Source organism: Agreia sp. (assembly GCF_964263775.1).
Classification (GTDB): Bacteria; Actinomycetota; Actinomycetes; order Actinomycetales; family Microbacteriaceae; genus Agreia.
Genome location: NZ_CAXVWM010000080.1, coordinates 1 through 43,684 on the forward strand (window position 1 = coordinate 1; position 43,684 = coordinate 43,684).

Consider the following 43,684-nt stretch of genomic DNA (forward strand, 5'->3'; position numbering starts at 1 on the left):
CGGCAGATGGGCAACACGCCGCAGGCGTTCTCGCACCTCGCCCTGGTGAGGGCTGCCGATGCGATTGCCCGCCATTCGCCGCCCACCAGCGAAGAGAGCTGAGCGTCGCGACGCCGCGCACCGCTCATTCAGCACGCCCGACGCCAGCGTCAGTCGGCCGTCGGTCGCTGGCGCTGCTGCTTGGTCTCGGAGCGCCGCTTCTTGCCCGCGAGGTGGCGCCTGGCCGATCCACGGGTCGGTTTTGTGGCTCTGCGAAGAGCGCCGGGAGGCGCGAGCGCCTCGCGCACGAGCTCGCCGAGGCGTTCGAGAGCCGTCTCGCGATTGCGCAATTGCGAGCGCTGCCCCGACACCGTGATCGTCACCCGTCCAGCCACGAGTCGCCGATCCAGGCTGCCCACGAGTCGCGCGCGCAGCTCGTCGCTGAGCACAGCCGAGTCGGCCACGCTCCACGACAGCTGCACACGGCTGTCTGATGTGTTGACGTGCTGGCCCCCGGGACCCGACGATCGGGAGAATCGCCAGCTCAACTCCGATGCCGGGATGGTGAGGGCGGGAGTCACCTCGAGATCCATGCAGCAAGGTTCGCACGAACTCGAAACTCACGCTCGTTCTGTGCGCGAGACCCGACAGAATAGACGGCATGTCCCCCCGTCGTCGTGCCGTTGTGCGCACAACCGCAGCAGTGGTCGTCGCCGCGCTCGTTCTGAGCGTGAGCGGTTTTCTGGTCTACGCGAACGTCACCTCTCCCGCCGAGCGGCGACCTCTGTCAGAAGTGGCCGACGACCCGGCGATCTCGATCGACTACAGTCGCGATGCGGTCGTCCTCACCCCGGCATCCGACGCCACCGGTCAGGGACTCGTGTTCATCGCGGGCGCGAAGATCGAGCCCGTCGCCTATGCCTACAAGCTGAGCGGCCTGGTCGACGCCGGCTTTACGGTGGTCATCGTGCGTCCGTTCCTCAACCTCGGGCTCTTCGAGACCCGACCGCTCGCCGACTTCACGGCCCTGGCCCCGGATGTCACGGCGTGGTTCGTCGGCGGACACTCGCTCGGCGGCGTGAAGGCGTGCACGTACGCCGACTCCCCCGACGTCGCAGGTCTCGTGCTCTTCGGTTCCTACTGCGCGAACGACCTCTCTCAGGCCGACCTCGTGGTCGTGTCGCTCTCGGGCAGCGACGACGGCCTGAGCACCCCCGCCACCATCCAGGCCAACCGCGACAAGCTCCCGCCGAGTACGACGTTCGTCGAGATCGAGGGTGCCAACCACGCCGCCTTCGGCGACTACGGAACGCAGGCGGGCGACGGCACCGCGTCGATCGGAAGCGCCCAGATGCGCGACGCCATCACCGAGAGCCTGACGAAGGCCCTGCCCTGAGGCGTGCACGCGGCCGCTGTTCCGCCGACGATCGCTGACGCTGCTGCGCGGTTGTGACCCACCGAAGATCAGGCGGGCCGGATGTCGGTGGTGACGGCCAGGGCGCGGCCCTGCTCGAACTCGGTCGCGAGACTCTCCAGCGCGCCGCCGGCGATCGCGAGCGAGTCCGATCCGAGGAGTTGGTGCAGCGGCGATCCATCCGTAGTGGCCACCGAGATGATCGCTGCAGCCGCTCTCCTGGGGTCGCCCAGCTGCGTTCCCGGCATGGCCTGGTGCGCCGTGGTCATGGCGCGGATCGTCGCATACCCGTCGGCGGTGTTCGACGGCAGGCCAAGGGACTGAGGCCTGAGAAAGTCCGTCTGCATGTATCCAGGCTCTACCAGGTTCACTGTGACGCCGAATTCCGCGAGCTCCTGGGCCAGCGACCCGCTCAGGCCTTCGAGCGCATACTTCGCGGCGCAGTAGAGACCCCAGCCGGGGAAGGTCGTGAGGCCGAGAATCGACGACACGTTGATGATGTTGCCGGTTCTGGCGGCACGGAGGTCCGGCAGGATCGCGCGAAGGACGTTCCACACCCCGAAAATCTGCACATCGAACATCTCACGCGCCTCCGTATCGGAGGTCTCTTCGATGGCGCCGAGAAAGCCGTAGCCGGCGTTGTTCACCACGACATCGAGGCCACCGAATCGGGCCCTGGCTGCGCCGACGGCGTGGGCGACAGCGGCCTCATCCGTCAGATCGAGGGCCAGCGGCAGCAGGCGGCTCGTGTCGACAGCGCCGAGAGACTCGACGAGACGATCGATCGACCGGGTGGTCGCTGCGACGTTGTCGCCTCGGGCCAGCAGCTGCGTGACGAGTTCGAGGCCCAGCCCGCGGGAGGTGCCGGTGACAAACCAGGTCGCGGTGGATTGGGGAAGGCTCATGAGAGGTTGCTCCTAAGAAGATGCGACGGGCACCGGATGGTGCCACCATTCGAGTCTTCGACAGAAAGCGACGTGATCGCGTCGCACATCAGGGATGGCTTCTCCCGGGGTGCGGAAGGCTAGGACGAAGCGACCAAGGCGAACCCACCGTGGCGGATGCGACACTCGAATCATGTCGGAAAGGAACCGCGAGCTCGCTGACTTTCTCACGCGCGCCCGCAGCCAAGGAGACCCCTTGCGGGCAGGCCTCCCATCAGACGGGCGGGTGAGACGCGTCACAGGTCTCCGCCGCGAAGAGGTAGCCCTTCTTGCCGGAGTCTCAACTGACTACTACACCCGGCTCGAACAGGGCCGGAGGATCACACCATCTCCGGGCGTCATCGACGCCATCGCACGGGCCCTGGATCTCGATTCCGTGGGGCGCGCCCATCTCGGGCATCTGATCGGTGCGGCACCCGGCCGCGTCTCGCGCACGACTCCAGCTGTGCAGCGGGTTCGCCCTGGGCTGCATCAACTCATCGACGGATTGCAGGAACAACCAGCGCTCGTCGTCGGTCGCAGGATGGAAATCCTTGCTTCCAACGGACTCGCCCGGGCGCTGTTCTCGGACTTCGAGGCCATCACACCGCGGAAACGGAACTACGCCAGGTGGTTGTTTCTCGACGACGCGGCCCGCGAGCTCTTCCGGGACTGGGACGTGCAGGCGCGGGCGGCCGTCGAGAATTTGCGCTTCGCCGCAGCGGACGAACCCGATGATGCAATCCTACGAGACCTCGTGGGTGAGCTCGCCGCCAGCAGCGGTGACTTCCGGCACTGGTGGACCGAACACCGTGTATATCAGCGCACTTTCGGGTCCAAACGTCTCCGTCATCCCCTCGTCGGCGACCTGACAGTCGAGTACGAGACGCTGACTCTGCCCGGGGATCCCGACCAGACCCTGTTCGTGTACACGACCGAACCCGGAACCGTCTCGAGGCAGGCGATGAATCTTCTCGTCAGCTGGATGCAGCCGACAGTCGCGATCTCGAGGGACTGATGTGCACCCCCCGGGACTTGAACCCGGAACCCACTGATTAAGAGATAGTTGCTCTGCCGTTAGTAGAGCTATTCAGAGTCAACAAACGTGTCGTCTTCGAGTGTGGCGCGAGGAACCCGAGCTAGCGACGGGCGAGGATGGTTCGGTGCTTTATGCCTTCATTGACGAGTCCTACACCGACGAGCGGTACTACGTGGCCGCTTTTGTGATCGACGAAGCAGACTTTGCGAAGCTCACGAATGCGATCAAGTCCTCGGCTCAATACGCGGAGGGTTTCGGAGTTACCCCGGGAACCGAGATGCACGCCTACGAGATGATGTCAGGGCGTGGCGGGTGGGAACCACTCAGAGGCAAGACGCGGGCGGCTCTCGCGATCTATCGAAATGCTCTCAAGCTGATTGCCGATCTTCCCGGGCGCATGTTCATCCGTGGCGTCGATGTTACCCGGCTCAACGCTCGCTACAGCTACCCTTATCCACCACACAGGATCTGTCTTCAGCACGTTCTGGAAGATGTCGACGAGTACGCGGGCAGACTCGGCAAGCAGGTCGTCGTCATCGCGGACGAGGTGCAGGACCAAGATGCTCATGCAGCTAGAGCAGAGCTGTATCAAACGATCGGAACCGGCGGATACAAGTCCAGTAGGTTGAGCAACATTTCGATGCCCATCACCTTCGGGTCATCCGCCGAATCACCCGGACTCCAGACGGCCGACCTCATCGTCTACCTCTACCGACGACTGGATGCCCACGTCGAGCGAGACGTACGAGCAAAACAGGCGGTCGAAAGACTCTGGGAAATCCTCAAGCCGTTACGGGGGGTCGTCTGGGTATGGAGCCCCTGACCCGTTAAGCATTGACCGGTCAAGCACGAACCCGTTAAGCACTAAAACCCCGCGGCGCGGGGTCTTAGGCAGACAACGCTCCGGTAACCGGCTCGTCGTAAGAACAAAATATCACAGAGCGGCAGTGCGCGCACAGATCATTGCACAGCCGGAAATTCTTTCAAATCTCGGACCTTCTGGTGCACCCCCCGGGACTTGAACCCGGAACCCACTGATTAAGAGTCAGTTGCTCTGCCAATTGAGCTAGAGGTGCCTAGGCGCAAAACTGCAGCGCCGAGGGAAAACATTACCATGAGACGAGAGCGTCGTGCGACGCGCCATCATCGAGGAGAACCATGACCGACACCGATACTCGCTTGTCCGCGGGAATGCCCGCCCCGGAGTTCACACTCCTCGACCAGGACGGTGCTGAGGTGTCGCTCAGCGACTTTCGAGGGCAGAAGACGATCGTCTACTTCTACCCCGAGGCCGACACCCCCGGCTGCACCACGCAAGCGTGCGATTTTCGCGACAATCTCAACTCGCTCGCCGGCGCCGGCTACCAGGTTCTCGGCGTCTCTCGCGACAAGCCCGCGAAGCTCGCCGCCTTCAGAGACCAGCAGAACCTCACTTTTCCACTGCTCTCAGACCCCGACAAAACCGTTCACGAGGCCTACGCCACCTGGGGTGAGAAGTCGCTGTACGGCAAGATCGTCACGGGAGTCCTGCGCTCGACGTTCGTGCTCGACGAGAACGGCCTCATCACCCTCGCCCTCTACAACGTCAAGGCGACCGGCCACGTGGCCTCGCTGCGCAAGAAACTCGGCGTCGACGGCTGACCCGGAAGGAGTCGACCCATGGAACGAGAGCGCGTCTTCGCCATGAGCTTTGCGCGCATCTACCCGCATTACGTGGCCAAGGCCGTGCGCAAGGGCCAGCAGGCATCCGATGTCGACCTGGTGATCCGTTGGCTCACCGGCTACAGCCAGGACGAGCTCGAGAGGGTCATAGCCGGCGGGGTGACCCTCGAGCAGTTCTTCGCCGATGCGCCCGCCTACAACCCGAACGCATCCCTCATCACCGGCGTCATCTGCGGCATCCGGGTCGAAGAGATCGACGATCCCCTTATGCAGAAGATCCGCTATATGGACAAGCTCGTCGACGAGGTCGGCCGGGGCAAGAAGATGACGTCGATTCTACGAACCTGATTCCGGCCGCGAACCGCGCGCGGGGCTAAGACACCCGGCGCGTGGCCGCGACGACGGACGGGCTCATGAGCAGCAGGATGGCCACCGCGGCCGGCACCAGCAGCGCCCACCCCAGCGACGGCACGGCGAAAACGCCCTGGAAGCATCCGATCGCCACCGCGATCTGCAGAAGCTGCCAGGTCAGCGCTGCGCCGCGCACCCACGTCTGCCGGCGCAGGAGGCCGATCGTCATCGCCCAGAGCGCGCATGCGAGACCGGCGGCGAGAAGCAGAATGACCACGGCGGATGCGAAGTCGTCGGGTACCTCCGTGGCCAACTCGACGACGAGCCAGATAGTTACGCCGGTCGCAAGCGCCGCCTCCGCCGCGAGTATGGCAGCCAGCACGAGCAGCAGAATCGGTCGTCGCGACGAGTTAAGAGCTGCCGGTTCACCCGAATTTGGCCCCGAATTCAGCGGTTCGCTCACAGCCGTTACCCCTAGAAAAGTCTTGATTTGCAAGTACCAGTATGCGACCATACTTGAGGTCAATGTTGCTCACAGTGACGTGGGTGAATGCAGATTTCTTTCTGCAGCAGTCCCTGCGCCGTTGACCTTCACCCGAATCTTAGGCCACGCCTTTTTTCTACACCCGTAGGCAGCCCGAGCTTCCGCACTAAAAGGAGCACCCCCATGGATTGGCGCGACAAAGCAGCCTGCCTCACCGCAGACCCCGAGCTATTCTTCCCCGTCGGCAACACGGGCCCGGCCGTCGACCAGATCGACAAGGCCAAGACGGTCTGCGCGCGCTGCACCGTGACCGAGATCTGCCTGCAGTACGCCCTCGAGACCGGTCAGGATTCGGGCGTGTGGGGTGGCCTCAGCGAAGACGAGCGCCGCGCCTTGAAGCGCCGCGCAGCACGCGCCCGCCGCGCCTCCTAAGCAGCACGGCTTTCGCGAGCCGCGGATCCCCGACCAGTCGTCCTTACCCGCGACAGCACGGGAATTCGCGGCTCGTTCGTGTGAGCGCGCCGTGCATCGACTCCGGCTAGGGCTTGGTCAACCAGCGGAACGGGATCTCGATCGTGACGACCGTGCCGGAACCCACCATCGTGTGCCAGTCGATCGTTCCACCCAGCTCACCCTGAATCAGAGTACGCACGATCTGCGTTCCGAGACCGGAGCCCACCTTGCCCTCCGGTAGGCCGGTGCCGTTGTCGCGCACCTCGACGGTGAGGTTCTCTTCGGAGCGCGTGGCCACGATCTCGACCTGGCCCTCCTGCCCGGCAAGCCCGTGTTCCACAGCATTCGTGACGAGCTCGGTGAGCGCGAGCGCGAGCGGAGTGGCGTACTCACTCGGAAGAATTCCGAAGCTGCCGCTCGACTTGGGGTGAACGGTCGTGTTGTGCGCCGAGGCCACCTCGGCCACGAGCAGCAGCACTCGGTCGAACACCTCGTCGAAATCGACGCGCTGGTTCAAACCCTCGCTCAGGGTGTCGTGCACGACCGCGATCGCCGCAACGCGGCGCATGGCCTGGGTCAGTGCGTCTTTAGCGTCGTCGGAGTGCGTTCGCCGGGCCTGGATGCGCAGGAGCGATGCCACGGTCTGCAAGTTGTTCTTGACCCGGTGGTGAATCTCGCGGATGGTGGCGTCTTTGGTGATGAGTTCACGTTCGGTGTGCCTCAACTCCGTCACGTCGCGGCACAGCACGATCGCACCGAAACGAGTGCCCTGAAGGCGCAGGGGAATAGCCCGAAGCGACACCGTCACACCCTTCGCCTCGATGTCCGTGCGCCACGGAGCACGGCCCGTGACCACGAGGGGCAGCGACTCGTCGACTTCGAGTCGACCGCCGAGGAGCGTCGTCGTGACCTCGGCGAGCGACTGGCCTTCGAGTTCCTCGGGGAATCCCATTCTGTTGAACGCCGAGAGGCCGTTGGGGCTGGCGAACGTGACGATGCCGTCGGCATCGAGCCTGATGAGACCGTCGGATGCGCGGGGTGCGCCGCGCCGCGGGCCGGTCGGCGCGCCCAGGTCGGGAAAATCGCCGGTGCCGATCATGGCGAACAGGTCGTTCGCGCACTCGTTGAAGGTGAGCTCCTGACGGCTGGGAGTTCGTGTCTCGCTGAGGTTCGTGTGCCGCGTGATCACGGCGATGGGGTTGTCGGTGGTTGTGCGGTCGTTCGGGGCGAGCCGCCGTAGCACGGGTACGGCGCGCACCCGGGTGGGCGTCTCCTCGTACCAATCGGGAGCCGCCGTGTCGACGATGACCGAATTGCGGAATGCTTCGGTGACCTGGGTATTCCACTCGGGCTTGATCTTCTGTCCGACGAAGTCGCGGTAGAAGAGGGTTGCGGAGCTCGACGGACGCGCGTGCGCGACGGCGACAAACGAGTCGTCTGCCGTGGGGACCCAGAGCACGATGTCGGCGAAGGCGAGATCGGCGAGCAGCTGCCAGTCGCTGACCAGGAGGTGCAGCCACTCGACATCGGCTTCTGAAGAGCGGCCCTGGGCAAGTACGAGATCACTGAGCGTCGACACCCTGCCTAGCCTAGGCGACGTGCGCGGAGCGTCTGCAGCGGGCCGCCCTTATGCCCCAGCCTCGCGGCTCGACGCGCCTCCTTTCGCGACGTGCCCTGCGCTGACGGAGGAAGGATGCTCACGTCGACGAGGTGTGCGATCGCGGTTCGAACGGGAGAACGAGGAGCCGCGTCGGAAATCGACTTGCCCGCGAGCACCGCCGCGTCGACCCCCGCCATGTCGAGCGGAATGAACACCGCGTCGTCGAGCCCGCCGAAACGCCTCAGGGTCTGCTGCACCTGGTGCTGGGCATTGCTGCCGACCGAGCTGGCGCGCAGTCGATTGATCACCACAGAGATCTCGGCCGTCTCGACCTGCTCCAGCAGATCGACGTGGGCCCTCAGAAAACGAGAGAGGCCGATCGGATCGGCCGCGCCGACGGCGACCACCCGATCGGCTTGTCGGAGGGCAGCCAGCGTTGCGGCGTTGCGCCGCGGCGCGAACATGTCGCTCGCGATCTCCTCATCTGTCTCGAGATTGAACCCGGTGTCGACGATCACGTAGTCGACCCATTGGCGACAGGCGCCGAGTACGGTTGCAACGCGATCCGCCCCGAGTTCCGGCCAGCGAGAAGCCCGTCCGATTCCGCTGAGGATCCAGAATTCTGCCCGCGGCGACGTGTAGCGCGAAGCGATCCGCTCCAATTCGGCCAGCGTCAGGCTGTCGCGCGATGCCAAACGGCACGCGGCGGCGAACGACGGCGACTCATCGAGCATGCCCAGACTCGGGGCGACAGCGCCCCCGTAGGTGTCGGCATCGACCAGGGCCACGGTCTTGCCCCGGAACGCGAGTTCGGCCGCGAGCTGGATGGCCACGGTCGTGCGCCCGGGCGCCCCCGCAGGGCCCCAGACGGCGATCACGCTTCCGGCGCCGCGCTGTGCGGCGGCGCCCCGGGGCACGGCCACTCCCCCGCGCAGCAGCAACTCGATCTCGCTCCACGGTGCGCGGGCGTCGACGACCTCGAACAATCCGAGCGACAGGGCGTAACGCCTGTCGGCATCGTCGGAGGCCACGGCCACCAGCCGAATGCCCGCGTCGTCAGCCTCGGCGAGCACCTCGAGCGAGAGGTGTCGACGGGTGGCCGACACGACGACGCCGTCGAGGTCACGCACCTTCATGTGGGCTATCAACTCATGGGCGGTGTCGACGCGCGCCACGATGTCGTGGTCTGCCCACGTAATCTCCTGAACGAGCCTGTCGGCCGCCGTGTCGTCGAGGCAGGTGATGACCGACAGCATCCCGGTCACTTCTCGACCAGCGGTTCGTTGTCGGGCACGATCGCGAGGGACGCCCCGTTCGCCATGGCCTCGAGAACGGATGCCACCGAGTCGCGTGGCACACGAAGTTCGACGTGCATCTCGGTGCCGGATGCGACCAGGCCGGTCGGTTCGATCACCGAGATGACCTCGGCCTGCGCCACGAGAACCACAGGGGCTTCGAACGTCGTGCCCGAGTCGGAGGCTGCCGACGCCCACAGGGTGACCCGAGAAGACTGATCGATGATCGATGGAACCGGACCGGAGACGGTCACGACCACCTGCGCATCGTCATCTGATCGAGCGTCTCCCACAGCACTGCTCGGCACGAGCTCGCCCTTCTCGACCGGCCGAACGACGACGGCCCCCTCGGAGGGGATGTCGGCGGGTTCGAGATACCGGTCGTCTGCCGAACCGAGGCGCACGTGGGCCACCGACAGGTCGTCGGCCGTGACTCGCTGCCCTGTGCTGAGGGTGGATGAGGCCACGTAGACCTCGACCGTCTGGTCGACGGTCGCCACCAACCACGTGACGCCGACTGCTGAGACCAGCACGAGCGCGAGCCCGACGAGGAAACGGGGATCGACGAAAAACGAACGATGCGTTCGAACAGTGGGAGCGGATCGGTCCATACGCACATCGTGCCAAGGTTCGACGACCCGCGGGAAAGTTATCCACAGGCGCGCTCTGTATGACGCCCGGGTTTCATAATTGAAGAATGAACGAACCCGATTCTCCTGATCGACTCGGTCGCTTTCTCACGCTCGCCGATACGGCCGAGGTGTTGAACGTGTCGGCGCGGCAGGTTTACGCCCTCGTCCGTTCGGGTGAGCTTCCGGCCATCAAGGTGGGCGCGAGCGGGCATTGGCGCATCGAGCGAGACGTGCTCGAGTCCTACATCGACGCGAAGTACGAAGAGAGCAGGCGCCTGAGCCTGTGGAACCAATCCGACGTAGCTCCCCTGCCTGAACTTTCAGACGGCCGCATCATCGGGCGGTGAACTATCCCACCGTCACCAGCACGACGCTGTCGAACACGACGAGTCGGTAGCCCACGACGTCGACCTCGCGCCGAGATGCCGCGACGTCGTGCACGGCGAGGTCGAAATGATCGCGGCCGACCCGATCGATTGTGCCGAACACCGTTTCTGTGGCCAGCGTCACCTTGACCGCGGTTCGACGACGGCAGAGGTCCCGAAGGAGAAACGCGAGACCCAGCCGGTCCGTGATCGCGCCAGGGCCCTCCTGCGCCGAACGGGGCTCGAGCGAATGACGGATCTGCCGTCGAGTGAGCGACACCCCCTGCACTGCGGTGAGAGGAACGATGCACTGCCGCTGCCGGGGCGCCGAGGTGCCTCCATCGACCGGGTCGATGTCGCCGGCGAGCCAGTCCTTGCCGATCGTCTTCACTGTGACCGACAGTCTCACACCTCCTGTCAGAACGAAGGCGATCGAATAGTTCGCTCCTCTCTCCGAGACGTTCACCAGTTGAAGAAGACGGTCACGCAGAGACAGTCGGCCGAGCCGGAGTCGCTCCTCTTCGTCATGAAGATCGTTCTCCTCGGCGTTGATGCCGTACTCGAGCTGGCTCTCGAGGTCGGAGAACAGGTGGTCCCATCGCATAGGAGGAACGGTAACGGGTCTCGGCTCTTCCGCGTCAAAGCTATCCACAGGGCACAAAGGCTTGTAGACACCATTGCGTTCAAGCTGGTTGAGTATCCGAATATCCCCCCGAGCGGGGGTAAAGGTACACCGAACGGATTGCCGAGAGACGCCATGCAGAGTCCCCTCACCGCACACGCGACCGCCGAGCAGTCCGTTGTGCGGGTCTCCTCAGTGCTTCGCGCGGTTCCCCCACTCGCCCCCGACGAAGCCGGCTCTGCTTCGGCCGAGCACGAGAACACCGAATACTTCGGAGCCCAGCCCGCCTCGACATCGTCGCTGCCGAATCCCGTGCCACTCATGGAGAACCTCGCCCGCTGCGTGCTCGAGGTACTGGCCGGTGCCCGCGACCTCGACCAGCTGTCGCGGTGGGTCGCCGACGACGTCTACCGTCATCTGCTGAAGCGCGTGGTGCTGTCGACCCGCGCGCGCCAGGCGCGCGGGGCACCCATCGGCCGGCCTTCATTTCGCATCGGCAACACCATCACGTGCGAGCCCGCCGACGGGGTGGTCGAGGGCGTCGTCATCGTGCACGGCAAAGCGCGCACCAGAGCCGTCGCCATTCGCCTCGAGGGCCTCGACAAGCGCTGGCGCGCGAGCGCGATCAACGTTCTCTGACGAGAAGCTCTACTTCTTCTTGCCCTGCTTGCGGCGGTCAGCGCGGTTGTTGGCGGCCGGCGCATTCGCCGGATGCGTGGCCTGCGGGCCCGAGGCGGGCCGCTTCGCGGCCTGCTGACCGGAGGCGGCGCCGGCAGCGGGTGTGGACGCTCCGCGGGAGAATGCCGACGCGACCGGGGCGGATTCCGCCTCGGCCTTGGCGGCCCGGGCTGTCGCGGCCTGTTCGATCTGGCCCTTCTGGTTGCGCACCTCGACGCCGCCCGAGTCGCTTGGAGCCGAGTAGCTGAGCTTCTCGGTGGCCGTCGAATCTTCGAGCCCCTTGGCCTGCACAACGGGGGCGTCGACCTCGCCGGCCGGAGCGTTGACCTGCACGTCGAGATTGAACAGGAAGCCCACCGTCTCTTCGCGGATCTGGCCCATCATCGACTGGAACAGTGCGAAGCCTTCGCGCTGGTACTCGACGAGCGGGTCGCGCTGCGCCATGGCGCGCAGGCCGATGCCGTCTTTCAGGTAGTCCATCTCGTAGAGGTGGTCACGCCAACGCCGATCGATCACAGAGAGGACGACCCGTCGCTCGAGCTCGCGCATGGCCGTCTCGCCCAGGGTCTCTTCGCGGTTCTTGTAGGCGAGCTGCGCATCGGAGAGGACCTCACGCCGCACGAAGGTGCGGTCGATGCGGCCCTTGCTGCCGCCGGCCTCGGAGACGACCTCGTCGATCGTGATCGATACGGGAAAGAGCGTCTTGAGCTCGGTCCACAGGGCATCGAAATCCCAGTCGTCGCCCGTTCCCGACCCCGCGTGGGTCTCGATCACGTCGTCGACGACGTCGACCAAAAATTTCTGCGCCCGGTCTTCGAGGTCTTCGCCCTCGAGAATGTGGCGGCGGTCGGAGTAGATCGCCTCGCGCTGACGGTTGAGCACGTCGTCGTACTTCAGCACGTTCTTGCGAATCTCCGCGTTGCGGCCCTCGACCTGGGACTGGGCGCTGCGGATGGCCCGCGAGACGACCTTCGACTCGATCGCGAGGTCGTCGGGAACATTGCTGCGACCCATGAGGCTCTCGGCCGCTCCGGCGTTGAAGAGACGCATGAGATCGTCGGTGAGAGACAGGTAGAAACGGCTCTCGCCCGGGTCGCCCTGTCGGCCGGAGCGACCTCGCAGCTGGTTGTCGATGCGACGCGACTCGTGGCGCTCGGTTCCAAGAAGGTAGAGGCCCCCGGCCTCGACGACCTTGTCGGCCTCTTCTTGCACGTCGGACTTGACCTGTGCGAACACGGTGTCCCACTCGGCCTCGTACTCGTCTGGAGTGTCGGCCGGGCTCAGACCGCGCGAGTTCATCTCGGCGACAGCGAGGAATTCGGCGTTGCCGCCGAGCATGACGTCTGTTCCACGACCGGCCATGTTGGTGGCGACGGTGACGGAACCGAGGCGGCCCGCCTGAGCGACGATCGCGGCCTCACGAGCGTGGTTCTTGGCGTTCAGCACCTCGTGCCGGATGCCCTTCTTGGCGAGCAGTCGCGAGAGGTACTCGCTCTTCTCGACACTCGTGGTTCCCACGAGCACGGGCTGACCCTGCTCGTGGCGCAGTGCTATGTCTTCGACGACCTGATCGAACTTGGCCTGCTCGTTCTTGTAGACGAGGTCGGACTGGTCGATGCGCTGCATCTTGCGGTTCGTAGGAATGGCCACGACACCGAGCTTGTACGTCGACATGAACTCGGCCGCCTCGGTCTCGGCCGTTCCGGTCATGCCCGACAGCTTGTCGTAGAGGCGGAAGTAGTTCTGCAGTGTGACCGTTGCGAGTGTCTGGTTCTCGGCCTTGACCGCGACGCCTTCTTTGGCCTCGATCGCCTGGTGGATTCCCTCGTTGTAGCGACGACCGGCGAGGATGCGGCCGGTGTGCTCGTCGACGATGAGCACCTCGCCGTTGAGCACGACGTAGTCTTTGTCTTTCTTGAAGAGCGCGCGTGCCTTGATGGCGTTGTTGAGGAACGAGATCAGGGGCGTGTTGGCAGACTCGTAGAGGTTGTCGATGCCGAGGTAGTCTTCGACCTTCTCGATGCCGGGCTCCAGAATTCCGACGGTGCGCTTCTTCTCGTCGACCTCGTAGTCTTCGTCGATGACGAGGCGGGTCGAGATGCCGGCGAACTCGGTGAACCAACGGTTGGCCTCGCCCGAGGCAGGGCCGGAGATGATGAGCGGGGTACGCGCCTCGTCGATGAGGATCGAGTCCACCTCGTCGACCACGGCGAAATTGTGACCGCGCTGAACCATGTCGCCCGCCTGCCACGCCATGTTGTCGCGCAGGTAGTCGAAGCCGAACTCATTGTTCGTGCCGTAGGTGATGTCGGCCTCGTATTGCACACGGCGATCGGCCGGGGTCTGTCCCGACAGAATGACGCCGGTGGTCATTCCCAGGGCGCGGAAGACGCGACCCATGAGTTCTGACTGGTAGCTCGCGAGGTAGTCGTTGACCGTGACGATGTGCACACCCTTGCTGGTGAGCGCGTTGAGATAGGCCGGCAGGGTCGCCACAAGGGTCTTGCCCTCTCCGGTCTTCATCTCGGCGATGTTGCCGAGGTGCAGAGCCGCGCCACCCATGAGTTGCACGTCGAAGTGGCGGAGGCCGAGCGTGCGGCGGGCCGCCTCCCGAACGGCGGCGAACGCCTCGGGAAGCAGATGATCGAGGCTCTCGCCGTCTTCGTAGCGCTTGCGGAGTGCAGGCGTCTCGTCTTTCAATTCCTCGTCAGTGAGGTCTTTGAACCCGTCTTCGAGGGCGTTGATCGCCTTCGCGTAGCTCTCGAGCCTGCGAAGAATGCGACCTTCACCGACACGAAGAACCTTTTCAAGAACTGAAGCCACAGAGAGTCTCCTACTGCTGATATTGCGGCGCACTTGGCCGACAATCCCAGCAATTCTAGCCTGCCTTGCCTGTGCGTCACCGGAACTGCACCTGAACCTGCGCCGAACGAGAGCGAAGGCCCGGCCCTGTGCAGGGCCGGGCCTTCGCCCTGCGAGTCGCGTGAGGCGAGATCAGCGAGCGGATGCTCCGGCTGCGGCGGCCGCCTCGATCGTGCCATCTGTCTCGGTCGCGTGGTCATCGAGACCGATCACCCCGTACTCCCAGCCCTTGCGCCGGTAGACCACGCTGGGGCGCAGGCTCTCGGCATCGATGAAGAGGTAGAAGTCGTGGCCCACGAGCTCCATGTAGTACAGCGCGTCGTCGACCGTCATGGGCGCCGCGGGGAACACCTTCTCGCGGATGACTACAGGGGTGTACTCCGTGTAGTCGTCGTCTTCGGAGTATGCCGGTCGTTCAGGCTCTTCCGCCCGGGGTGCGACGGCTCCGCTGCTGTCGACGCTGGTCAGAATCTCGGCATCGGCCGGCGTGATGTCGATGACGGCGAATCCGCCCGTCGACGCCTCTCGCAGCGAGACCGGGCGGTGCTTTCCCCGATGCACCTTCTTGCGGTCTTTGGCTCGGCGCACCCGTTCCATGAGTTTCGCCAGGGCGAGGTCGAAGGCCGCGTACTTGTCGCTTGCGGCACTCTCGGCGCGCACTATGGGGCCGGGACCGATCAGCGTGAGCTCGACCCGGTCGTCTCCCGGAGACGCGTTGGCCGAGTTGTGCCGACAGAGTTTGACCTCGAGCGCGAGCGCCTTGTCGGCAAGATGCTCGATCTTCTCGGCCTTCTCCGTTGCGTAATCCCGAAATCGATCGGTGATTCCTAGGTTTCGTCCGGTGATGTTGATTTCCAAGGCGATCTCTCCTAGTCCAAGACGCGGCGCCCGAGTCGAGGGCGATTGGATTCCGCGCCTTTTCCCCCACCGTAGACCTGCCGGCTGACTAAGTCACCGTGCAATTCACTGTTTGTTCTCTTGACTTTTGCCGTATGCGCGAGAGCCGCCGCGCCCCAGACCACGGCTCCCCCGGCCTCGGCCGCGCGGCGGCACTCGAGCAGGGTCGCCCCCGTCGTCACCACATCGTCGATGAGCAGCAGATGACGCCCGGCGAGCCGCGTAGAGCTGGCCTCGACAGACCCGGACAGGTTCGCCCAGCGCTCGTCTGCCGTGAGGGATGCCTGGTCGCGGGGTGCGCGGCGATAGCGCAGGCCGGTGGCCCGTCGGGGTTGCGGCCCCGCCCAGCGGAGGAGCGATTCGACCGGGTTGTAGCCGCGAACCCGGAAGGCGTGACGAGACGAGGGAACGACGAGAGTCTCCAGCCTCGCCCCCGTCGGTATGGCCGGTTCGAGCGCTGTGACCGCCTGCGCAAGCGCAGCTCCGAGAAGCCGACCCAGCGGTTTCGCGCCGTCGATTCGACCGCTTTCTTTCACGGCATGCAGCACCTCTTTCGGCACACCCGCGTAGCCGACGGCGAACCACAGGGGCAGCGCACGCTCATCGCGACCGACAGAGGTCGGCGCGCCGAGCATGTGACGGCCTACCCGCTGCGGCACAGCGAGCGCCGCGCGGCACGCAGCGCAGACGCCTCGATCAGGCGCGCCGCATCCCGCGCACTCGACGGGCAGGAGCACGGCGAGACCGTCGAGCAGGGCCGTCGAGATCGGGCCGGAGGCATCCATCGCTCGATGATGGCAGTCTGCTGGCGCCCGATCGGCGGTGGTCGTGACACCGTGGACAACCCGCTCTGCAGAGCGGCTGTGGAGAGCGCTCAGTACTGCGTGGCCAGCAGCGTGATGTCTGCCGCTCTGACCTGCCAGGTGTTGGCGCTCTGCTGCAGGATCGTGCCGTCGGAGGCGAGCACCCGCAGGCCGACGACATCGTTCGATCCCACCAGCGCTACGACCTCGGTCGCGTCGGCCAGCTCGGTGGTCGTGCCGCCGATCTGCTGCTGCACGATGGCGTTGTCGCCCGAAGACGTGAGTGTGGCCGACGCGACCGACAGGGAGTCGACCCACGTCGCATCCACGGCCGTGCCCGCACCCTCGGCCACATCGACGGGCTCACCGAGGCCCGTGGGCGTGCCGTCTTTGTCGCGGATCACCGAGGCGACCACGAGGCGGGGCTCGCCATCCATCGTGAGAAAGGCGAGCACACGCGCGCCGTCGCGCGACACGTCGAGCGACACGATCTCGCTCGCGCCATCCCAGGTGGCGGTGAAACTCGAGGCGGTGCGGCCGGCGGCCGCGACTCGAATGTCGAGGGGCGAACCCCGGGGAACGGTCCAGACGAAGCCCACGGGGTCGATGCTCGGCTCGATGAGGGCGGCCCTCTCGTCGATCAGCCCGGGTGTGGATGCGGGCGCGACCGCGTAGACACCGGCAGCCGTGCCGACCGCCGCGAGTTGCAGGCCGGGTACCGAATCCGAGAACGCGATCGACGTTGCCGACAGCGACGCCACGTCTTCGCTGATGCCCTCGATGGGGGTGAGCGAACTGCCGGTGAAGAACCCGAACTGGCCCGAGCGCAGCACGAGCGCCCTGCTGTCGACCCGGGGCGACGTGACGAGCGTGGGATCACCCGAGGTGGCGAGCGGAACCTCGGTGGAGTCGACGGTGACCCGCACGTTCGACACCCCGCTGAGCGCGAGCAGGCTTGCGCGCAACTGCACCTGCATACGACCGAGCGTCGCCTCGGTCGAATCGAGAACCGGGCCCGACAGGTCGACGGATGCGACACCGGCGTCGACCGGAACGCTCGTGACACCCGTTCCCTCGGGAAACGCGGTGACGACGGCGCCGGCCAGCCAGGCGGACGGGCCGGTGATCAGGGCCCGCGCGATGCGAGTTCCGGTATTGGATGCGACGCGCGGGAACCAGCGCACATCGGGCACCAGGCGTCGGTAGCTCGGGTCGAAGAAGTAGAGGGGATACGAGTTGTAGACCTCGGCGAACTCGGTCGAGAGCATCACGATTCCGTCGGGTGCCGCACTGATGCGCCACTGCCCGTTCTCTTTGACGAACGTGTAGCTGCGGGCCACCGGAGCCGCGGCGGGAATGGTGCTGTACTCGCCGTTGGAGTCGACCATGGCGACCGGGCTGAGCTTCAGATCGATCGAGGTCTCGGAGATCACCTGCGTGTTGCGGCCGCTCTGGTCGATCGTGACACCGGCGTCCGGCTTCCAGTCGTCGGAGAAGCTGCTGCTGAGAAACGACCTCGCCACCTCGAAGTTGTTGAGCGGATTCAACGCGGCGCGGATGAATCCCCTGAGGATGTCCTCCTGGCTCTCATCCGCTCCGGGGCCCGAGGGTTGGAAGATGATGTCGATCTCTTCGGTGGTCGAGATCGCGTCGCCCTTCTCGACGGGCCCGGAGTTGGGAATGCCGACGCACCCGGCCAGAAGCAGCACCGACAGCGACGCCACCGCGCCGATGACGGCCCGAAATCGCACACGCATCATGACTTGTCTCCGTGAAAGGCCTGTTCGTCGAACGCGTTCTGCGTCTGCGCCTCGCCGTCGGCATCGAGCGGCGGCAGGGGAAGGGGTGAGACGCCGATCGGCTTTCCCTTGACGCGCGGCAGCGTCAGGCGAAAGCACGAGCCGGCGCCGGGCTCGCTCCACAGCTCGAGTTCCCCACCGTGCAGGGCGGCGTCCTCCAGCGAGATCGCGAGGCCGAGACCCGTGCCCCCTATGGTTCGTTTGCGCGACGGATCGGCGCGCCAGAAGCGGTCGAACACCCGGGCGGCCGCCTCGGTGGTCATGCCGATTCCGTAGTCGCGAACCGCGAGCGCGACGGCCGTCGCCGTGCTGTCGATCGACACGACGATGGGGCGCCCCTCGCCGTGCTCGATCGCGTTGCCGAGCAGGTTGCGCACGATCCGTCGGATGCGCCGCGCGTCGATGTCGGCCTCGAAATATCCGCCCAGTGCGACGAGTCGCATCTCGCTGCCCGCCTGGTGCGCCAGCTGGCTCATCTCGTCGATGGAGTCTTCGACCAGATGCACGAGGCTGGCCGGCTCGGTCTCGAGTTCGGCCGATCCCGCGTCGAAGCGACTGATCTCGAGCAGATCGCCCAGCAGCAGCTCGAAGCGTTCGGTCTGCGTGTGCAGCAGTTCGGCGGTGCGCGAGGTGGCGGGTGGAAAGGAGTGCCGCTGGTCGAACAGCACGTCGCCGGCGAGTCGGATGGTGGTGAGCGGCGTGCGCAACTCGTGCGAGACATCCGATACGAATCTCTGTTGCACGCGCGACAGATCGGCCAGCTGGGTGATCTGCGACTGGATGCTGTCGGCCATGCCGTTGAAGGACCTCGCGAGGGTGGTGATCACGTCTTCGCCCTTCTCGGGAATGCGCACCTCGAGCTCGCCGGCCGCGAGCTTTTCGCTGGTCTCGGCCGCCACCCGGATGGGCTCGACCACGAGGCGCACGACGACCCAGGCGACGACCCCGATCAGAAGGCTGAGACCCAGCGCGGCCAACCAGAGGATCTGCTGCACGAACACGAGGGTTCGATCGGCTTCTGTCAGGTCGTAGCCGAGGTAGAGCTCGAACTCTCCCGAGCCGGGCACGGTCAGGGGCGAGCCCACGACGATGCCCGGAACGGCGTCGGACTGGCCGTCGACCAGCTCGACGGACTGCCAGAACTGCGACTGGTCGTCGTCGCCCGACGACACCTGCTCGCGCAGTTCGGGCGTGATGACGTCGACGAGTTGCGGGGCGGAGAACGAGATGGCCGTGTTCGGGCCGTTCTCTGTTCCCGGCGTCACATACAGCGCGACGAGCCGGGAGGAGGTGGAGGTGTTGATGACGGTCTTCACCGAGGTCTGCAGCGACAGGCTCGCGGCCTGCCCCGTGACATCGGAGGAGTCGAAGATCTTCTGCGCCGCCGTCGCCGCGCGCTTCGACTCGTTCAGAACCTGGTCGAGCCTCGAATTGAAGAGGTCGTTGCTGATGCTCGTCGACACGAACGCCCCGGTCGCCGCTAGCGCGATGGCCGACAGCGCCACAGTGACCACGATCGTGCGGAACTGCAGCGACCGCCGCCAGCCGCGAACGACCTGCCGCGGCCAGGTGCGCCAATCGCGCACTATCGTCGGCCCGATGCGGCTGGTGCGCCGCCCGGTGATGGCGGCGATGCTGTCTGTCGACACGTCGGGCTACGTGACCTGACCCGCCCGGTAGCCGACGCCACGAACGGTCATGACGATGCGCGGGTTGTCGGGGTCTTCTTCGACCTTGGCGCGCAGGCGTTGCACGTGCACGTTGACCAGTCGGGTGTCGGCCTTGTAGTGGTATCCCCACACCTGCTCGAGCAGCATCTCGCGGGTGAAGACCTGCTGCGGTTTGGCGGCGAGGGCGTGCAGAAGATCGAATTCGAGCGGGGTGAGCCCGATGCGCGCCTCGCCCCGACGCACCTCATGACCGGCGACATCCAATTCGAGGTCGCCGACCTGCAGCAGCTCGGGCGACCCCGAGGCGCTCGGCCGCAGGCGGGTGCGGATGCGTGCCACGAGTTCTTTGGGATTGAACGGCTTGACGACGTAGTCGTCGGCGCCGGCCTCGAGTCCCTTGACCACGTCGGTGGTATCGGCCTTCGCCGTGAGCATGATCACCGGCGTTCCCGACTCGGCCCGAATGAGCCTGCAGACCTCGATGCCGTCGAGCCCGGGAAGCATCAGGTCGAGGAGCACCAGGTCGGGCTTCGACTCGCGAAAGATGCCCAGTGCCTCTGCCCCGTCTGCGCAGAAAGCCGGCTCGAATCCTTCGGCGCGCAGAACGATGCCGATCATCTCTGCCAGGGCGGTGTCATCGTCGACGACCAGTATGCGAGCATCCATGCGCTACAGATTAGCCGAGCGGGCCAGTTTCGCCTCACAGCATCCTGCGGGCCGAGCGGCGGTGTGAAAGCATGGGTGCACGCGACATGCCGGAAAACACCGATACGACGATGAAGGAACACCGGTGAACGACAGCCAGAACCATCCGTACGGCGGCATCCCGCAGGCCTCATTCGGCGCCCCGCCATCCGGGTACCAGCCTGCGCCGCCGCCGGCCCCCGCCGCGTGGGCGCCCCCGCCGCGACCCGGCCTGCTGCCCTTGCGCCCGCTCGGCTTCGGCACCCTGCTCGGCGCCCCGTTCCAGGTTCTTCGGCGCAATCCGGGTGCCACGTTCGGCAGCGCGCTGATCACGCAGCTCACCACGTCGATCGTCTCGGTCTTCGTCATCGGCGGGGTCGGCATTCTGGCATTCGGCCGAATCGACAGCGCTCTGCCCGAAGACCGCGACGCCGTCACCGCGGGGGCCTGGGCCACCGTGATCCTCGCGAGCCTGATTCCGATCGCGCTCTCGATTCTCGGCTCGGCTCTGCTGCAGGGCGTGCTCGTCGTCGAGGTCGCGCGCGGCACGCTGGGCGAGAAGAACCGCATGGGCGTGCTCTGGAAGGCCGCGGGGCGGCGGCTGTGGCCCCTGATCGCCTGGTTCGCCATTTTGCTCGGCCTGATCGTCGGTGCCCTCGCGGTGATCGTCGGCGTCGCCGTGCTGATCGGCCTGATCGGCGGGGCGGCCATCGCAGTCGCCATCGTCGTCGGTGTACTCGGAGCCCTCACGCTCGCTGCGGCCTCCATCTGGCTGGGAACGAAGACGGCGCTCGTGCCTTCGATCATCGTGCTCGAGCGACGCGGCGTGATCTCATCGATCCGCCGCTCGTGGTATCTCACGAACGGCTCCTTCTGGAAGACGTTCGGAGTGCTGGCCCTCGTCAGCGCGATCCTCTCCACCGCGACGCAGATCATCACCACTCCCGTGTCGTTCATCGGCGGGCTCGCCACGAGTTTCCTGTTCCCCACGGGCGCCTCCGACGACTCCGCATCGTTCATCGCCGTCACTGTCGCGACCTACGGGCTCACCCTGATCATCAGCCTCGTCTTGGGCTCGATCGCCGCCGTCGTGCAGTCGTCGGCCGTCGCGATCGTCTACATCGACCTGAGGATGCGCCGCGAGGGCCTCGACCTCGACCTGATGCGCTTCGTCGAGGCCCGGCAGGCCGGTGCTGCGCACGAGGTGGCGGATCCGTACCTCGTCTCATCCCAGAGAAACGGCTGACCCCGTCGTACCCATGCTTGCGCTTGCCACCTCGTCCGTGCTGCTCCGTGCCGACATCCCCGTCGATCCGGATGCGCCCGACGCCCGAAAGCTGCTGCTCGACGAGCTGGGTAAGCCCGAGTACGCGGCGGCCAGGCCGACGCTGATCGACCGCATCGCCCAGGCCCTCCAGGATTGGCTCGGTTCGTTTCGCGCCCCGGAAGACGGGTCGGTGCCCGATCTCTTTCCCCTCGTCGTGACCGTCCTTATCGTCGGGCTCATCGTGGCGGCGTTCTTCGTGTTCGGGCGCCCGCGGCTGCGGCGAAAGAGCTCGTCTGCGGGCGCCCTGTTCGCGGGCGGCGACGACGCGCGCACGTCGGCCGAGCTCCGCGCCTCGGCGCACGGGGCCGCGGCTGCCGGCGACTATGTTCTGGCGCTCGAAGAGATGTTCCGGGCGATCGCACGCCAGCTCGCGGAACGCACCGTGGTCTCGGTCACCCCGGGCACCACGGCGCAGGAGTTCGCCGTGCGCGCGGGCCGCGCGTTCCCCGATCAGGCCGACCGACTGATACGGGGAGCGCGGGCCTTCGACGGCGTGCGCTACCTCGACGAGCCCGGCAGCCGCGACGCCTTCGACGAGGTGTCCACCCTCGATCGCGACATCACCGCCTCCCGGCCGGCTCGACTCGACCGGGTTGCCGGCGCGGGGGCAGCGCTATGAGCGCCCCCGCCGCCCAGCGCGTCGGGCCCGCTCCCGCCGGGCACCCTCCGGTCGGGCACTCTCCGGCCGGGCCCTCACGAGCCGAGGCGACGACGTCCACGCTCCGCGCCGCGGCGAAACGCTGGCGGTTCTGGCTCATTCTCGCCGCCATCGCGATCGTCGGCCTGCTCGTCGTGGCCGTCGCATCCGGAACCGTCGGCGGCAGTGGCGCGCCGTACTCGATCACGAACGCGGCGCCCGACGGCAGCAAGGCACTGGCCGAGGTGCTGCGACAGCAGGGCGTCGACGTGGTGCAGGCCGACACGCTCGATGAGGCGCGCGACGTGGTCAGCGCCTCTCCCGATGTCACGCTCGCGTTCGCCGATCCCGACGCCTTTCTGAGCGACGCGCGACTGGCCGATGCGGCCGAGATCGCCGACAGGGTGGTGCTGTTTCTGCCCGGGTCGAATGAGCTCCGCGCCTTCGCTCCCGGCATCGCGCCGGCCGGACCGCCCGAGAGGACCGACGGGGTCGAGGCCGGATGCTCACTGCCCGCCGCCGTGCGCGCCGGCGCGATCATCGGAGACGGGCGCACCTACCGCGCCTCCTCCTCCGCAGTCTCCTCCGACGACACCAGGGCCGGCACCACCACCGACCTCTGCTTCCGCAGCTCCGACGATGCCTACTCCGTCGTGCGCACAGAGACGGCCGAGCGCACGGTCACGATTCTCGGAACCGCGGATGTGCTGAGCAACGAGGGCATCGCCGGCGCCGGCAACGCGGCCCTCGCGCTCGGCATTCTGGGCGAGAACGACACGCTCGTCTGGTACGTGCCTACGGCCGACGACATCGAGGCCGACGGCCCCGCCGACATCGCATCGCTCACGCCCGACTGGGTGACGCCGGTCTTGCTGCTCGCCGTCTTCACGTTCATCGCCGCCGCGATCTGGCGGGGCCGCAGACTCGGCGCCCTCGTGGTCGAGAACCTTCCGGTCACGGTGCGCTCCCGCGAAACGATGGAGGGACGCGCGCGCCTCTACGCCCGGGCGGGCGCCCACACCCACGCACTCGACTCCCTGCGCATCGGCACGATCACCCGCCTGTCGTCGGTGCTGGGCCTGCCCCGCAACGCCTCCGTCGACGAGGTCGTCGCCTCGGCGGCCGCCGTCGTGCCCGACTGGCCGGCCGCAGACATCCGGTCGATTCTCGTGGCGGCGACGCCCTCGGGCGAGGCCGAGCTGATCGTCCTCTCCGACCGCCTCCAGCTGCTCGAGAGCGCCGTGACCCGGGCGGTCCGCCCGTGACGCGGCGCCTCATCACGCGATTCCCCCTGCCCGCGTTTTCACCGAAAGGCCGACCATGACAGACCAGCCAGAACAGACCCCCGATCAGCTCCGCGAGGCGCTGGGCCGGGTGCGTGCCGAGGTGGGCAAGGCCGTCGTCGGCCAGGACGGCGCCGTGACGGGCCTGATCGTCGCCCTGCTCGCGAAGGGCCACGTGCTGCTCGAGGGAGTCCCCGGAGTGGCCAAGACCCTCCTGGTGCGCTCGCTGAGCCACGCGCTCTCGCTCGACACCACCCGAGTGCAGTTCACTCCCGACCTCATGCCCGGCGACGTGACCGGGTCGCTCGTCTACGACGCGAAGTCGGGCGACTTCGAGTTTCGTGAGGGCCCGGTGTTCACGAACATCCTGCTCGCCGACGAGATCAACCGCACCCCTCCCAAGACCCAGTCGGCGCTGCTCGAGGCGATGGAGGAGCGGCAGGTGAGCGTCGACGGCCTCAGCCGCCCCCTGCCCGACCCGTTCATGGTGGCCGCAACGATGAACCCCATCGAGTACGAGGGCACCTACACGCTGCCCGAGGCCCAGCTCGACCGGTTCATGCTCAAGCTCGTTCTCGATCTTCCCCCGCGTGACACCGAGATCGCCGTGCTCGAACGTCACGCCGCCGGTTTCAACCCGCGCGACCTGGCCGGCGCCGGCCTGACCGCCGTGCTCGGGGCATCCGAACTGCGCCAGGCCCAGGCGTCTGCGGCCTCCGTCGGAGCAAGCCCCGACGTGCTCGCCTACACGGTCGACCTGGCCCGCGCCACGCGGCAGAGCCCGTCGGTGAAGCTCGGCGTCAGCCCGCGCGGAAGCACAGCCCTGCTCGCCTCGGCCAAGGCCTGGGCCTGGCTGAACGGCTCCCCCGCGATCACCCCCGACCACGTGCAGGCCATGGTGCTCCCGGTGCTCCGCCACCGCATCCAGCTGCGCCCCGAGGCCGAACTCGAGGGCGTTTCGGTCGACTCGATCCTGCGCTCGATCCTCAGCCAGGTTCAGGTTCCCATCTGATGACGCCTCGAAAGCGCCGACGCTGATGGCCGTCTCGGGTCGCTACGTTCTGCTCGTCGCCCTGGGCGTCGTTCCCGTGGTCTTGCTCGGCGAGGCCTATCACCAGGCCGAGCTCACCCTCGTGCTCTGGCTGCTGCTGACCATCGTCACAGGTCTCGTCGACCTCCTGCTCGCGGCGTCTCCTCGCCGGCTGGTCGTCGAAAGGGCGCTTCCGAATCGAGTGCGGCTCGGCGAGACGGTCTCGAGCGAGGTCTATGTCACCAACGAGAATCGCAGAACGCTTCGCGGCCTCGTGCGCGACGCCTGGCAGCCGTCGGCCGGCGCCGCCGTGACGCGCCAGACGATCTCGGTGCCCGCATCCGAACGCCGGATGCTGCGCATGGCGCTGACACCGTTCCGTCGTGGAGACAGGCGCACGGCCGGGCTCACCGTGAGGAGCTTCGGGCCCCTCGGGCTCTGGGCCAGGCAGGCCACGCTCGCGAGCCCCGCGCGTGTTCGCGTTCTGCCCCCGTTCACCTCCCGCAAGCACCTGCCGTCGCGCCTCGCCCGCCTGCGTGAACTCGACGGGGCGACGAGCGTGCAGATCAGGGGCCAGGGAACAGAGTTCGACAGCCTGCGCGAGTATGTGCGCGGCGACGATGTGCGCTCGATCGACTGGCGCGCCACGGCGCGGCAGGGGGATGCTCGGGCCGGGCACGAGCAGAGACTCATGGTTCGCACGTGGCGGCCCGAACGGGATCGACGCATCGTCATCGTGATCGACACCGGTCGAACGCAGGCGGCGCGCATCGACGACGAACCGCGCATCGACACGTCGATCGAGGCGTCTCTGCTGCTCGCCGCCCTCGCGACGCGGGCTGGCGACCGGGTCGACCTGATCGCGTGGGACCGCCGCATCCGGGGCCGTGTCACTGGAGCGAGCGGCGGTGAACTGCTGTCGCGGATGGTCGACACGATGGCGACGGTCGAGCCCGAGCTGCTCGAGACCGACTGGGCTTCGGTGGCGGCGCAGGTTCGCGCCGTCACGAACCAGCGGGCACTCGTCGTGCTGCTCACGACGATCGACACCCCCGCGTCGTCGAGCGGACTGCTGAGCGTGCTGCCGCAGCTGGCCCAGCGGCACACGGTCCTGGTGGCGGCGGTATCCGATCCAGAGGTTCTGCGAGCGGTGTCTGTGCGTGGCGATCGCGACGAGACCTATCGAGCCGCGTCGGCGGAGCGCTCGTTGCTCGACATGGCCCGGGTCACGTCGGCGATCACGAGACTGGGCGGCGACGTGGTCACGGGCTCCCCCGCCGCGCTGCCGCCCCTCGTCGCCGACCGCTACCTCGCCCTCAAGGCCGCCGGCCGCCTCTGACCCGGCGCGGCTCGCATCCATCCGTCGCGACACGCTCTCATTTCCGGCGATGGGCGCATCTGGTGACGGATGGATTCACCGACGAGGGCGCCTGTGGATGAAATCCGCGGGCCTGGCGCCTAGTGCGGCATTGTGTGGGGGTGAAACCCCCTGAGCCGCTGCCTTCTCATCTTGCCGGGCGAGCCTTCGGTGTGCGCGAAGCGGACTCCGCCGGAATAGGACGGGGGCGCCTGCGCGGGCGCGATCTCAGCACCATGCACCGAGGGGTTCGTGTGCCGGCGGGGGCAAAGCACACCGAGCAGCTCGCGCGATCGGCCTTTCTGGCACGATCGCGCGCGGGGCAGGTGTTCTCGCATCTGACCGCTGCGCGAGTGTGGGGCATTCCCCTGCCGACGACGTTCAGCCCTCGTGAGGGTGTGCATGTGTCGGTCAGAGCACCGACAGCGAGGCCGCGTGGACCCGGCGTGACCGGGCACCAACTCACCGATCCCTGCGCCACGGGGGTCAGACGCTTCGGTGTTCCGGTCACCGATGCCGCCACGACGTGGTGCCACCTGGCGGCCTTCCTGTCGCACGATGACCTCGTTGCTGCGGCCGACCATCTGGTGCTGACCCCGGCTCGGCAGCGAGCAGACGATCGGCGCCCCTACGTCACCGTCGAGCAGCTGCGCGCACGCGTCGACAGCTATCACGGCCCGGGGGCACGGGCCGCACGAAGGGCTCTCGGAGATGTGCGGGACGGCGCCGAATCGAGACGAGAGACCCTGCTTCGCCTGCTCCTCCAGCGCGCCGGGCTGCCTGAGCCGCAACTCAATCTCACCCTCTACGACGACACAGGACGGTGGATAGGACGCTTCGATCAGGTGCATCCGCGGTGGATGGTGATCGTCGAGTACGACGGCGAGCAGCACCGACTCGACGATCGGCAGTACGACCGCGACGAGATCAAGATCGAAGACGCGGTCCAAGCGGGCTGGAGTGTGGTGCGCATCAGAAAAGGCGCACTGTTCGCGGGCGGTGCGACCGCGATCGCGCGAGTAGAACGCGCCCTCCGCGCCCGCGGATGGCGACCGTGAGGGGCGCTGCGCGCATCCGTTGGTCGCGAGATGCTCTCATTGTCGGCTGTGCGCGCGTTTCGTGACGAATAGATGCGCCGGGTCGGCTCCCGCGAGGCCGGCCCGGCGCGGCCGGCCCGGCCCGGACCGAGTCGCGCGGGTCAGCCCGCTGTGAGCTGCGTGGCGCCGGCCTCGAACTCGTCGAGGTCGCCCGTCTGGCCCGCGCGCACGGCGGCTCTGCCGAGGATCAGCATGTAGGCGAGGAAGGCCGCGAGCGCGAGGGCGCCAATTCCGATCTTCACGGTCCACGGCCAGGGCTGGGGCGTGACGAAGCCTTCGATGATTCCTGAAACGAAGAGCACGATCGCCAGGCCGAGGGCGACAGTGAAGAGCGCGCGCCCGTCTTCTGCGAGGGCCTGCCCGCGTGTGCGCGCGCCGGGCGCGATCCACGCCCAGAAGATGCGGAGGCCTGCGGCCCCGGCCACGAAGATCGCGGTGAGCTCGAGAAGCCCGTGCGGCAGAATGTAGAGAAAGAACGTGTCGCCCTGACCGTAGTGGAACAGCACGGCGGCGCTGAGGCCCAGGTTCTGGGCGTTCGCCATGATGAGCATCGGCACATAAAATCCGGTGATGCCGAAGGCGATGCACTGAGCGGCGAGCCAGGCGTTGTTCGTCCACACCTGACCGGCGAACGAGGCGGCAGGGTTCTCGGAGTAGTAGTTGACGAAGTCCTCGTCGGCGAGCTTCTTGAGTTCGGCGTCGGAGCCGAGGTTGGCGAGCACCTGGGGATCATTCGACACCCACAGCGCATAGAGAGCGGCGACCCCGACGGTGACGACCGCCAGCACGAGCGTGAGCCAGCGGATGCGATAGAGGGCTGCAGGCAGCTGCAGCACGAAGAACGTGGGAATTTGCCGCAGAACATTGGTGCCCGCCCCGGTGAAGCGAAGGCGGGCCCGGGAGAGGAACAGCGACAGCTGCGCACCCTGGGCGGTGGAGCCTGCGGAGGTCTTGATGGCCGAGAGGTCTGAGGCTCCCGCCTGGTAGCGCTCGATCAGTTCGTCTGCTTCGGTGCCCGACAACTGACGGCGTCGGCCGAGCGCGTCGAGACGGTTCCACTCGTCACGGTGGGCTGCAGTGTAGGCGTCGAGATCCATCTGCTTGAATTGTATGCATGACGAACGCTCGTGTCGCCTCAGCCTCAGCGTTCGCCGATCCTCTCGCCGACGCGTACGCCGACGACGAGCTGCTGATCGGCGAGGCCGTGGCCCTCGACGTGCGTCCTGCAGGGTTCGTTCTTCGCGCCGGCGGAGCCGCGATCGACTTCGTCATCTCGGTGGCCCTGTTGATCGTGCTCGTTCTCGGAGTGGGTGCGCTCGCCCAGAGCGGAGTTCTCGACGAGGCCCTCACGGCCACGCTGAGCGTGTCGGCCCTCGTGCTCTGCTTCGTCGTCGTGCCGACCACGCTCGAGGTGGTGTTGAGGGGACGCTCTGTAGGCAAGCTGGCCGTCGGCGCCCGCGTCGTGCGAGACGACGGCGGCGCCATCTCGATCAGGCACTCAGTGATACGGGGTCTCGTCGGCGTGCTCGAGATCTACCTGACCCTGGGAGCGATCGCCGTGGTCACCGCACTGCTGAACGGCAGGTCCAAGCGTCTCGGCGATCTCCTCGCGGGCACCTACAGCCAGCACGAACGAGTGCCCGTGCCCGTCAGCCACGCCCGCGGTGTACCCGTGATGCTGCAGGCCTGGGCCGAGGTCGTCGACGTCGCGCGCATGCCCGACAGGCTCGGCAATCGCGTTGCCCAGTTTCTGGTTCAGGCGCCGCGCATGGCGCCGGCGACGAGGGAGCGCCTCGCCGGAGAACTGGCGGCGGAGGTCACGCCGTTCGTCTCGCCCATTCCCGAGGTGCACCCGGCGCTCTTCCTCTCGGGTGTCGCCGCAGTACGCCGCGACCGTGAATACGCCGCCCTCTCGCTGCAGAAGACCGCGCTGAACCGCCTCGATCCGCTTCTGCACAGTCTTCCGCACGGCTTTCCGCGCCGCTGACTCCTGCGGCCGCCGACCCGTGCGGCGAGCGGCCTGGCGACCGCGCCGCTGAACTCAGTAGCGGTAGTGGTTGACTTTGTACGGCCCCTCTACCGGAACGCCGATGTAGGCGGCCTGCCGGGGGGTGAGCTCGGTCAGCTCGACGCCCAGTGCGTCGAGGTGCAGCCGCGCGACCTTCTCGTCGAGGTGCTTGGGCAGCACGTAGACGCCGATCGGGTAGCGCTCGCCGAACGCGTAGAGCTCGATCTGGGCGAGCACCTGGTTGGTGAACGAGTTGCTCATGACGAAACTGGGGTGGCCGGTGGCGTTGCCCAGATTCATCAGGCGCCCCTCCGACAGCACGAGAACGCTGCGACCCGTGGGCAGGCGCCACTCGTGCACCTGCGGCTTGATCTCGACCTTGACGGCCCCTTCGAGCCTCTCGAGCCCGGCCATGTCGATCTCGTTGTCGAAGTGGCCGACGTTGGCGATGATCGCCAGGTGCTTGAGCGCTTGGATGTGCTCGACCGTGACGACGTTCTCGTTGCCGGTGCCCGTGACGATGATGTCGACATCGCCGATCACGCTCTCGAGCCGCGCGATCTGGTAGCCGTCCATCGCGGCCTGCAGCGCGCAGATCGGGTCGACCTCACTCACGATCACCCGGGCGCCCTGCCCGCGGAGCGCCTCGGCCGCGCCCTTGCCCACGTCGCCGTAGCCGACCACGAACACGACCTTGCCGCCGATGAGAACGTCTGTCGCGCGGTTCAGGCCATCCGGAAGCGAGTGGCGGATGCCGTACTTGTTGTCGAACTTGCTCTTGGTGACCGAGTCGTTGACGTTGATGGCCGCGAAGAGCAGTTCGCCCGAAGACATCAGCTCGTAGAGACGGTGCACACCCGTGGTCGTCTCTTCAGACACGCCCTGGATGTCGGCGGCGATGCGGGTCCAGCGGTCGGTCGACGACGCGAGCGACCGGCGCAGCAGGTCGAGAACGACTCCGTATTCGTCGCTGTCGGAGGGCTGGCTCGCGGGAACGGCGCCGTCGAGCTCGAACCGTCGACCCGTGTGAACGAGCATGGTGGCGTCTCCGCCGTCGTCGAGGATCATGTTGGGCCCGGTGTAGTCGGCGCCGTCGGCTGCGGCCTCGGAAGACCAGTCGAAGGCCTGCTCGGTGCACCACCAGTACTCCTCGAGCGTCTCGCCCTTCCAGGCGAAGACCGGAACGCCGGCCGGGGCATCGGGGGTACCGGTTGCGCCGACCACGATAGCGGCGGCCGCCTCGTCTTGGGTCGAGAAGATGTTGCAGCTGACCCAGCGCACGCGGGCGCCGAGGGCGGTGAGGGTCTCGATGAGAACGGCGGTCTGCACGGTCATGTGCAGAGAACCCATGATGCGGGCGCCCGCCAACGGCTGGGAGTCGGCGAACTCGGCGCGAAGCGACATGAGCCCGGGCATCTCGTTCTCGGCGAGACGGATCTGGTGGCGGCCGGCCTTGGCCAGGGTCAGGTCGGCGACCTTGAAGGGCAGGGTGGTCACCGGGGAAGCAACAGAAGTCATGACTCCAGTGTAAAGAGGTGCTGCCCTGCGGGCGCCTACTGGGTGAACTGCACGTGACGCATGACCTGCCAGCCCTGCGGCGCCTTGAGTCGCTCGGAATGACGGATGCACAGGTCGTAGCTGTGCGGCTCGTGGCTGAGACTCAGCGGCCCGAGCACGGCGAGCGAATCGGCGTACACGTACGTGAGGGTGGAGATGGCCTCATCGGGGCACGCCACACGGGAACACGGTCGAAGAGTCATCACTCTTCACGGTACGCCCGCCCCGTGCACCGGGCCGTCAGGCTCCGTCGTGTGTCGCGCGTTCCGTCTCGTGCGATCGCGCGCGACCGCAGAGAATAGACTCTGGCCATGGCTCGCTCACGTCGCATCGCACCAGCCTCGTCTCGACGATCCGGTCGAAACCGCCACGGCAGAGGGCTCCGCTCGGCGGTCACCGGGCCGCATCTGCCCATGCTGAACACGCGCATCGATTTCTTCGACAGCACCGTCGCATCCACGGCCGAGTACCTGCGCAGCATCTGGCCGAACGAGCTCGCCGACGCCGTGTTCGAGATCGGGGCGCTGCCCTATGGCGCGAACGGCAAGCCGGGAACCGCGGACTCGGGTGTCGAGCGGTGGCGGGTGCTGGGTGACCGCATCATTCTCTACCGCGTTCCGATCGAACGGCTCGCCCACCTGCATCGCGACGACGAGGCCCATCGGCGCATGCTGATCGAGAGTTGCGTCTTTCGCGCGGTGGCCGAGTACCTCGGCAAAGATCCGTGGGATCTCGCGCCCGAAGGCTTCCGCCACTTCTAGGCGCTGTTCGCCTCGACGAGTGCCGGCGCCCGAACTACGGGTAGACGACGATCGGCGCCGCGAGTTCACTCGGAGCCGCGACCGTGTAGGCCGAGAGCTGGCCATCGCTGCTGTAGCCGACGCTGATGCTCACCGCGTCGGTCATCGTCGCCGTGTACACCGTATTGGGCTGGGCATCGAGGCCCTTCGTGCCGCCCGCGGGCACCACGATCGTGACCTCGGCGCCCGACGCCGTGCGCAACTCGACGGTCGCCTCGTCGTCGCCCGAATTCGCCAGGTGGATGCGCGGGGCCGGGCCGGGCGCGATCGGTACGAGAACCTCGGCGTCGAGCGGCGCGGCCGCCTGGTTCCAGGCGAAGTCGACGGCCCCGGCCGACAGGGCAGACGTGCGTGCGGATGCGACGATCGGCTCGGTCGAATCGAGGGTCACGGAATACGTGCCGTCGGGAAGATCTTTCAGCGGGAGTTCGCTGACGACGCCTCCCGTGGCATTGAGGGTGTACGAGCCGTCAGCGGAACCGGAGCTCTCGCTCGCGACCGAGACGGTGATGGCGGCGTCGGCCGAGCCGGGAACGTAGACGCGCAGGGCGGCCTGCAGATCGGCGTAGCCATCGGCGGAGAGCCGCTCGGCGATCGCCGATGTGCCCGTGATCTTCACACCCGCGAAGACTTGGGAGGTCGACGGCGCCGCGGTGGGTCCGGCCAGCTCCACTCCCCCGGGTTCGAGGCCCCGAATCACGGTCTGCTGCAGGCTGGCTGCCACGTAGCCGCCGGTGCTGACCACGTGAACGACGGGATACTTGGCATTCGGGGCGAATCCCGCGAGCGAGAAGACGCGCTGCGATCGGGCCGGCACCGCGATACCGGTCGAACCGGGAGCATCGAGCCGGCCGTTCTCAGCGAAGAACGTGAGGTCGACGTCGGCCGTGACATCAGACGGGTTGCTGAGCAGCACGAAGCTCGTGCGCCCGACGGTGGTCGCTCCCCCGACGAGCCAGGTGTCGGCCCGCGCCTCGGCGCAGTTCGTCGATGCCAGCCCCGCGACGTCGTCTTGCGAGACCGCGACCGACTGGGCGGCGGCCACGAGAACGCCCGGGTCGGCATCCGGTGCTGTCACGACAATCGGACCGGTCTCGTCGCCGGCCGTCGTGTTGTCGGGTGCTGTGAGGGCCGACTGCTCGATGTCGACGTCTTCTTCGCTGAGGCCGGTGCTGCGCTGCGGCGAACCGATGCCCGACGCCGCTGTCGCGTCACCGCCGGCTGCATTCGACAGCTGCAGCAGTGACCCCGCGCAGACGAGCGACTGCGGCAGCGGCGTGGGTGCGACCTCGACCGAGGGCACCCCGGCCGAGTGCGACGGAAGGGGAATCAGAACGGCTCCGGCCACGAGGGCGACTCCCGCGCCGAGGGTCAGGGCGGCTCCCAGCGCGCGGGCGCTGGTGGCGATGACGGTGCGTCTAGCGGCCATCGTGCTCACCCTGTTCGCTGCTCGAATCGATCGGTTTCACGCGCATCACGGTCTCCGCGTCGGGGTCGTAGCCGTCGTCGATGTCGTCGGGCAGGGCCGGTGGATGCGAGAACGCCGGTTCGGGGTCGGCCTCGGGTCCGGGCTGTGGCCGGGCCTCCGCCGGCGGCGCGAAGATCGACTCTACTTCGGGTGCGGGGCCGGCTTGCGACTCGGACTCGGCCTGTGCCCGTGCTTCTGTCTCTGCTTCGGCGACGGGCTCGATCTCCGACGGTGCCCTGAGGTCGAAGTCCTCGCCCGGATGGATCACTCCGACTGGCACGACAGGCAGGGCTGGAACCGACGGCGCGGGCTCGGCAAGGTTCTCGGCAGGGGGCTCGTCAAAGGGCTCGGCAGCGGGCTCCACAGCGCGCTCGCTATCGGGCTCCAGCTCGGCCTCGGGTTCATTCTCGAGGTCGGCGCCGGCCTCGGGCTCGTTCCGCGTCGCATCTGGCGCCGAGGGGACGGCCGGCGAGCTCTCGGCGGCAACGACAGCGGCAGCTCCGGCGGCAGCAGCAGCTCCGGCGGCGGCGGCCTCGGCCGCGGCTGATTCGGCAGGGGCGGCCCCGGCGGCGAAACGCGGCTTGCGCGTGAACAGGCGACGGCGGCGCGCGGTCGCGCCGGGCTCGGCGGCACCGGCGGTCTCGCCGGAGCGCCCATCCGGTGTCTCGGCCGTATCGTCATCATCGTCATCGTCGTCATCGTCGTCATCGTCATCGTCGGAGCCGCCGGAATCGGGCTCGCCGGGGATGACCGGTGCGGCAGGCTCGAGAGCGCTGACGGCGCGGCTGCCGTGCGGCTGCAGGCGGCCGGCAGGCAATGCGAGCAGGAGCATCAGCAGGAACACGATGCCCTGAACGACGAGAACGAGAACTCCGGTGGCCGACCCGAGGTTCGTCGGAGTCGCCTCGGGAAGGGTCGACAGGCTCTCGGTGCCCGTGATCTGCCAGAGGGTTCCGGCGAAGGTCTTGCCTACGGTCGTGAGCGAGGCGTTGGCGTCGAACGCAGCCGTCGCACGGGTGGTCGTGGTGACCAATGCGGGTTCGGCGTCTGCGGAGTCGGGGTTGGCGAGAAGCACGAACTCGACGCCCAGTTCGGCTAGGCGCGGGCTGCTGTCGGTTCCGCTCAGTGAGGCGAGGTTGCCGATGAGCTCGGCCAGCTCGGAGTCGCGCGCCGCATCGCGGTTGGTCGAGGCGAGGGTCGACTGGTCGTCGAGCGTCACGCCTGTTCCGGTGACGATGGCCGATTCGAGGCCTCCGTCGGGCTGGGGCGTCAGAACGAGAGTGCCGACCCGGGGCGTTGATGCCGCCTCGGCCGTGACGAAGGCGGGGAGCAGACGGCCATCGGTGGTCTGGAGGGCCGAATAGCCCAGGAGGGTCGATGCGACGAGCGGCACCGCCACCACGACGATCGTGGTCGCGGCCAGGATTCCGGGGGCGACGGAGAAGCGCTTGAGGGCGTGCAGACCGATGACGGCCGCGCACACCAGCCCGAGCCAGTAGAGGCTGAGGCCCGGTCCGGCCCACAGAACGACCGGGTCGGCACCGACCGCGTCGAGCGAGATGCGCGTCGACGCGATCGCGGTAGCGAGGCCGAGCAGCGCGCCGACGACGGCGATGATCGCACGGGTCACGCTTCGACCCGGAAGCACGAGCGCGAGAATGGCGACGAGAACGAGGGGCACGACGGCGATCGCCAGCACGACCTGCAGAACCGACGACGGAGCGCCGACCAGAGCTGCCAGGCCGGTCCATCCGCTCTGTGCCGCGTTCGGGATGCCGCTGAGAAGCGCCAGGATCGAGCCCGGTTCGCGCACCACGGGAACGCCCGGATCCACGAGCAGGCCGAGGGGGTTGCCCGCGCGGAACTGATCCCAGGCCAGAGGGAGGAACAGCGCCACAGCGGGAATGAGGATGCCGAGATAGCGCGCGAGGTTGCGGCCCGCCGTGGCGACGGAGATGAGCCAGATGATGATGAGGGCGGGCCAGAGCGACGGGGATGCGGCCAGGGTGACAGCGAACAGGATCGCCGCCATGGCCGACGCCGACCACGACTTGCGCGCGGCGAGCCCCGCGAGCACGAGCCACGGAAGAAGCAGGTGCGCCAGCACCGCGCCGATGGCACCCCCGTCGAGCGACGCCAGAAACGTGGGAGCGAGAGCCCAGAGCACGGCGGCTACGGCGCGCAGCCAGGACTTGTCTGTGAGGCGGGCCGCGAGGAACCAGGCGGCCAGCGCCGCGAGCGGGAGGGCGGCGAGGTAGAGGCCCACGATCGCCAGCGATGGCGACCAGAACGTGATCGACCCGAGCACGGCCAACACCGTGGTGAACGGGTCGGCGGCGCCGACGAAGCCCAGGCCGATGTCGCGCCAGCCGTAACCGACGTGGCTCCAGAGCTCGCCCAGGGTGGCGCTCACCGGCAGCAGAGATCCGCCTGTCAGGGCGATCCCTCCGATCAGCGGCACGAACATGACCAGGCTCAGAACAGCGAAGACCAGAACGGTGGTCAGGCCGCCCGTGGCAACGAACTGGATGCGGTCCTTCGCTCCGCGCAGGTGCGTGAGCGCGATCTCCCGTTGCAGGGAACGGCGGCGGCGCACCTCGTCGCCCGGGACGCGCAGGGGCGTGATCGTGTTCCACCCGACGCGCTTGGCATGGCGCAGGTTTCGACGAGCCTCGGAGACGCGCGACCCGAACGCCGTGCGGAACGCGGCCGACAGCTCGCCGCCGATCGCGCCGGGCTGTTTGCGCACCAGTTGCCCGAGGCTGCGCGCCACGGCGAGGGGAACGAGGGAGAGCCAGTGGAAGACGACCGCGAAGGCGGGCGCGTAGACGAGGCGGCGATGCAGCTGAGCGGCCCGTCGGTCGGCCTGTCGCGCGCGCCGCGCCCGCCCGTGCTCACTGGGGCCCGGGCGGGCGAGTCCGACGCCCGCCGAGGCGATGCGCGCCGCGGGCACGCCCATGACACGGTGGCCGGCAAGACGAACCCGCACGCTGAAATCGAGTCCGTTGTCGGCGGTCGGAAGCGCGTCATCGAACCCCGAGAGGTCGTTCCACACGGTGTGGCGCACGAGCATGCCGGCCGCACCGACGCCGAGCACGTCGCTCATGCGGTCGTGCTGCGCCTGGTCGAGCTCGGTCTCGGCCATCGAGTAGGTGGCCCCGAATCGCGTGAGGGTCTCGCCGAACTCGCTGATGTAGTCGGAGTGCTCCCAGTCCATCTGCTTGGGGCCCGCCGCCGCCACCGAAGGGTTCACCTCGACCGCCGCGAGCAGTGCCGCGAGCGCGTCGGGTTCGGGGGCGGTGTCGTGGGCGAGCAACCAGAGCCACTCGTTCTCGTCGGCGGGGGGAGCGACGACGCCGAGGGCGTGCGAGACGGCCGCGCCGAAACTCAAGCGGCCGGATGCCTGGATGAAGTGGGTCGGATGCGCGGCCGCCAGAAGTGCGGGCGTGGTGTCCGACGATCCCACGTCGATCACGATGAGGCTGTCGGGTCGCCTCGTCTGCGCCGAGAGGGCGTCGAGGGTGCGCGGAAGATAGTCCGCTCCGTTGGAGGCGACTAGAACTGCTGTGACTCGGGCGCGCATATCCCTTGAACCCTAAGGGCGGCGTGCATTGCAGACCGTTCAGGCCCCGGCGTGCCGGGATACCTATGAAAAAACTCTGACCCTAGGCCTGCTTGCGCAGCTTGCGCCGCTCGCGCTCGGAGAGCCCACCCCAGATTCCGAAGCGCTCGTCGTTCTTCAGCGCATACTCGAGGCACTGCGACTTGACCTCGCACGAGGTGCAGATGCGCTTCGCGTCACGAGTCGACCCTCCCTTTTCAGGAAAGAAGGCCTCGGGGTCGGTCTGCGCACAGAGCGAGTCGGTCTGCCACGCCAGTGGATTCTCGTCTTCGACGGGTGCCTGTTGACGAACACCCGGAACTCCGAGACTGACAGGATCGACGAACCAGTCTTCTGGGACGCCTGAGCGGTATTCCATAGCCATACCACGCTCTACCTTCTGATCTGCATTCGACCTGCCGAACCCCTCCCGCTAATTACACCCGTGTAGTTCGCTCGAGTCAAGTCGCAGATCGTAAACCCTCAAGTGCTTCTGGAGGGTTTGCCGAAACGCCGTGTCGCGCTGATCGACGGGGGCGTGACACGCCGAATCGACTACGCGCCCTGGCGTGCCGCCCAGGCGCTCCGCACCATCTCATCGAGGGTGTGGCGCATCCGCCAGTCGAGGTCGCGCGCGGCCAGCTCGCCCGAGGCGACGATGCGTGCCGGGTCGCCGGGGCGGCGCGGCGCGATCTCGGGCTCGAAGGGAATGCCCGTGCCCTCGGCCATTGCGGCCATGATCTCACCGACGGATGCCCCGTCGCCGCTCCCCAGGTTGTAGGCCGGCTCGAGCGGCTCGCCGGCATCCAGACGCCGCGCGGCAGCGACGTGCGAGAGGGCAAGGTCGGCCACGTGGATGTAGTCGCGCACGCACGTGCCATCCGGAGTGTCGTAGTCGTCTCCGTTGATGCGGGGAACTCGGCCGTCGAGCAGCGCGTCGAAGACGAGGGGAAACAGGTTGTGCGGGCTGGTGTCGAACAGGTCGGGATATCCGCTTCCGACGACGTTGAAGTAGCGCAGTGAGGTGTGCGCCAGGCCCGCTGCGACTCCTTGGTCGCGCAGCAGCCACTCGCCGATCAGCTTGGACTCCCCGTAGGGAGACTCGGGATTCTTGGCCGTGGCCTCGGTCACGAGGGCGGTATCGGGAGTTCCGTAGACCGCGGCACTCGAGGAGAAGACGATGCGGTCGACGCCCGCGTCGCTCATCGCGGTGAGCAGCACCTGCGTTCCCGTGACGTTCTGCTCGTAGGTGTGCAGGGGGCGCGTCACGGAAACGCCGGCGTACTTGTACCCGGCGACGTGCACGACGCCCGAGATGGAGTGGTCTTCGAAGAGCTGGCGCAGCAAAGTCGCGTCGAGGATGCTGCCGACGATGAAGGGCACCCCGTCATCGACGAAGGAGCGGTGTCCGCTCGAGAGGTCGTCGACGACGACCACCTCGATGTCTTGTTCGAGGAACGCCCGCACCACGTGCGAGCCGATATAGCCCGCGCCTCCCGTTACCAGCCACGCCATTCGTCGTCTCCTTTGCACAGCGGAATGCGACGATAGCCGTCGCGCCCCCAGTCTCGCATCGTCCACACGATGGCGGCTGCCGCCAGAACACCCATCACTCCGAGAAAAATCATCATGGCAGTAACGCTACGAATTGCGAATAGTTGCCACCAGATGGAAGAATGTCAACGCACCACGCATTACTGCCACTGAACCGTCGCGAAGGACATTCCATGCTCAAGAAGGTCGTGCTGATCGCACTCCCCCACGTCGCCCCGTTCGAGTTCGGCGTGATCTGCGAGGTCTTCGGCGTCGACCGCTCCGATATGGGAGGGCCCGTGTTCGATTTCACGATCGGGGCCGCCGAGCCCGGACCCGTTCCGACGAACCTCGGCTACGACATGATGATCCTGAACGATCTGTCAGCGGCGGCCGATGCCGATCTCATCGCCGTTCCGGCACACGACATCGAGGGTCCGCTGCATCCCGAGGTGCTGCGGGTGCTGCACGAGGCGAACGACCGCGGTGCCTGGATCCTGACGGTCTGCAGCGGGGCATTCACCCTGGCGAAGTCGGGCCTGCTCGACGGCAAGCGCGCCACGACCCACTGGATGCACGCCGACCGGCTGGCCCGCGAATACCCGTCGATCGAGGTCGACGCCGATGTTCTGTTCGTGCAAGACGGCAACATCATCACCGGGGCGGGAACCTCGGCCGGCATCGATGCAGCACTGCACCTCGTGCGAACCGAGCTCGGCGCCGCCGCGGCCAACGTGATCGCGCGCCGCATGGTCGTGCCGCCGCAGCGTGCGGGCGGGCAGGCGCAATACATCGCCACCCCTCTTCCTGCAGAGCCGAGCGACTCGTTCGCGGGCGTCACAGATTGGATGCTCGAGCACCTCGATCGCGACCTCCCCGTCGACGAGTTGGCGCGCAAGGCCCTGATGTCCTCCCGCACGTTCGCGCGGCGCTTTCGCGCAGACCTCGGCACGACGCCGGCCGCCTGGCTCAATAAGCAGCGCCTCATGCGCGCGCAGCAGCTTCTCGAGGAGACGACCTTGGGCCTCGAGGCGGTCGCCACCGAGACGGGCTTCGGATCGGCCGCCGTGATGCGCCACCACTTCGTGAAGACCCTCCAGACCACGCCGGCGAGCTACCGCCGCACGTTCTGTGTCAGAGAGTTCGCCAGCTGACCGGGCGACACGCTAAGTCAGCACGAACCGTTGTACACCCCGCTGTGGAGGGCGTCGTCTTCGGCGTGGCGACGAGGTCGTGCTGACTTGATGATGACGGTGACGTTGACGGCTCCTTTCCCTCCCCTGGGCGAACACAGAAGAGTTGTCCCCTGATCCCGCAGAGCCGATCCATCGCAGCCCACCGTGAGGCCCATCCTCTTCCTTGTGATCAATCCCGATGCAGTCGCGGTGGCCCGCCTTGTCGATAGAAATGGAGGCATCGCGTCCCGCGCCACCCTCCTGCGGGCCGGGGCCTCGACACGCTCTATTGAACGAGCCAGCCAGGCGAGACTGATCGTGTCTGAGCGACGCGGGCTCTATGCCACCGCGGCAGCCGACCTCGATCAACGCAGAGCCGTTCGACTGGGCGGCCTGGTCGGTTGCCTCAGCGCCCTACGACGATCGGGAGTCTGGGCGGGGCTGGACACGCGCCTGCATGTGCATGTGCCGGCAGGTTCGAAGCGACTGCGCGTCGACTCAGTGGTTGCGTTCGGCCGCGACACACGCACACCCCGAAGCGACACGAATTTTCTCGCAGATGCCGGTGTGCCCCGCATCCACTGGCAGCGTCCAATCGAGCGCATACCTCTCGGCACGCGCTACGGCCCCACAGACTGGATCGTTCCTCCGCTCCTCGCCCTGAGACAAGCGGTGCTCTGCCAAGAAGAGGAGCACGCGATCGCCTCGATCGACTCTGCGCTGCGGAAACAATTCATCCCCCGCAGTCAACTCGATCTCCTTTTCGAGACCCTTCCCAAACGCCTCCACCGGCTTCGGAGCGAACTCGACCCTCTGGCTGATTCCGGTACCGAGTCCATCTTCGGGGTACGCCTGCGCAGGCTGGGTCATGTCGTCGAGTTGCAACAGGCGGTGCCGGGCTCCAGCAAGTTCGACGCACTCATCGACGATGTCGTCGCCGTTGATCTGGACAGCAAACGATGGCACTCCGACGAGAGGCAACAGATGTGGGACTACGACAAGACCCTCCAGTCCTTCGCCTGGGGCCAGACGGCGATCCGAATCCTTCCTCATCACCTGTTCGATTGTTGGCCGGAGACCCTGCAGGCGATCGAACGCGCCGTTCACGACGCCCGAGACCTACGCCGCTACAGGGCCGGGGGCGCGCCTAAGTCAGCACGTCTTGAGTAAAACGCCGCCACAACGACACCGCCAGGCGGCGATCCTTCAAAACGTGCTGACTTGACCCGGAAGCGAGTTCAGGCCGGGGCGCCCGGGGCCGCCAAGAAGATCGTTCCCACCCCGGTGAACGTGATCGCGCCCTCCTCGGGCGTGATGAACACCGACTGGCCGCGCTCCAGGGTCGTGTCACTGCGCTCGCCGTGGATCTCGAACGACCCGTCGGTGCAGATCGCGATCGCGGCCCCGTCGGGTCGGTAGGCCGCACGCTCGTTCAGCTCGGTATGGATCCGCGCAAGCACGAAGTCAGGTACGCCCGGCCGAAACTCCTCCACGCCCTCAGACGGGAACGTGGGCCGCAGATACGGAACGGGAAGCGACTCGAAGTCGAGCACCGAGAGCAGTTCGGGAACGTCGATGTACTTCGGCGTGAGTCCGCCCCGCAACACGTTGTCGGAGGCCGCCATCAGCTCGACGCCGAGCCCCTTCAGGTACGCATGGATGTTGCCGGCCGGCAGATACAGCGCCTCACCGGCCGAGAGGGACACCCGGTTCAGCAGCAGCGATGTGACGATGCCCGGGTCGCCCGGATACTCGAGAGCCAGGTCGCGGACCGTCTGCAACGATGCCGCGTACTCCCCCGCCGCGGCAGGCTCGAATTCCTCGGCGAGTACCGAGACTCGGCTCACGAGGGCCGCCACCTCTTCCGACCCGCCCAGAAGCCATTCGACGAGTGAGCGGAGGACGTGTGCCTCGTCGCCCCCGGCGAGCGCCCGCGAGGCGAACGGGGCGAGAACGGCCGGCGTCGCGGCATCCGATTCTGTGTCCCACCGCTCGAGAAGCGCGACGATCTCGCGAATCTCTGCGACCGGGCGGAATCCGCAGAGCGCGTCGAAGGTCTCGCTGAGGGCGACGATGACCTCGGGCTTGTGCAGCGGGTCTTTGTAGTTGCGATTCGGTGCGTCGAGCGGGATGCCCGCCGCGTTCTCGGCCTCGAACCCCTGTCGGGCCCGCTCGAGGGTCGGATGCGCCTGCAGCGACAGCGGCCCGTCGGCGGCGAGGATCTTCAGCAGAAACGGAAGCTGCGCGTGCCGCCCGATCGCCGTCTCCCTGTCGGTCGCGATCCACTCGGCGAGATCGGCGGCGCCGTGCGGCATCGATCCGTCGGCGATGCGAGCGGGAGACCCGGGGTGCGCGCCGAGCCACAGTTCGGCCTGGGGCGCACCGGATGCCGGGGTTCCGAGCAATTCGGCGATCGCGGTGGCCGAACCCCACGAGTAGTCACGGGGAGTATTGGTGATGCCAACGAACACGTCGGGCGCCCTTCTGCAAAAGTGTCGAGGAACGATTCGTGCGGGCGCGGTTATGAGCGATCTACAACGTCGCCCGGTGCGGCCCGCCGAGTCTTAGGCCAAACTACCAATCAGTTGGAGCGGCAACGGTCACGCTGGTTGAGTTGCACCCGGACACCCCTGAGCACTGGAGCACACACATGTCTTTGGAACCCCTCGCGAGCGACTTCTACGGCTACGAGTCGATGCTGACCGACCAGGAGAAGACCTCGCTCGCGGCGATCCGCACGTACCTCGAGAACGAGGTCAAGCCGGTGGTCAACGGCCATTGGGAGAAGGCGACGTTTCCCCACGAGATCGTGAAGGGTCTCGCCGACCTCGACGTCTACCGCTTCGGCTGGGCCGAGACGAAGCCGTTCGAGAACTCGGCTGTGTTCCGCGGATTCGTCGCCTTGGAGCTCGCCCGCGTCGACGCATCCGTCGCCACGCATGTCGGCGTGCAGAACGGCCTCGCGATGGGCGCGATCAGCGTCACGGGCTCCGACGAGCAGCGCGCAGAATGGCTGCCCCGGATGGCGGCGGGCGAGATCGTCGGCGCGTTCGGCCTCACCGAGCCCACGTCGGGTTCCGACTCCGCGCAAGGCCTCACGACCACGGCGACGCGTGAGGGCGACGAGTGGGTGCTGAACGGCGAGAAGCGCTGGATCGGCCACGCGACCTTCAGCGACATCACGGTGATCTGGGCGAAGGACACGGCCGACAACCAGGTCAAGGGCTTCATCGTTCCCACCGAGACGGCGGGCTACGTCGCCACGAAGATCGAGAACAAGCAGAGCCTGCGCATCGTGCAGAACGCCGACATCACCCTCACAGACGTGCGCATCCCCGAGTCGCTGCGGCTGCAGAATGCGAACTCGTTCCGCGACACCGCCAAGGTGCTGCGGCTCACCCGCGCCGAGGTGGCCTGGGCAGCGGTCGGCAACTCGATCGGCGCCTACGAGGCGGCGCTGCGCTACACGAAAGAGCGCGTGCAGTTCGGCAAGCCGATCGCGAGTCACCAGCTGATTCAAGACCTGCTCGTGAAGTCGATCGGCAACATCACGGCCAGCCTCGGCATGGTCGTGCGCGTCTCGCAGATGCTCGACGAGGGCATCCAGCGCGACGAGCACTCGGCGCTCGCCAAGGCGTATGCGACGGCCCGGATGCGCGAGACGGTCGCGTGGTGCCGCGAGGCGCTCGGCGGCAACGGCATCGTGCTCGACTACGACGTGGCGCGGCACTTCGCCGACGCCGAGGCGCTGTACTCGTATGAGGGAACGCGCGAGATGAACACGCTCATCGTCGGCCGCGCGCTCACGGGCTTCGCCGCGTTCGTGTAGCTCGGCTCGGGCCGTTCGCGCGTGCGGGCGGCCCTCGGGTCACTCCGACGAGATTGTCGGAGGGGAAACGAACCCCAAGGTCTTGCCCGCTGTCTTCTGCCAGAGGGCCTTATACGTGCCGTCGGCGTATGACTCCTCGAGCACGTCGTCAATGAAGTATTTGAACGGCAGGTCGTTGCGGCGAATGCCAACACCGTACGGCTGCACCGTGAACGGACTACCGACGAGCTCGAACTGGCCAGGGTTGGCCGCGCGGAACCCTTCGAGAAGCACGTTATCGGAGCTGACCGCTTCGACGGCCCCCGATCGAAGCGGCTCGATGCACTGGGAGAGCGAATCGACGAGAACGACGGACGCCCTCAGCGACGCGAGCTTTTCGGCAGCGGCAGAGCTTGCCACGGCGCAGACCGACCGACCAACGACGGACCCCTTGCCCGTAATGGTCGTATCTCCCGTGTTCACCATGATGCTCTGGCCAGCGACGTAATAGGGCCCACCGAAGCCCACCGAGGCCTCATTCGTCAGAGTCATTGCAAAAGACGAGACGACAAAATCGACGTCGCGATCGGCCAACACACTCACCCGGTCTGCTGCCGTGACTGGAACCCAGGTGATCTCGGCGTCGTTTAGCCCGAGCGAGTGCGCGATCAGTCGGGCGATCTCCACATCGAATCCCTGCGGCACTCCGTTGACGTCGGCCAGCCCGAGCAGAGGCTGATCCACGGATACGCCGATGCTGACAGATCCCCGATCGGCGATCTTCTTCATCG

General features: G+C 67.1%; 42 protein-coding genes and 2 tRNA genes. 19 read left to right on the plus strand and 25 right to left on the minus strand.

The genetic code is table 11. The features are described from left to right. Positions 1-149: 149 nt before the first annotated feature. Positions 150-572, minus strand: coding sequence for an alternative ribosome rescue aminoacyl-tRNA hydrolase ArfB (arfB, locus tag ACE5CZ_RS06470; protein WP_374946515.1), 423 nt, complete (start codon positions 570-572; stop codon positions 150-152). A 68-nt stretch (positions 573-640) separates the two neighbouring features. Here arfB and ACE5CZ_RS06475 point away from each other — a divergent pair, with 68 nt between their 5' ends. Further along, positions 641-1,375 (plus strand): alpha/beta hydrolase, encoded by a 735-nt coding sequence (locus tag ACE5CZ_RS06475; RefSeq protein ID WP_374946516.1) that lies wholly within the window; start codon positions 641-643, stop codon positions 1,373-1,375. 68 nt (positions 1,376-1,443) lie between these two features. Here the strand turns inward: ACE5CZ_RS06475 and ACE5CZ_RS06480 are convergent, their stop codons facing one another. Continuing rightward, complete coding sequence (locus ACE5CZ_RS06480) at positions 1,444-2,298, minus strand: SDR family NAD(P)-dependent oxidoreductase (RefSeq protein WP_374946517.1); 855 nt, start codon at positions 2,296-2,298, stop codon at positions 1,444-1,446. Between the two features lie 172 nt (positions 2,299-2,470). Between ACE5CZ_RS06480 and ACE5CZ_RS06485 the strand changes: the two genes are divergently transcribed. Then, complete coding sequence (locus ACE5CZ_RS06485) at positions 2,471-3,334, plus strand: helix-turn-helix transcriptional regulator (protein WP_374946518.1); 864 nt, start codon at positions 2,471-2,473, stop codon at positions 3,332-3,334. A 5-nt stretch (positions 3,335-3,339) separates the two neighbouring features. On the opposite strand, the gene ACE5CZ_RS06490 is transcribed toward ACE5CZ_RS06485, so the two are convergent. Further along, positions 3,340-3,404 (minus strand) — tRNA-Lys (locus ACE5CZ_RS06490). Positions 3,405-3,479: 75 nt separating this feature from the next. On the opposite strand from ACE5CZ_RS06490, the gene ACE5CZ_RS06495 reads away from it, so the two are divergent. Beyond that, positions 3,480-4,178, plus strand: coding sequence for a DUF3800 domain-containing protein (locus ACE5CZ_RS06495; RefSeq protein ID WP_374946519.1), 699 nt, complete (start codon positions 3,480-3,482; stop codon positions 4,176-4,178). A 177-nt stretch (positions 4,179-4,355) separates the two neighbouring features. Here ACE5CZ_RS06495 and ACE5CZ_RS06500 read toward each other — a convergent pair. After that, a tRNA-Lys gene (locus ACE5CZ_RS06500) sits at positions 4,356-4,431 on the minus strand. Between the two features lie 82 nt (positions 4,432-4,513). Here ACE5CZ_RS06500 and bcp point away from each other — a divergent pair. Continuing rightward, the gene (gene bcp, locus ACE5CZ_RS06505) at positions 4,514-4,996 is read left to right on the plus strand and encodes a thioredoxin-dependent thiol peroxidase (protein WP_374946520.1); all 483 of its coding nucleotides are present in this window, start codon (positions 4,514-4,516) and stop codon (positions 4,994-4,996) included. Positions 4,997-5,014: 18 nt separating this feature from the next. Further along, complete coding sequence (locus ACE5CZ_RS06510) at positions 5,015-5,365, plus strand: DUF2200 domain-containing protein (protein WP_374946521.1); 351 nt, start codon at positions 5,015-5,017, stop codon at positions 5,363-5,365. A 25-nt stretch (positions 5,366-5,390) separates the two neighbouring features. Here ACE5CZ_RS06510 and ACE5CZ_RS06515 read toward each other — a convergent pair whose 3' ends face one another. Further along, positions 5,391-5,750: a hypothetical protein gene (locus tag ACE5CZ_RS06515; protein ID WP_374946522.1), complete on the minus strand. Its 360-nt coding sequence runs from the start codon at positions 5,748-5,750 to the stop codon at positions 5,391-5,393. Between the two features lie 285 nt (positions 5,751-6,035). On the opposite strand from ACE5CZ_RS06515, the gene ACE5CZ_RS06520 reads away from it, so the two are divergent. Continuing rightward, positions 6,036-6,284 (plus strand): WhiB family transcriptional regulator, encoded by a 249-nt coding sequence (locus ACE5CZ_RS06520; protein WP_044442296.1) that lies wholly within the window; start codon positions 6,036-6,038, stop codon positions 6,282-6,284. A gap of 106 nt (positions 6,285-6,390) precedes the next feature. On the opposite strand, the gene ACE5CZ_RS06525 is transcribed toward ACE5CZ_RS06520, so the two are convergent. Genes ACE5CZ_RS06525 through ACE5CZ_RS06535 form a run of 3 tightly spaced genes read right to left on the minus strand, consistent with a single transcriptional unit; the run spans position 6,391 to position 9,811 of the window. Further along, the gene (locus ACE5CZ_RS06525) at positions 6,391-7,884 is read right to left on the minus strand and encodes a sensor histidine kinase (protein WP_374946523.1); all 1,494 of its coding nucleotides are present in this window, start codon (positions 7,882-7,884) and stop codon (positions 6,391-6,393) included. A 5-nt stretch (positions 7,885-7,889) separates the two neighbouring features. After that, positions 7,890-9,161 (minus strand): CpaE family protein, encoded by a 1,272-nt coding sequence (locus ACE5CZ_RS06530; RefSeq protein ID WP_374946524.1) that lies wholly within the window; start codon positions 9,159-9,161, stop codon positions 7,890-7,892. A gap of 5 nt (positions 9,162-9,166) precedes the next feature. Next, positions 9,167-9,811, minus strand: a complete 645-nt coding sequence (locus ACE5CZ_RS06535) for a hypothetical protein (protein WP_374946525.1) — start codon at positions 9,809-9,811, stop codon at positions 9,167-9,169. Between the two features lie 86 nt (positions 9,812-9,897). Between ACE5CZ_RS06535 and ACE5CZ_RS06540 the strand changes: the two genes are divergently transcribed. After that, on the plus strand, positions 9,898-10,179 hold the full coding sequence (locus ACE5CZ_RS06540; RefSeq protein WP_374946526.1) for a helix-turn-helix domain-containing protein: 282 nt from the start codon (positions 9,898-9,900) through the stop codon (positions 10,177-10,179). A gap of 1 nt (position 10,180) precedes the next feature. On the opposite strand, the gene ACE5CZ_RS06545 is transcribed toward ACE5CZ_RS06540, so the two are convergent. Further along, entirely contained in the window at positions 10,181-10,801 is a 621-nt protein-coding gene (locus ACE5CZ_RS06545; protein WP_374946527.1) for a hypothetical protein, read from the minus strand. A gap of 153 nt (positions 10,802-10,954) precedes the next feature. On the opposite strand from ACE5CZ_RS06545, the gene ACE5CZ_RS06550 reads away from it, so the two are divergent. After that, entirely contained in the window at positions 10,955-11,458 is a 504-nt protein-coding gene (locus ACE5CZ_RS06550; protein ID WP_374946528.1) for an Rv3235 family protein, read from the plus strand. Between the two features lie 9 nt (positions 11,459-11,467). On the opposite strand, the gene secA is transcribed toward ACE5CZ_RS06550, so the two are convergent. The 6 genes from secA to mtrA form a co-directional block, all read right to left on the minus strand. Beyond that, entirely contained in the window at positions 11,468-14,320 is a 2,853-nt protein-coding gene (gene secA, locus ACE5CZ_RS06555; protein WP_374946529.1) for a preprotein translocase subunit SecA, read from the minus strand. 171 nt (positions 14,321-14,491) lie between these two features. Further along, positions 14,492-15,217: a ribosome hibernation-promoting factor, HPF/YfiA family gene (hpf, locus tag ACE5CZ_RS06560; RefSeq protein WP_374946530.1), complete on the minus strand. Its 726-nt coding sequence runs from the start codon at positions 15,215-15,217 to the stop codon at positions 14,492-14,494. 11 nt (positions 15,218-15,228) lie between these two features. Next, on the minus strand, positions 15,229-16,041 hold the full coding sequence (locus tag ACE5CZ_RS06565; RefSeq protein ID WP_374946531.1) for a ComF family protein: 813 nt from the start codon (positions 16,039-16,041) through the stop codon (positions 15,229-15,231). A gap of 89 nt (positions 16,042-16,130) precedes the next feature. After that, positions 16,131-17,819, minus strand: coding sequence for an LpqB family beta-propeller domain-containing protein (locus ACE5CZ_RS06570; RefSeq protein WP_374946532.1), 1,689 nt, complete (start codon positions 17,817-17,819; stop codon positions 16,131-16,133). Further along, positions 17,816-19,507 (minus strand): MtrAB system histidine kinase MtrB, encoded by a 1,692-nt coding sequence (gene mtrB, locus ACE5CZ_RS06575; protein ID WP_374946533.1) that lies wholly within the window; start codon positions 19,505-19,507, stop codon positions 17,816-17,818. Before mtrB ends, ACE5CZ_RS06570 begins: the two co-directional genes overlap by 4 nt. Positions 19,508-19,513: 6 nt before the next feature. Further along, positions 19,514-20,194 (minus strand): MtrAB system response regulator MtrA, encoded by a 681-nt coding sequence (gene mtrA / locus ACE5CZ_RS06580; protein WP_374946534.1) that lies wholly within the window; start codon positions 20,192-20,194, stop codon positions 19,514-19,516. Positions 20,195-20,318: 124 nt separating this feature from the next. On the opposite strand from mtrA, the gene ACE5CZ_RS06585 reads away from it, so the two are divergent. From ACE5CZ_RS06585 to ACE5CZ_RS06610, 6 genes are all read left to right on the plus strand, one after another. After that, positions 20,319-21,458, plus strand: coding sequence for a hypothetical protein (locus tag ACE5CZ_RS06585; protein WP_374946535.1), 1,140 nt, complete (start codon positions 20,319-20,321; stop codon positions 21,456-21,458). 13 nt (positions 21,459-21,471) lie between these two features. After that, positions 21,472-22,158 (plus strand): DUF4129 domain-containing protein, encoded by a 687-nt coding sequence (locus tag ACE5CZ_RS06590; protein ID WP_374946536.1) that lies wholly within the window; start codon positions 21,472-21,474, stop codon positions 22,156-22,158. Continuing rightward, positions 22,155-23,441 (plus strand): DUF4350 domain-containing protein, encoded by a 1,287-nt coding sequence (locus tag ACE5CZ_RS06595; RefSeq protein WP_374946537.1) that lies wholly within the window; start codon positions 22,155-22,157, stop codon positions 23,439-23,441. The genes ACE5CZ_RS06590 and ACE5CZ_RS06595 overlap by 4 nt, the downstream gene beginning before the upstream one ends. Before the next feature lie 55 nt (positions 23,442-23,496). Then, on the plus strand, positions 23,497-24,471 hold the full coding sequence (locus ACE5CZ_RS06600; protein WP_374946538.1) for an AAA family ATPase: 975 nt from the start codon (positions 23,497-23,499) through the stop codon (positions 24,469-24,471). A gap of 25 nt (positions 24,472-24,496) precedes the next feature. Continuing rightward, a complete protein-coding gene (locus tag ACE5CZ_RS06605) occupies positions 24,497-25,828 on the plus strand; it encodes a DUF58 domain-containing protein (RefSeq protein WP_374946539.1) in 1,332 nt (443 codons plus the stop codon). Positions 25,829-26,292: 464 nt separating this feature from the next. Then, a complete protein-coding gene (locus tag ACE5CZ_RS06610; protein WP_374946540.1) occupies positions 26,293-26,904 on the plus strand; it encodes a hypothetical protein in 612 nt (203 codons plus the stop codon). Positions 26,905-27,044: 140 nt separating this feature from the next. Here ACE5CZ_RS06610 and ACE5CZ_RS06615 read toward each other — a convergent pair whose 3' ends face one another. Next, positions 27,045-28,040, minus strand: a complete 996-nt coding sequence (locus ACE5CZ_RS06615) for a stage II sporulation protein M (protein ID WP_374946541.1) — start codon at positions 28,038-28,040, stop codon at positions 27,045-27,047. A 17-nt stretch (positions 28,041-28,057) separates the two neighbouring features. Here ACE5CZ_RS06615 and ACE5CZ_RS06620 point away from each other — a divergent pair, with 17 nt between their 5' ends. Further along, positions 28,058-28,930, plus strand: a complete 873-nt coding sequence (locus ACE5CZ_RS06620) for an RDD family protein (protein WP_374946542.1) — start codon at positions 28,058-28,060, stop codon at positions 28,928-28,930. A 54-nt stretch (positions 28,931-28,984) separates the two neighbouring features. Here the strand turns inward: ACE5CZ_RS06620 and ahcY are convergent, their stop codons facing one another. Further along, positions 28,985-30,469, minus strand: coding sequence for an adenosylhomocysteinase (gene ahcY, locus ACE5CZ_RS06625; protein ID WP_374946543.1), 1,485 nt, complete (start codon positions 30,467-30,469; stop codon positions 28,985-28,987). 35 nt (positions 30,470-30,504) lie between these two features. Beyond that, on the minus strand, positions 30,505-30,711 hold the full coding sequence (locus ACE5CZ_RS06630; RefSeq protein ID WP_374946544.1) for a DUF3499 family protein: 207 nt from the start codon (positions 30,709-30,711) through the stop codon (positions 30,505-30,507). A 108-nt stretch (positions 30,712-30,819) separates the two neighbouring features. Between ACE5CZ_RS06630 and ACE5CZ_RS06635 the strand changes: the two genes are divergently transcribed. Continuing rightward, positions 30,820-31,269: a metallopeptidase family protein gene (locus tag ACE5CZ_RS06635; RefSeq protein ID WP_374946545.1), complete on the plus strand. Its 450-nt coding sequence runs from the start codon at positions 30,820-30,822 to the stop codon at positions 31,267-31,269. Positions 31,270-31,303: 34 nt separating this feature from the next. Here the strand turns inward: ACE5CZ_RS06635 and ACE5CZ_RS06640 are convergent, their stop codons facing one another. The 5 genes from ACE5CZ_RS06640 to ACE5CZ_RS06660 all read right to left on the minus strand — a co-directional run bounded on the left by ACE5CZ_RS06640 (position 31,304) and on the right by ACE5CZ_RS06660 (position 38,008). Further along, the gene (locus ACE5CZ_RS06640; RefSeq protein ID WP_374946546.1) at positions 31,304-32,737 is read right to left on the minus strand and encodes a DUF5719 family protein; all 1,434 of its coding nucleotides are present in this window, start codon (positions 32,735-32,737) and stop codon (positions 31,304-31,306) included. After that, positions 32,727-36,359 carry a glycosyltransferase gene (locus ACE5CZ_RS06645; RefSeq protein ID WP_374946547.1) on the minus strand — a complete coding sequence of 1,211 codons (3,633 nt, stop codon included), beginning with the start codon at positions 36,357-36,359 and terminating at the stop codon, positions 32,727-32,729. The genes ACE5CZ_RS06640 and ACE5CZ_RS06645 overlap by 11 nt, the downstream gene beginning before the upstream one ends. An 82-nt stretch (positions 36,360-36,441) precedes the next feature. After that, the gene (locus tag ACE5CZ_RS06650) at positions 36,442-36,762 is read right to left on the minus strand and encodes a WhiB family transcriptional regulator (protein ID WP_374946548.1); all 321 of its coding nucleotides are present in this window, start codon (positions 36,760-36,762) and stop codon (positions 36,442-36,444) included. Positions 36,763-36,932: 170 nt separating this feature from the next. Beyond that, positions 36,933-37,892 (minus strand): UDP-glucose 4-epimerase GalE, encoded by a 960-nt coding sequence (gene galE / locus ACE5CZ_RS06655; RefSeq protein WP_374946549.1) that lies wholly within the window; start codon positions 37,890-37,892, stop codon positions 36,933-36,935. Next, complete coding sequence (locus ACE5CZ_RS06660; RefSeq protein ID WP_374946550.1) at positions 37,877-38,008, minus strand: hypothetical protein; 132 nt, start codon at positions 38,006-38,008, stop codon at positions 37,877-37,879. The genes galE and ACE5CZ_RS06660 overlap by 16 nt, the downstream gene beginning before the upstream one ends. Positions 38,009-38,104: 96 nt before the next feature. Here ACE5CZ_RS06660 and ACE5CZ_RS06665 point away from each other — a divergent pair, with 96 nt between their 5' ends. Together ACE5CZ_RS06665 and ACE5CZ_RS06670 are read left to right on the plus strand one after the other, a co-directional pair. Continuing rightward, positions 38,105-39,064 carry a GlxA family transcriptional regulator gene (locus tag ACE5CZ_RS06665; protein ID WP_374946551.1) on the plus strand — a complete coding sequence of 320 codons (960 nt, stop codon included), beginning with the start codon at positions 38,105-38,107 and terminating at the stop codon, positions 39,062-39,064. Between the two features lie 339 nt (positions 39,065-39,403). Continuing rightward, positions 39,404-40,255 carry a hypothetical protein gene (locus tag ACE5CZ_RS06670; protein ID WP_374946552.1) on the plus strand — a complete coding sequence of 284 codons (852 nt, stop codon included), beginning with the start codon at positions 39,404-39,406 and terminating at the stop codon, positions 40,253-40,255. A gap of 68 nt (positions 40,256-40,323) precedes the next feature. Here ACE5CZ_RS06670 and manA read toward each other — a convergent pair whose 3' ends face one another. After that, complete coding sequence (manA, locus tag ACE5CZ_RS06675) at positions 40,324-41,556, minus strand: mannose-6-phosphate isomerase, class I (protein WP_374946553.1); 1,233 nt, start codon at positions 41,554-41,556, stop codon at positions 40,324-40,326. A 179-nt stretch (positions 41,557-41,735) separates the two neighbouring features. Between manA and ACE5CZ_RS06680 the strand changes: the two genes are divergently transcribed. Further along, the gene (locus ACE5CZ_RS06680; protein WP_374946554.1) at positions 41,736-42,914 is read left to right on the plus strand and encodes an acyl-CoA dehydrogenase family protein; all 1,179 of its coding nucleotides are present in this window, start codon (positions 41,736-41,738) and stop codon (positions 42,912-42,914) included. A 39-nt stretch (positions 42,915-42,953) separates the two neighbouring features. Here the strand turns inward: ACE5CZ_RS06680 and ACE5CZ_RS06685 are convergent. Next, the coding region (locus ACE5CZ_RS06685) for a transporter substrate-binding domain-containing protein (RefSeq protein ID WP_374946555.1) at positions 42,954-43,684 on the minus strand (731 nt) is incomplete at its 5' end.

Excerpts from the sequence above, each read along its gene's own strand:
- arfB (WP_374946515.1), bottom strand. The coding sequence starts at position 572 with ATGGATCTCGAGGTGACTCCCGCCCTCACCATCCCGGCATCGGAGTTG.
- ACE5CZ_RS06475 (WP_374946516.1), top strand. The coding sequence starts at position 641 with ATGTCCCCCCGTCGTCGTGCCGTTGTGCGCACAACCGCAGCAGTGGTC.
- ACE5CZ_RS06480 (WP_374946517.1), bottom strand. The coding sequence starts at position 2,298 with ATGAGCCTTCCCCAATCCACCGCGACCTGGTTTGTCACCGGCACCTCC.
- ACE5CZ_RS06485 (WP_374946518.1), top strand. The coding sequence starts at position 2,471 with ATGTCGGAAAGGAACCGCGAGCTCGCTGACTTTCTCACGCGCGCCCGC.
- bcp (WP_374946520.1), top strand. The coding sequence starts at position 4,514 with ATGACCGACACCGATACTCGCTTGTCCGCGGGAATGCCCGCCCCGGAG.
- ACE5CZ_RS06510 (WP_374946521.1), top strand. The coding sequence starts at position 5,015 with ATGGAACGAGAGCGCGTCTTCGCCATGAGCTTTGCGCGCATCTACCCG.
- ACE5CZ_RS06520 (WP_044442296.1), top strand. The coding sequence starts at position 6,036 with ATGGATTGGCGCGACAAAGCAGCCTGCCTCACCGCAGACCCCGAGCTA.
- ACE5CZ_RS06530 (WP_374946524.1), bottom strand. The coding sequence starts at position 9,161 with ATGCTGTCGGTCATCACCTGCCTCGACGACACGGCGGCCGACAGGCTC.
- ACE5CZ_RS06535 (WP_374946525.1), bottom strand. The coding sequence starts at position 9,811 with ATGGACCGATCCGCTCCCACTGTTCGAACGCATCGTTCGTTTTTCGTC.
- ACE5CZ_RS06540 (WP_374946526.1), top strand. The coding sequence starts at position 9,898 with ATGAACGAACCCGATTCTCCTGATCGACTCGGTCGCTTTCTCACGCTC.
- ACE5CZ_RS06545 (WP_374946527.1), bottom strand. The coding sequence starts at position 10,801 with ATGCGATGGGACCACCTGTTCTCCGACCTCGAGAGCCAGCTCGAGTAC.
- ACE5CZ_RS06550 (WP_374946528.1), top strand. The coding sequence starts at position 10,955 with ATGCAGAGTCCCCTCACCGCACACGCGACCGCCGAGCAGTCCGTTGTG.
- ACE5CZ_RS06565 (WP_374946531.1), bottom strand. The coding sequence starts at position 16,041 with ATGGATGCCTCCGGCCCGATCTCGACGGCCCTGCTCGACGGTCTCGCC.
- ACE5CZ_RS06570 (WP_374946532.1), bottom strand. The coding sequence starts at position 17,819 with ATGATGCGTGTGCGATTTCGGGCCGTCATCGGCGCGGTGGCGTCGCTG.
- mtrA (WP_374946534.1), bottom strand. The coding sequence starts at position 20,194 with ATGGATGCTCGCATACTGGTCGTCGACGATGACACCGCCCTGGCAGAG.
- ACE5CZ_RS06590 (WP_374946536.1), top strand. The coding sequence starts at position 21,472 with ATGCTTGCGCTTGCCACCTCGTCCGTGCTGCTCCGTGCCGACATCCCC.
- ACE5CZ_RS06595 (WP_374946537.1), top strand. The coding sequence starts at position 22,155 with ATGAGCGCCCCCGCCGCCCAGCGCGTCGGGCCCGCTCCCGCCGGGCAC.
- ACE5CZ_RS06600 (WP_374946538.1), top strand. The coding sequence starts at position 23,497 with ATGACAGACCAGCCAGAACAGACCCCCGATCAGCTCCGCGAGGCGCTG.
- ACE5CZ_RS06605 (WP_374946539.1), top strand. The coding sequence starts at position 24,497 with ATGGCCGTCTCGGGTCGCTACGTTCTGCTCGTCGCCCTGGGCGTCGTT.
- ACE5CZ_RS06615 (WP_374946541.1), bottom strand. The coding sequence starts at position 28,040 with ATGGATCTCGACGCCTACACTGCAGCCCACCGTGACGAGTGGAACCGT.
- ACE5CZ_RS06620 (WP_374946542.1), top strand. The coding sequence starts at position 28,058 with ATGACGAACGCTCGTGTCGCCTCAGCCTCAGCGTTCGCCGATCCTCTC.
- ahcY (WP_374946543.1), bottom strand. The coding sequence starts at position 30,469 with ATGACTTCTGTTGCTTCCCCGGTGACCACCCTGCCCTTCAAGGTCGCC.
- ACE5CZ_RS06630 (WP_374946544.1), bottom strand. The coding sequence starts at position 30,711 with ATGACTCTTCGACCGTGTTCCCGTGTGGCGTGCCCCGATGAGGCCATC.
- ACE5CZ_RS06635 (WP_374946545.1), top strand. The coding sequence starts at position 30,820 with ATGGCTCGCTCACGTCGCATCGCACCAGCCTCGTCTCGACGATCCGGT.
- ACE5CZ_RS06640 (WP_374946546.1), bottom strand. The coding sequence starts at position 32,737 with ATGGCCGCTAGACGCACCGTCATCGCCACCAGCGCCCGCGCGCTGGGA.
- ACE5CZ_RS06645 (WP_374946547.1), bottom strand. The coding sequence starts at position 36,359 with ATGCGCGCCCGAGTCACAGCAGTTCTAGTCGCCTCCAACGGAGCGGAC.
- ACE5CZ_RS06650 (WP_374946548.1), bottom strand. The coding sequence starts at position 36,762 with ATGGCTATGGAATACCGCTCAGGCGTCCCAGAAGACTGGTTCGTCGAT.
- galE (WP_374946549.1), bottom strand. The coding sequence starts at position 37,892 with ATGGCGTGGCTGGTAACGGGAGGCGCGGGCTATATCGGCTCGCACGTG.
- ACE5CZ_RS06660 (WP_374946550.1), bottom strand. The coding sequence starts at position 38,008 with ATGATGATTTTTCTCGGAGTGATGGGTGTTCTGGCGGCAGCCGCCATC.
- ACE5CZ_RS06665 (WP_374946551.1), top strand. The coding sequence starts at position 38,105 with ATGCTCAAGAAGGTCGTGCTGATCGCACTCCCCCACGTCGCCCCGTTC.
- ACE5CZ_RS06680 (WP_374946554.1), top strand. The coding sequence starts at position 41,736 with ATGTCTTTGGAACCCCTCGCGAGCGACTTCTACGGCTACGAGTCGATG.